This is a genomic window from Azohydromonas australica DSM 1124 (assembly GCF_000430725.1).
Classification (GTDB): Bacteria; Pseudomonadota; Gammaproteobacteria; order Burkholderiales; family Burkholderiaceae_C; genus Azohydromonas; species Azohydromonas australica.
Map to the genome: position 1 here is coordinate 1 of NZ_KE387217.1, position 54,413 is coordinate 54,413.

Genomic DNA, 54,413 nt, shown 5'->3' on the forward strand with positions numbered 1-54,413 from the left:
CATGAGCCGCCACGGCCATTGCGCGGGCGCGCTGGCCCCGGCGCTGGAGCGCTTCGCGCACGTGGCGCGCCGCTGGCACGCGGGACTGTTCCACTGCTACGACAACGCCGAGTTGCCACGCACCAACAACGCTCTCGAACAGCTGTTCGGCTCGTACCGCCATCACGAGCGGCGCACCACGGGTCGCAAGGCCGCCAGCCCTGCCACGGTGCTGCGCGGTGCGGTGCGACTGCTGGCGGCAACGGCTACGCGGGGGTGCTTGGTCACGGCACGCGAGCTCGCAAGTGCCAACCGACAACGCTGGCAGGAGTTACGACAACAACTGGAGCGGCGGCGCTGTGCGCGCGTGCAGCGCACGCGCTTCCGCCGCAATCCCGAGCACTACCTTGCTGGCCTGGAGCAGCTGGCCGATCAGTTGACTTTGCCGCCCTAGTTTTTTTGCGCCGGTGGCGCGCACGGCCCAGGTCGAAGTCCACGCAGGCCAAGCGTGCAGGTGTGACTCCATCACGCCCAAGCACTGGCGCGGCATGCTTTAGGCTGATTGGTCCCGGATTTGCTGAAGTGCCGACATCGGCGAGAGGGCAACCCCCAAAGGATTCGTGCCATGAAAGCCATCAGACAGAACGAACGAGAGACATGGAGCGAGGGCTTCGCTCATGGTCAAGTGCTTTCGGAAGTGGCCGGCGTCTGTCCATACCCGCGCGGCTCAGTTGAAGCCGATGCCTGGATGGATGGCTGGTACCAAGGCGCTCTCAAGACGGACGGTCTCGGCTATCGGGATGGCCCGGTCACGGAGCCTGGTACCAAGCTGGTCTGGCGGGACAAGCCCAGACCCCCAGGGCACGCCAGGCGCGACTATGCCGCTACAGCATGCGGCGGACGCTGCGCATGAGCTGCGGATGGCGCCGCCTCAGCGCCGTACGGCCTCCAGCCGCATGGCGAGCGGAGGCTTGAGTTGTGCACGACTTCGCTGTCTCGGATCCAGGCCAGCGCGCTGGGTCAGCGACTCACCACAAAGTGCCTTCCATGAAAACGCGTGACCATGAGGTCGGTCGCCGCATCCGCCACTAACCGGTGACGCTCAAGGCCGGCTTCAGGCTGGCGGCTGAAGGGGAGGGTGGGAACAACGCCGGTGACGTGACAAGAAGGAGAGCGGTGCCATTGGTATCGTCGCCGGCATTGCTTGAAAGCACCGTAGCCTTCTTGCCCAAGGTCGCCACGGCCGGCTCAATAGGCGAGGGACCTCGTCCATGAGTCCTGGGCTGGGATGCGCGAGCCGGCGCGGCGGGCATGCCGCACCGGTGCATGCCGGTTCAGTCGCCAGGGCCGTAGCTCTCTTGCAGACGCTGCAGCTCACCGCTGTCGCGGGCGCGGCGCAGTTCGCCCTTCACCTCGGCGCGGGTCTTGCCCCCTTGCATGGCCGGCGTACCTCTTTAGAAGCTGCGGCCAGCGGCGCCCGCTAGGGTGGCGCCCCGGTTCAAGCCTTCCCACCAAGTGCCGTAGTCATCGCTGTGGAGCCTTTGCAGCGAGCCATCGGTGCGTGCGTGCTCGAGCTCGGCCTTCACTTCGGCACGCGTGAGCGGCCTGTCCTGCGCCCAGGCTGCCGTGGAAGCCAGTGCAACATCCAGCGCTGCCATCGGGATGTGGAGCTTCATGGGCTTGTCCTCGCCAGCCTTGGTATGGGGCCGCCTGGTGCCACTGTAGGAGTCGCCGTGGCAGTAGGTGCAATCAAGTAGCGTGAGCAGGGATAACCGACTGCCACCAGCGCGGCGGCGGTAGGTGACGTCTATGTAGGCCAGTGCACTTTGATGTCGTGGACGAAGGACCAAGCCCAATCCGGTTCAGTCGAGGCCAAGTCACGCTGATCGCCCCACTGAACCGGTCTACCTGAAGCGGAAGAGGGCGCTGCGCTCGATGCCATCGGCGAAGCGCAGGGTCAGCCTGCGGCACTGGCCGGCCCAGGCGGGATCGGTTTTCCAGACGTAGGTGTAGGCGTTGGTCGGGGCGTCATAGCTCAGGCTGCTGTGGTCCGCAGCCACGGTCTGCTCGATTTCATCGGTGCGGGCGTCAGGGTTGCACACGACCCTCGATGCAGTTGGGTAGCCGCGGGCCAGGATGTCGAGGCCCTGGTTGCCCCCCAGGCCGAACGTCACCGGCACGGCCACGCCGGCCTTGAGCGTGTTGATGATCGGCGCCGCATTCACCGGAGCAACGAAGCCGCCGAAGCGGTAGCTGCTCCTGAGCGCCACCGTGTGATAGGCCCCGGCGGAGACCGCCATGATGTCGCGCAGCCCCTGCGGGACGCTCGCCTGGCCGGCGTTGTCGAGGCCCCAGGCCACCACCGTGCCGTCACGCTTGAGCGCCACCGTGTGGCTCTGCCCGCCGTCGACGGCACGCACGCCGCGCAGCCCGGCAGGTACGTCCGTCTGGCCCTTGAGGTTGTCGCCCCAGCCCACGACCGTGCCGTCGCTCTTGATCGCCAACGTGTAGGACCACCCTGCGGCGATGGCACGCACGCCCGTGAGGCCGGCAGGCACTTCCGTCTGGCCCAGGCCGTTGTAACCCCAGGCCACCACGGTGCCGTCGCTCTTGAGCGCCACCGTGTGGACCGCCCCGGCGGCGATGGCCACGACACCGCTCAGGCCAACGGGTACGTTCCTCTGGCCGTATCGGTTGCTGCCCCAGACCTCCACCGTGCCATTGGCGTTGAGCGCCACGGTGTGGTTATCCCCGGCGGCAATGGCTCGCACGCTGCGCAGCGTGGCGGGCACGTTCGTCTCGCCGTGGAAGTTGTAACCCCAGGCCACCACCGTGCCGTCGCTCCTGAGCGCCACCGTGTGGTAGCCCCCGGCGGCAATGGCCATGACACCGCTGAGCTGCAGCGGTACGTTCGTTTGGCCGTAAATATTGGAGCCCCAGGCCACCACCGTGCCGTCGCTCTTGAGCGCCACCGTGTGCCAGGACCCTGCAACAAGGGCCGTGATGCCGCGCAGGCCGGCGGGTACGCTTGTCTGACCTTCGCTTTTCTTGCCCCAGGCCACCACCGTGCCGGTCACGGCGGCATGCGCAGCACCCGACGTCATGCCCATCGATGGCATGACAAGTCCCATTCCGATCGACACCAGGACACGCAGACGGGCCATCGTGGATTGATGTGCGGTTTCCATGGTGCAACTCCTTGCCGGTGACGACCGGCCAAGCGGTTAAACCGCCTGACGAAGGAATCGTAGGCCCACCGCATCAGCGCGTGGCAATGCCTATCTCGACGACAAGTGAAGCACCCCCTTGGCCTGACGTCATCCGATTTGCAGCCACGCGCGTTCTGTGTCTTCGCGCGGCCCGTGGGGCCATTATTGCCAGGGCGAAAAATGAAGGAGGCCAGAAAATGAATTCCACGAATGCCGCCGTGCTGGGGCTTATCGCATTCGGCGGTGCTGCGGCTGTTGTCGCTCTCAGACTGGTCGGGCACCAGCCGCGTGCTGGTGCGGCGCTGCTGTGGCTTGGCATCGCTTCAGGTGCGGCATCGGGCGTGCTCTTGGCGGTGTCGCTGTAGCGGCTTGCCGCCAGCGGCGGTGACGTGCGTGCTCCTGGCAGTGGGATGCACCCGAAGCGCAAAGCAACCTGCAGGTTTTCACAACAGGCTGCAGGCGCGTGACGGGCGACACTGGGCTTTGACGCCCTGTTGCTGGGCCGGCTGGTACTGAGGCGCTCACGGCGCAGTCATTGAAAGCGGGAAAGCCGCCGAGCCGCCTGCCGCTGCAGACGACCCGGCATGTCCCCGGGTCGGTGCAGATGGCCCGTGGCAGGAATCTGCTGCACACGCCGGCATTACAGCATCTGCCGGTCAGATGGAGTTGCATGCGTCCTGGGCGGCGGCAACCACGTGCTCGTTCAGCGCGCATCGCCCTACTTGGCGCCTGTCCTTTGCTTTCCGGTGTCTGGACTGTGCCGCGCGATCGGTGATACCGGAGCCAGCAGCGACGCCGTTCTTCGACTTGACATCCTCCTCGGCCTGAAGGCCTCGTCTTTACCCACATCTTTCAGAATGTGGCTGACCACAGGATGTACGAGGTGGTGCCATGGACGGGGACGAGTTGTGGATTGCTGAGCAGTTTGCCGCCTCAGAACTCGGTGATGTCAGGCGTTCGCGCCGGGCGTGCCGCCTGGCGTTGGGCATGATGCAGGCGCCAGGCAAAGGAATTCCCGTTCAAACGCAAAGCTGGGGCAACTGCAAGGCAGCCTACCGACTCTTGCACTGTGCCGATGTCACGCGCCGATGCGTTGCTGCAGCCGCACCTGCAGCACACCCGCTCGGCGGCGGCGCAGGTGCCCGTGACGTTGTTCGTGCAGGACACCACCACGCTGGACTTCTCGCAAATGGAGCAAGCACACGGGTATGGACCCATCGGTAACCATGCCGGCAACGGGTTGTTCGCGCATAACTTGCTGGCGCTGACACCCAGCGGCCAAGTCTTTGGGCTGGCGGCGCAGCTGTGCTGGGCTCGTGTTGCCGGGGTAACGCACAAGCACACCGAAACCCGGACACAGCGCTACGCCCGGGCGAACAAGGAATCCGAGGTTTGGCCCAAGGTGCTGGAGGCGGTAGGTCGGGTGCCGCAAGGCTGCCGCTGGATCGGCATCGGGGACCGGGGCAGTGATTCGTTTGACTACTGGAGTCGTGCCGTATCGCTGGGCTGGCAATGCCTGTCGAGGATCTTCACCAACCGGCGCACCGCCCATAACGGCCACTTGCTCACGCAGGCCCGGGCACTGCCCGTCCAGGGGCGACTGCAGTTGCATCAGCGCGCCCGCCCCGGGCAGGCGGCGCGCACGCTGCACTTGAACTTGGCCTGGCGTGAAGTCCAGGTGCTGCCTACCCGCAACGTCCCTGCGCTTGCTGGCTTCCCCCCACTGGCAGCCAGCGTGGTGCGCTGCTGGGATGCGCGTAACGACGTGGAATGGCTGCTGCTGGCCACGTGGCCCATCAACAACTTCGACGACGCAGCCCAATGTGTGCTCTGGTACGAGCAGCGCTGGTCCATTGAGATCGACCAGTCATGTTGCCTCCGTAAGAGTCAATGCCATGCCCGCGAGCGCGATCGCAGTGCGCGCAGCCTTGCGAGTTCGGCTTCGTCAGCCTGAATGAGCCACATGCGGTGTGCCGTCTGATCAGCCCGACGCCCTTGCAGCCAACCGCGCCGCAGCCAGCTGAACAGGGTTGGCTGTGGAATGGACAGCCGATGAGCTAGCTCCGCGATGGTCCACTCATTAGCGCCCCGATCCTCAATCTTGTCGCGGTTGCAACGACGTGGACTGCGAAGCCCCTGAGCAACCAACAACGTTTGCACCATGCTCTCATTGAAGGTCGAGCGGCGTTTAGCCGGGCGCCACCCTTCGGCGTTGAGGCGGCTGGCAATTGCTGTAATGGTCTCGTGTTCGGCATGCAGATCGGCCACACGTTGTAGTAGTTGAGGGTAGTAACTCAACTGATCCAGGCGTGCTACGGGCCGTACCAGCGTTGCTCCGGTGGCATGCCCTCCCACCCAGTGAAGCTGCACATCGACGAGTTCGCTTTCGCCTAGGACCGTTACCACGACCCGCTCGACCAACTGCCTGATGATGGCCTGTCGCTCAGCCGCAGTAGTCGTCGGCGCATGCCACAGCGCCGGGATATCGACTGCAAGGCGGCGGATGGCTTGGCGCTCAGCTTCGCCCAGCGTAGCTGGTTGTTGAGCTTCGAAGCGCGCATACTCGGCTTGCAGTTGAAGTTCGGTCTGCAGGGCTTGCTCCCACTGTCGCTCCAGCGTGCGCGCTACCAGGCGGTTCTCCGGCTCAATGGCGTCGTATTGCCGCTGTGCCCGCCCAGCCTCATGGCGGGCGCGTTCCAAGCGCTGCTGCCAATGGCGATGCAGTTGTGCGCGCTCAGCTTGCACGTCCTCAATGGCCTTGAGGCTGACCTCCAGAGCTGCGGGCTGCAGGGCGGCCAGCACTTGCCGGCAGACCCAGTCATCCAAGGGCTGCCCCACGAGGGACTGGCAAAGTGGCTGGGCATGTTCCACCATCATGGTGATGCAGCAGTAGCGCAAGTCGTGTCCGTTGTTGCAATACCGGGCCGCCATGCGAAGTCCACATCGCCCGCACACGACCAGCCCCGACAGTAGCGATGGACCGTGCCGGATAGTGCCTTTGACCTGGGCGAGATTGGACTCGATTTGACGCACGTTGGCTTCAAACTGCTCCCAGCTGATGTAGGCCGGCAGTCGATCCTTGAGCAGTACGTCCCACTCTCCCATAGCCACCACCTGCCGTCCCGTGCTCGGTCTCCCGGGCTGCTGCCGCCGCGGGTCAATGCGACGGCGGCCATACACATAGGCACCGGCATAGATGGGGTTGTGTAGCAGGCATGACAGCGTCACCCGGCTGGGCGCATGCCACTGCAGCTGGCCCTGGTCTTTGCCGCTGAGCACGCGGCATGGAAGATCGATGTGGTTGCGTACAAGGTACTGCAGCACGCCGTTGATCGTCCCACAGCGCGCAAACTGCTCGAAGATCAGTGCCACAACCGACTGCGCCTGCTCATCCGGGTCCTTGACCACTTCTCCCGAAGGCAGCCGAATATAGCCAATCGGTACGAGCACACCCAGTTCCCCGCGCGCAGCCTTGGCTCGTTTACCAGCAAGCATGCGTTGCTTGAGCATGTGCAGTTCGGCTTCCGACATGGTTCCCTTGAGTCCCAACAACAAACGATCGTTGTAGTCCGTAGGGTCATAGACACCGTCCAGATCGCCGATCAACGTGCCAAAGAGCCCGCACACCTCCAGCAGTTGGTAGCAGTCTCGGCACGAGCGCGCCAGACGCGACATCTCGATACCCAGCACAATGCCCACTTGGTCCAAAGCAACCTTGCTGAGCAGGCGCTGGAATCCATCACGTCCCTCAACCGACGTGCCGGACTTGCCCAGGTCCTCGTCTATCACCTCAATTTGGTGGCGTTCCCAGCCCAACGACCAAGCACGTTCTACCAGTCCATACTGCAGCCGCGTCGACTCCTGGTGTCGCTCCAGCTGCTGCAGTGTCGACTGACGCACGTACACCAGTGCCAAGCGCTCCAGGTGCACGCCAGTGACCTTCTCGCTGTGCTGCCGCGAGCGCCCTACCATCACGGCACTCATGCTCGCTCTCCTTTGCGCCCTGGGCAGACTCCAACTGCCGCAGGGCCAACTGGCTCAGCCAGTAAACCAGGCACCGCCGCTGTAGTTGCGGTAGCACAGTCCAGCCCACCGCCTCCAGGCAAGCGTTCATGACGACCTCGTCGCTCAACCCATTGCACCAGGCCCAGCAAGGCCTCACGAACTAATTTCGGCGGCACATCCGCGCTTGTCAAACGTATAGAGGCGTTGTCATTGGGGTATCGAGGAGTTCCATAAATGCCTGAAATCGGGCTGCAACATCGAACGCTCTCAGCTCAAGCAGGCACATGCCGTCGAGGCGCTGCTGGGCTTCTGCAGCGTCGTGGCTGTGCGCTTGCTGGCGTTGCAGCGCGTGGCGCGCTGTTGTACCGATGATCCCGCTGCGGCGCATGTCGATGAAGATCATCTGACGGTGCTATGTGCCAAACGCAACGTCGAGCTTCAAGCCCTGACCATACAAGGCTACCTGCGCGAGGTGGCCCGGCTCGGTGGCTTCCTTGCTCGAACTCACGATGGCGATCCAGGATGGCAGACGTTGTGGAGAGGATTGACGTTGCTTGACGCTTGGGTCGATGGTTACCAACTCGCCAAAAAATGTGGGTAAAGACGAGCCCTGAAGGACGGGGCTTGCCGCGCTACTGGTCAACGACTGTCCGGCAGCCCGACATGCAAGCTTCATCGCTGCTGCGCTGGACCGTGGCGGCCATCCTGGTCGGCGCCGCGGCGCTGTCCCAGGCGCACTCCGGCGGTTCCTCGGGTGGCAGCAGCGGCTCCACGAGCGGTGGCTCGGGTGGCGCCAGCGCTCCAAGCGCGGCCAGCACCACAGGCAGCGGCAGTGGTGCCACTACCAGCAGCAGCTCGTCCAAACACACCAAGCAGCAATCCGGTTCCATCGGCAAGGGCACGAGCGGATCGACCACGGACAGCGGCTTGCCGGGCGGCCGCAGCTTCGGCACTGGTTCGACCAGCGCCGGTAGCTCAGGTTCAGGCTCAGGCTCCTCAGGCTCGGGCTCGAGTGGCGCTTCCAGCGACGGTTCGTCGCGCCGATCGCCGGCAGCGGACAACGAGACGGGGCCTGCGCCGGCACGCTTGAAGGCATCGCGCCAGGCGGCTGCGGCACGTTCACGTGCCAGTCAGCAGGTTTTGCCTTTCTGAGGAACGTCCGCGATGGTGTCCTTATGGGGGTGCGCGGGCTTCTGACACGCACCCTACTGGCGGTTAGCCCCTTCGTGCCTTGAACCAATCGAAGCGTCGCTTGATGGATTGCTTGGGGTGGCGTTATCGCCGATGGCGTTCCACGGTGTGGATACCGGACCAGCATTGAGCCGTCTTCTCTCGACCGGCCGACGACCTGATGAGCCAAGGACCATACTGCCAGAGCCAGGAAGCGATGCTTCCATGGTGACCAGACTCGGTGTGCTGGGCGTGGTGTTGACCCGGCGCCGCAAGGGGCCCGCGGATCGCGGCCCAATCAGGGCCACACACGCACCAGGCACTGTTGCGGGGGCAACCTACCGTACCGCAAAAGGCGGCAGCACTGCTGAACTGGCACTGGAAGCCGCAGACAACTGGAAGTGGGTTGCCGCTTGCGCTGCTACACCGTCAGCGCCGCCAGGCCGCAGCTCCTGAATAGCCGGTGCCTGCGCTGCTGGAGTGGCTGAAAAGCCCCAACCGCTGTGCCTCCAGCGCGGCCTCGGCGCGCGAGCTCACGTTGAGCTTGCGATAGATTTGCTTGACGTAGTCAGCAATGGTGTGGCGCGACAGGTTCAGCTGCACGCCGATCTCGGGCAACGTGAAGCCCTTGGCCACGCGCAGCAGTACGTCTCGTTCCCGCTCGGTGAGGTTGACGTGCGGCATGAGATCGGCCTGTGGCTTGGCCTGCGCAGCGAAATAGGCCAGGACACGGCGTGCGATGGAAGGCGACAGCGGCGGCTCGCCATGGCTGATGCGCTGCAGTTGCTCGGTGATGAACTCGCGAGGCTGCTCCTTGAGGATGTAGCCCCAGGCGCCGGCCTGCAGTGCGGGAAAGAGATGCTCGTCGTCGTCATGAATAGAAACCACCACGGACTGCGCCTGAGGCTGATGCTGGCGCAGTGCCGCTACCACGTCCACACCCGAGCCATCGGGCAGACCCAGGTCGACCAGCGCAAGATCAAAGTTCACCACCGACAACAAGCCCATTGCATCGTGCACCCGGGCACTTTCGGCAATCGTGGCATCCGGGAATACCGCCAGTACCAGGCTCTTGAGCCAGCTGCGAATCTGAGGCAAATCCTCTAGAAGCAGAATGTTGTTCATACAACCCCCCGTTGCGAAATGCAATTGCATGCTACCAATTGCAGTGTCTCGCCATCCGGAATTGAGTGCCCCTGTTTGAAGGGTGCAAAGGAAGCGTTGTAATGGCTGCTCGGGTTTCACGAAGCAAACGTCACTCTGAGACTTTTTCGCTGATACGGGGCCCTGAATACCCGGCCGGGCCGATGAACGCGGCGAGAAAGCGAAAGCCAGAGGCGGCCTGCCTTCACTCGGCTCGCCTGTAGCACTGCGGGCGCCTCATGGAAGATCGAACCACAGCCAGGCGGCCGCCGTCGTGGGCCTGAGGGTGAGGTGGCGAACCGTGGACAGTTGCAGCGCGTCGCCGCCACGCAGTTCCAGCGCCGTGGCCTGTGCCTGCGCGTCGACCTCCACGACGCCTTCGAGCAACTGCAGCCAGCCGAATCGCCCTGGCGCCAGCGCGTGCGCGCACTGGGTCCCTGGTCCGGCGCGACTGGCCCAGATGCGCACTGGTGCCCGAAGGCGCAGGGCGTCGTCCTGTTCACCAGGGTCTGCAATCAGGCGGGGCTCGGGCGATCCCGGGTCGAGGGCCCCGCGCAGCAGTTGGTAGCGCGGTGGCGCCTTGTCGGCGTCGGCATGCAACCAGATCTGAAAGAGATGGGTTGGCATGTCCGGGGATGGATTGCGCTCGGTGTGGCGGATGCCGGAGCCGGCGCTGATGCACTGCACGTCGCCGGCATGCAGCAGTCCCCGGTGACCCGCAGAATCGGAATGCGCCAGCGTGCCGGCCAGCATGAACGTCAGGATGTCGAAGTGGTCGTGCGCATGCTCCGGAAACCAGGAGCCGCCGGTGATCACGTCCTCGTTGATGACCCGCAGGGCGCGAAAGCCCATTCTGGTCGGGTCATTGAAGCTGCCAAACGAGAACGTGTGATGCGCGTTGAGCCAACCGGTTCTGGTTCGGCCTCTCGCGTGCCGGTCATGGAAGACATCTGCCACAGGTCAACACCTCCAAGGAACTGCGCCGAGTATGCAAACGGGCGCATACGAGTCAATGTAGACCAGCTTGCCGACCGGCTGGATTTCCGGTGCTGGAGGGTGCCGTGCTCCTTCAGCGCTGACGGCAGGGTACGTTGGGACCTTGTCTTCAGATCTCCAGCAGATCGCGTCCGACGACGATGGGCCCGCCATAGTGCCGGCGCACCCCGTCGGTCCACATCGCGTCGGTGATCGTGTCGTCGTCACCGGGCACGAAATGCGACAGCACCAGCGTCTTCACACCGGCAGCGGCCGCCACGCGGCCCACGTCCTCGGGCACGGTGTGGCTGTCCATCATGTGCTTGCGCAGCGTTACCGCGTTGGGCACGCGCGCCAGCAGCCGGTCGATGCCGGGCTCGTACAGGATCTCGTGGATCAGCACGTCCGCGCCACGGGACAGCTCGATCAGCTCAGGCGAGTACGTGGTGTCGCCCGAGACGACAATCGAGCGGTCAGCCGTGTCGAAACGGAAGGCGTAAGCCTGTTCGATGGGCGGATGGCGCACGCGGGCAGCGGTGACCGTCACGTCGGCGTTGCGCAGTACCAGGCCCGGGCGGTCGATCTCGTGCGCCACCAGCAGTTGGCGCAGGTCGGGGCGGCCCTCGTCGGCCATGCGCGTTTCGATGTCGAAGCGCATGAAAGCCATGAAGTCGCGCGTCATCTGCGCGATCGGCGGCGGGCCGTAGGCGTGCACCGGCACGTTCAGCCCGGTCGCCCAGGCGTTGTAGACGACGGCGCCGTACTCCAGGTTGTGGTCCGAGTGCTGGTGGGTGATGAATACGTGGCGCAGGGTGTTGAGCGGCACGTTGGCGCGCACGAGCTGCCGGCTCACGCCGTAGCCGCAGTCGACGAGATACGGCACGCCGGCGACGACGATCAGCGTCGCGGGGTTGGAGCGACCGGCGCCACCGACGCGAGGACCGCCTTTCGTGCCGAGCAGCACGATGCGTGTAGGGGGGCCGGAGCTGGCTTTCGACAGCGATGCAGGGGGGACTGCCATTGGCGCGGTCCGGCTGGGCTGCGCGCAGCCGGTGAGTAGCAGCCCGATCCCCGTGCCGAAGACCGCAGCGCCGACGAGCAGACGGCGTCGGTCACCGCTGAAAGCAAGGCGGCGGGTCTGAGGGAAAGACATCATGGGCCGGCCTCCGCAAGGTGGCACGCCCGTCGACAGGCCCAGGTCCGACGCGAAACGACGGTGGCACCAGACCGATCGTCGGTCGACCGCTGCCTGCCGGGCGTGCTGCGAGGATTCTGGTACGCGCCCTGGCCTCTGTCATCAGCGTGCGCCCCGGCACAAGCCTTCAGTGCTGACCCAGCGGGCTACAGCAGTGCATTGGAAGGCCCGACAAAGAAACAGCCCGTCATGGTGGGCGGGCTGTGGAAACCCCGGTTCTGGACGTTCGGGCTGGCTGAGCGCGCGAGTGGAGAAGGCCAAATGGTTGCTCTGACACGGCCGCCAGCAGGAGTGCCTGCAACGCGTTGAAAGTTTGCGTCGCGACACCGGCTGCGCAGCCTCGTCAACGACCTGCAGAGCTACGCTGACTGGTTCATTGGCTACGCGAAGCGGTATCAGCAGCGCCGGACGGTCTTCACCAAGGGTGCAGGGGGCGCGTCGCCACTCATCGGTGGTAAAAAGCGCACCGCTATTTGTGCGTCTTCAAGTTTCATCCTGCGGCGCGCGAGATTGTCAACCAAAGGAGAAGTAATGCTTAGTAGAGAGATCAGTATCCACGTTGAGGGAAAAACCGAATCGGACGTTGAAAAGGCCATTAAGGAAGCGTTTCGTCTGATCCGGGGCGGCGATATGAGCGGCAATGACGGCACCTCAAGATACAACTACAACTTCGACGTCCAGGAAAGTGGAGAGGAGGAGTTGGGAGAGGAAGGCGAGGATGAAGATGATGAGACGGGCTACGAAGAATAAGATATTTCAATAAATATTTACTGACCCTCTTCAAGGCGGCTATTTCACCTTGCAAGGCAATGGCGCATCTACTGCCGCATTAATGCATTCGGAAGCGGCGCGTTTTGCGTTTGTGATGCCAATATAAACCGTTCTCATGATGGAATGCGTGGCGTCAATGCATTCTCAACCCGCTGCTACTGCAAGTGTGGCGTTCCTGCTTGCGAAGACACTATGCGGTGGTTTCCAGTCGCTGCTTATCCGGCGGTCGCTCTTGGTTCAGCTCAACGCCATGCATGTCCCGCTTTATGCCGGGGCAGTGGCAGGCAGGTGGCGGCTAATAGATTAAATTATCGGCTCGCTGTATCTATGCCAGTCGAATCGGCTTTAGACGCCGAGATTCCTGTTGATTCAGCAGGCGAGTCAGAGCAGCACGTCCTCGCCCAGCAGCCGCCCGGCATGCCCGGAAGGCTGTGGTTGTGACTGCTGTGCCTTGAGCAGCGCCGGTACCAGGTTGTAGTGGTGGGCGATCACGTCGTCGAGGTTTTCGAACACGCCGTTATGGCCCCAGCGACCGGTCAAGACAACGCTCCGCAGGGGCGGCGTTCGAAACCGGAAGCGGTCCGCCGTCTGGCTCTTGACACTCGCGCGTCCGGAGTCAAGAAAGGCGCCGTGCTTGCCCACCGACAGCTGCGGAACAGCCAGCGCATGGAACTCGAAGTCCCAGAACCGGGTGCCTCCATGGCAAACCACGCAGCAACCTTTCCCAAAGAAAACCAGAGCGGCACGCTTTTGCCGGGGGGCCAGCGCTGCGTTGTTTGCCGAAACGTGGTGATCCCACGGTGCTGGCTGCAGGTCGATTGCAGCGCCGATGTAGGCCGCCAGGGCATTTCCAAGCTGTGCCGTTCCAGCTTGCTCCACTGGGAGCCCGGGATACGCTGCGGACAGCAGCCGGCGGTATTCCTGCTGCGTCGGGTTCGCCGCCGTGTCCGACGGCCCGGTCAGTTTTTCATTCAGACAACATATCCGGGGCTACCAGTGCGCGGGCGTAGGCAGGCGACATGGAATGCATGCTGCCAATCGATCGAGTCCTCCTTGCCGCAGCGTTCCTGGCGGCCTTCCTCTACGGTTACAGGCGGGCCGGCGCCAGCTCGGTCACGACCTCGGTGGTCGATTGCGTCATCAGCTTGTGCACCGGGCACTTGGCTGCGACGTTCAGCAGTTCCTGGCGCTGCGCATCGGTCAGCGCACCCGTGATGTCCAGCGTCACGCGCAGCCGATAGACGCCTCGGCGTTCTTCGCTGTCGTCGCGCTCGACGCTCGCGCGGATGTCCTCGACAGGGATGTGCTTGCGTTGCGCGTACCACAGCGTCGTCAATGCCTTGCACGCGCCGAGCGCGCTGTCGTAGAGCTCGTGCGGCGTCACGCCCAGGTCCTCGCCGCCGTTGCCCGGAGGCTCGTCGACCGCGAGCGCATGGTTTCGCACGTGGACCGTGTGCTTCATCTTGTGCGACAGGTCGCGCGCCACTTCGATGGTCATGGGTGTCAGCTTCGATGCCTTGGTCAGGTATTGTCGCTGCCTGCGCGCATCGATGGCAGGTACCGGGGCGGCGTGATGCAGCAGCCGAGTCCCCGGGGCCTGCAGCTCCTCTCAGCATTCATCCCGGTGGCGTGCTCGTCGAGGACCCGATGGCGCCTGCATGGGACGACCCGGCCGCGTCGCGGGCTATCTCGGTGCCACATGCCAGTATCCGGCTTCAGCGCCCGGATGCCCTCGGCCATCCAGGCAGTTCCTCACGTGCCCGCCTGCGCGGCTTTGCTGGGTCGACCTCAGCTGGCCAAGTCCTCGCGCTGCCTCGGTAGAGCGTGTCGGGCTGGAAGGGACCAACGCTGAACTTGCCGGGGATCGGCGGGATTTTCCGTGAACACCCCTGTTGTCCGCCCATACGCCGCCAGCGCGTGTAAGTCGTTGAGCCAGCACCTGCGGTGCGCTGAGCAAGGGAAGGACAGGACGGTGGGCGTGCGGTTCCTTGAGCGAACCAGGCGCGTCGCAGCCGATGCGTCCCTCCGGTGGACGCCTGTCCAGTGCCCTTCGGACCAGATGTGTCACGAGGTCGAGATGGATGCGGTACTGCGTAGGAATCGGGTTGTCTTCGAAAGCACCAGCCATGCAACGCACTTCGCCCAGGGTGGCGTCCTCGAACACCAGTTCCATGCGCAGGCCGCCACCCGCGGCCCTTCGCGCTGCATCGACTCGGCGTGGTGCGGTCATGGTGTTTCTCTTCGGATGATCAGAGCAGACAGCGCAGGTATTGCATAAAGCAGATGGATGCTGGTCTGGAGGACGGACGGCGCCATGTCCTGCGCAACCTGATAAGGCTGGCTTGCCGAGTTCCGGCGAATTCATGAACGCCCAAGGCCGGCAGGACGCGGCTGCACAGGCCCTCGCACGGCCCGTGCCGGACAAGGACCCCGGGCTGTACCCGGCGTTCAAGCCGGGCGGTCCGCGGCGTCCGCCATCTCCTGCGCCCGCGCCAGCAGCAGCTCGCGCTCGCGCGCATTGCCCGCCAGCGCCGCGGCGCGCTCGAACTCGGCCCGGGCCTCGGCGTGGCGCTCCAGCCTGGCCAGCAGGTCGCCGCGCACGCTGGGCAGCCACTGATACTGGCGCAGGGAAGGCTCCTCCTGCAGCGCATCGACGATCTCCAGGGCCGCGGCCGGGCCGAAGGCCATGCTCACCGCCACCGCGCGGTTGAGCGTCACCACCGGTGACGGCGCCACCTGCGCCAGCGCGTCATACAGCGCGACGATCTGTGCCCAGTCGGTGTCCTGCACGGTTGCGGCGCGGGCATGGCAGGCGGCGATGGCGGCCTGCAAGGCGTAGGGGCCGAGGGCGCCGCCCAGCGCCTGCGCCTGTGCCAATGCGGCCAGGCCGCGGTGGATGAGCAACCGGTCCCAGCGCGTGCGGTCCTGCTGTGCCAGCAGCACCGGGCGGCCTTGTGGATCGACCCGAGCGCCGGCGCGCGATGCCTGCAGTTCCATCAGCGCGGCCAGCCCATGGACTTCCGGCTCCCGCGGTGCCAGGCCGGCCAGCACCCGGCCCAGGCGCAGGGCCTCGTCGCACAGCGCCGGGCGCATCCAGTCGTCGCCGGCGCTGGCGGTGTAGCCCTCGTTGAAGATCAGGTAGATCACCTGGAGCACGGCGGCCAGCCGCGACGCCAGGGCGTCGCCGGGCGGCAGCTCGAACGGCACCCGGGCCGCCGCGAGCGTGCGCTTGGCGCGCACGATGCGCTGCGCGATGGTGGGCTCGGGCACCAGGAAGCCGCGTGCAATCTCGGCCGTGGTCAGCCCGCCCAGCAGCCGCAACGTGAGCGCCACGCGCGCCTCGGTGGACAGCACCGGATGGCAGGCGGTGAAGATCAGGCGCAGCAGGTCGTCGCCGATGCCGTCGGCGTGCGCGGCGTCCAGCTCGTCGACGAAGTCCTGCACGATCAGTGCCTCCCGGACCTCAAGCTCGTGGCCGATCTGCTCGTGCTTGGCCGCTGCCAGCTTCTCGTGGCGCAGCCGGTCCAGCGCCCGGTTCTTGGCCGTGGCCACCAGCCAGGCGCCGGGGTTATCGGGCACGCCGGCCGCGGGCCAGTGCTCCAGCGCCGCGACCAGGGCGTCCTGCGCCAGATCCTCGGCCACGCCCACGTCGCGTACCAGCCGGGCCACCGCGGCGATGATGCGCGCGGCCTCGATGCGCCAGACCGCGTTGATCGCCGCATGGGTGCTCGACCCTGCTGCCGGTGCCTCACGCATCGGGCGTCAGCCGACGTAAGCGCGTTACCGCCGCGCTGGGTCCCAATTCCTCCAGCTCGAACAGCGGCCGCACCTCGATCTCCGCATCCACGCCCAGGCCCTGTGGCGCGGGGAAGCGCCGGCTCCACTCCAGCGCCTCCTCGCGCGAGCGCACCTGGATCAGCGTATAGCCGGCGATGAGCTCCTTGGTCTCGGCAAAGGGCCCGTCCACGACGCTGTGCCGAGCGCCTGACCAACGGATGCGCCAGCCGCGGGAAGAGGGCTGCAGCCCGTGGGCGTCGAGCAGCACGCCGGCGCGGGCGAGCTGCCCGTGGTAGTCGGCCATGGCGGCGATGAGCCGCTCCTCGGGCAGGGCGCCGGCCTCGGAAGCGGCGCTGGCCTTGACGATGATCATGAAGCGCATGAGGGGCTCCTGGGGCTCATGCTTGTACGACGGCCGGGCCGGCGCGGTTTCGACATTCACTTGATGGCATCGTCGAAGCAGGGGCCCAGTGCGCGCACTTCCACCGTGGCCCATTGCGCGGCTGGGCAGCGGGCGGCGATGTCCAGGGCCCCGGCGCGGCTGTCGCAGTCGGTCAGGAAGAAGCCGCCAACCATCTCCTTGGCATCGGCGAACGAGCCATCCATCACCTGCGCGCGCCCGCCGCGCGCCTGCAGCGCGCTGCGCTGGCGTGCCAGGCCCAGGACTGGCTGGCCAGCAGCAGCTCCTGCGCCTGCAGCTCGGCGCCGAAGCGCTGCATGCGCTCCCAGTACCCGTAGGCCTGCGCTTGCGAGTGTGTGGCGCGCTGGCCGGGCGGCTCCAGGATCGGCAGCAGGTGCGGCATGGCGATCGGCCTTTGACGGTCATGGCGGGGATGGAACCGTACCGCAAGCCGCAGCTGCAAGGCCGATACCGCGGCTGCCTGTGCGCTGCGGCACAAGGCGCAGCTTGCCCTACTGCGGTGCGCCGCCCTGGCCAAGCTGCGTGCGCAGCCGCTCCTCCTGCTCGCGCAGCTGCGGCGTGAGCGCCTCGCCGAAATCCTCGGCCTCGAAGACCGGCCGGATCTCTATCTCCGATTCCCCTTCCATCGGGTTCGGGCAGCGCCTGGCCCATTCGATGGCCTCCTGCATCGACGCGACCCGCCAGATCCAGAACCCGGCGATGAGTTCCTTGGTCTCGGCGAAGGGCCCGTCGGTCACCGTGCGCTGGCTGCCGCAAAAGCGCACGCGCACGCCTTTGGCGCTGGGGTGCAGTCCCTCGCCGGCCAGCATCACGCCGGCCTTGACCAGTTCCTCGTTGAAGTTGCCCATCTCGGCAAGCAGCTGCTCGCTGGGCATGACGCCCGCTTCGCTGTCCTTGCTGGCCTTGACGATCACCATGACACGCATGTCGGTCTCCTGCAGAAAGTGAGCGTGGTGGAACGAAGTGGCTCCACTCGCACGACGATCCAGGCGGCACGAATTCGACAGGTGTTGGGCCAGCATCTGTGCGGCGGGCGCCAGCGCAGCGGTTTTCTCGGCCTCGTGCCTGGGGAAGGGTAGTCGGTCTTGTGCCCCGGTTCGCAGAAGACAGCCGGTGTCCTCCTGCACCGCGATAACGAGCCGGTGCGCTGGCGATGAACTCGGTGCGAGCGGCGCCTCGCGGTCTTACAGCAAGCCCGAGCGCATGCCTGGCTCGGCCGCGCGGTAGCGCTCTTGGCTCGCCTCCTCGGCGATGACGCCCATCAGCTGCGCCTCACCGAGGATGGGTGGCTGATAGCCGGCCATGGCGGGCGTCGACTGCGCGTCCGCTGCTCAGCGGCTTCCCAGCGGGGCGACACGGGTCGTGTGCCGGCTGTGGGATCCACGCCAATTGCGGGGCATTACTTCTGCTGAAAGCAAGCGCCACAACGCCCGTTCAAGGGTTGGCGCCAGTTGCCCAACTCCTTTGGTGCAGATAGCTTGCGGGCATCTGAATAATTTCCGTTGAAAGGAAGCGATGGAAAATTTCTTCCTTCCCATGGAATTAATATTTTGAGACCGTGCGTTTCGTGCACGGCCGTGCTGAGAAATCTGGATGCGAAGGTTCTGTGTTCCCCATGGCTTGGCTGCCTGCGTCCCCTTGTCCTGGAGGGCGCCAGCAGCGGCGCTTGGGTGGCCTGATGGCGCGGCTGGCTTGGGGCAGCGGATCGACGCGGGAGTGATCCGCCAGGGCTTCGAGGTGGCGGCAAACCTGCTTGTCGCGCAGGCGGGGTGCCGCTGGGTGGCGGAGCGGGGAGCCGGGAAGCCTGTGGCCTGCAGTGCTGCGCTGCCCACCGCCGTTAGGGCCGGCACGGCGTCAGGGCAGGCCTGGCGCCCACACGTCGACGCCTGCGGCATCCGGCTGTGCCCGTGTGTCCAGGGGGCGGCGCTTGTCCTGCACGTGATTTCCGGGCCGGTGGCTACCGTCACCGGGCGGGCGCGGCTTGCCGGTGACGAGGCATGGGCCAGGCTGCGCCACGGCGTGGCCCATACCGGCTTCGGCGACGTGCCCGAGCAACGCTCCAAGGGGCCCAAGGCGGTCCTGCAGGCGCACAGCACTACGCCGTGTAGCCCGAAAGGTCCTGGAGCGGGTTTGTCCAGCTCAGGACAGCTGATCGACCTCGCGGGATTTCAGGTGGAGGTGCCCGTTGGCTAGAGCCATGGCACGGCAACGCCTATCGCTTGTCACGATGGTGCAAACCCTGGGTCGGTCGCTGTCACGAGGATGGACACGGTGTTTGGCCCGCCTGTCCGACACACCGGCACCGCGTCGGGTTGGCCTTCGCAGCCGCATTGCCTGTGCGTTGGGGTTGGTCTGTGCCATGGCGTTGACGGTCCTGTCCTTGGTCATCGGCAGGCAAGTTGCCATTGTCGAGGAGCGCGGCCAAGGTGAGATATTGCATTCGCTGGCGCGAGCGGTCGCCAACGCGTTCTCCACAGGTCTGTACGAGCGGCTGCACGAGATTGAACTGCTTGCCGCGACGCAGGATGCACGCCGCATGGCGCAGTCGACGCCCGCGTCACCGCCACTTCTGGCGCAGGCGCTGGTGGGGTCGACCCGTTATGCATGGATCGGCGTTGCGGACGTCCAAGGCACGGTACGTGCGGCAAACAATGGCCTGCTTGTGGGCAGCAACGTCAAGGAGCGGCCCTGGTTTCGCAGCGGGATGGAGCGCTCTGCAGCGGGTGACGTGCATGAGGCGAAGCTGCTGGCCGCGCTGTTGCCCGCGTCACCCAACAACACGCCGCTGCGCTTGCTGGACTTTGCTGCGCCGATTCGTGACGAACGTGGAGAGGTCGTCGGCGTGCTCGGCGCGCACATCGACTGGAACTGGGCCCGGGATGTCATTACCGCGGTGCGCTCCGAGGCCAACCACGAACGGGGCGTGCAGGTGTTCGTGCTGGACCCTGCCGGGCGTGTTCTTCATGGCCCGCAGGAGCTGCGGTTGGCGCCGACCGTGCATGTTTCGCACCTCATCGATGGACGCGCTGAACGCCTGACGTGGTCCGATGGCGGCAAATACCTCACGGCTGCCGTGCGAGTGCCTGCCCGTGCTGCGGGAGCGGATCTGGGCTGGCACGTCGTGGTACGACAGCCTGAAGACGTGGCGCTGGTGGCGGCCCACAGCGCGCGCGACGGCGTGCTGTGGGCCGGTGCCTTGGTCGCCGTGGGCATGGCGTTGTTGGGCTGGCTGGTATTGAAGCGCATCACGCAACCCTTGGAGGCCATCGCCGCAACGGCACGGCGCATCGAGCAAGGTGAGCTGCACACGCCCATGCCGCTGGGCGACAACCTGGACGAGGTGCGCGAGGTCGGCCAGGCGCTGCAGCGCATGACGCACAAGCTGGTGGAGGCCAACCAGACGCTGGAGGCCAAGGTCGCGCAGCGCACGGCCGAGCTCGAGCGCGTGAACGCTGAACTCGAGCATCTGGCCACGCGCGATGCGCTCACCGGGCTGCACAACCGGCGCGTCTGTGACGAGCGGCTGTGGCAGGAAATCCTGTCCCACCGGCGTCTGAGCACCCCCCTGGCCGTGCTGCTCATGGACATCGATCACTTCAAGCGTATCAACGACTCGCTGGGCCACGCTGAAGGGGACACGGTACTGCAGGACGTGGCGCAAAGGCTGCTGCAAGAGTGTCGCCGTACCGACTTCGTGGGGCGCTATGGCGGCGAGGAGTTCCTGATCCTGCTGCCCAACACGGACGCGGGCGGTGCCGAGTTGGTGGCCAGGAACCTGCTGCACGCCGTCGCAGCACGACCCATTGGCCAAGCCGGGCTGGTGACGATCAGCGCGGGGCTATTCGTTGACGCTGCCGCTGCTGACCCCGACGACGTGCTTCAAGGCGCTGACGCCGCGCTCTACGCTGCCAAGCACGCGGGGCGAAACCGCATCACCCGTTTCCAGGACGCAGGACCGTTCACTGAGCGGCGCAGCGAGGAATGAAGGCCAGCGCGAGGTGATGCAACCGTGTCCCAGTGCAAGGCCGACCGAGCGGGCCCGAGGAGGTGGGACAGGGCCGGGGTAATGACTGCGAAGGAACCTCCTGGACCTTGCGGCTGAGAGACTGTGCGGAATTTGGTGTGGGAGGGGTTCTACGTGATCCTGCAGCCGGGTTCATCAGCTCCTGCGAGAAACCCCGACGTTCACGGCGGGGAGGAAAGGAGGGTGCCCGCGAGGGCGTAGCGTGTTTGGCCGAGTTTCCAACCATGCCGGGCTCTTACGTGGTTCGTGCGTAACCTCCTTCCCATGACAGTCCGCGTGCTTCGACTTCGCCTCAAGGATCGCCACGCCAAGTGGTTGTCCGAGCGTGTGCGCGAGGTCAACACGGTCTGGAACTACTGCGTGCGACGTGAAAGTCGCTTCTTCGATTGTGGTTGCGATTGCTACCGCCTCTCCCATGAGCCGTACCCTAGGTGGGCATGCGGAGCTGGCAACGGCTCGGTGTGAAGCCCCACTGACAACGTATCCGTGTGCTCTCGGGCGCCGGCGCGAGCTCGTGAGGGCAAGTGCCGTACTGGAACGCAGGCGTGTGGTTCCGCGAGGTCAACGAAGCGTTTTCCACCCAGACCTGTTCTGCGTGCGGCAGCCTGCCGGCACAGCGGCCGAGAGGTATCGCAGGTCTTGGAATGAGAGAGTGGACGTGCGGCGATTGCGGGGCGGTCCACGACCGCGACGTGAATGCCGCGCGCAACATTCTGGCGGCCGGGCATGGCCGTCTCGCAGGAGGAATCACCGTCCTTCGGGGCGTGTGAGGATGTCAAGACCTCTTTCCAGTCCCTGGCGCAGCGGGTCCAGTGCGCCGCGGTGTTGCGCAGTGCCCGCCAACACGCTGTGCACTTTTGCCGCGCCCGGCTGCGGCGCCTACGTGTCACAGCGCTGCTGCAACTGAGCCCAACTCGACGACGTACCGACACTGATATCGACCCGGGTCAGGGTACAGGCAGTGTCCTGCTAGAGCGGCCCGGCGGCCTCGGCAGGGTATCCGATGAAGCGCAAGGCAATCGGATCGCCGACGTTCCTGGTGCGATGAACGCCCTCGATACGCGAGGTAGTGGGGCATCGCACCCCATAGGGTCGCTATTGCTGGCGGGGTATCCAGAATTTCAGTCGCCAGGCACGCCACAGGCGCTGTCTTGCCAGCCTCAGATCACGGCCCGTCACACTTTGTGGATGGTTTCGGTAGGCCAGGCCCTCTCGCTTGAGCATGCCCTGCGTCCAGCCGTCCTCCCAGGCATCCGCCTGGGGCGAGTGATAGGGAAACGGACAGCGGCAACTCTGCATCCCTTGCCCGGCCTCGAATCCCGCGCGCCAGATTCCTTCAATCGCATCTTCCACGGCGGCACCTCGTCACTCGAGCGCGGGCAAACGCTGCGCCTGGCGAAAGAGCCGGAGGACCCGCGTGGCACCAGCCGCAAAGGCAACCCGGGTGTGTCACGGCAGAAGAGCCTCGCAAGCCTGGGCAAATGCCCTGGGGCGCCCCCCCGCAAACAGCCCTCGCGTGGCTGATGACGATCGGCCCGGCTGCTCGGCAGGAGTGCTTTGATCCGGTACTCGAGCGCGCGGACAGGCGTGCGATGCGCGGGTGTTGACCCGAGGGCTAGAGGGAACCCCCCAGGGTAATCTTGGGCATGGACACGGGAAAGCCGCGCAACGAAGGCGCCCTCTGGCCGTGCGCTCAGGGCGAAATGGCACAGCGCCTGAGGCAGCATGATTGGGCGGCCACCGCGCTGGGCGCCATTGGGCAGTGGCCGGTGAGCCTGCGCACCGTCATCGACTTGATGCTTTGCGACACAGGCATGGTGGCGCTGGCGTGGGGCAAGCAGGCACGGCTGTTTTGCAACGATGCCTTTGGCCACCGGATCGGCCCGCGCAGCGTCCAGGCGCTCGGCCGCTGCGTGTTCGAGACCTTTGCCTCGGCTCGCGAGGTTTTCGAGCCGCATTTGCTTGCCGCTCAGTCAGGGCAAACCGTCCAGCTTCACGATCAGGTGTTCCCGTTTCTTTCCCCCGATGCGTCACCGCAGGCCTGGTTCGACGTCACTTGGCTGCCGGTGCACGGTGAGGAGGGGGAGGTAGCGGGGGTGCTTGTCCGCGTGACCGAGAGCACGGCGCGGGTCCATGCCGAGCAGCGCCGCCTGGAGATGGAGGCCATCCTTCATCGCAGCGAGCTTCGACAATCCTTCTTGCTCAGGCTCAGTGACAAGCTCAGGCCGCTGTCGGACCCCTTGGCTGTCCTGGCCGAAGCCTTGCGCGTGCTGGGCAAGCATCTGGGAGCCATGCGTGTGCTGTACAGCGAGGTATCGCCCGACAGCACGGACTTGACCGTTCAAAGCAGTTACACGGCACCAGGAGCGTGCGCCGTGACCGAAAGTCTTCAGCTGCCCGAGTCCGGCCCTTCGTTCGTCGACGCGTTGGCGGCCGGGCGTGAAGTCGTGGTGGACGACATCGCGCTGGCCGCCGATCTCTCCAGCGGCGAGCGCCACGCCTGTGCGGCGCTGGGTATCGCTGCCCTCGTCGGCATGCCGCTCGTCAAGCAGGGCCGCTTCGTGGCCACCCTGAGCGTGCACCATGCCAAGCCGCACGCATGGACACCAAACGAGCTGGCGATGATCGAGGAGGCCGCTGAGCGCACCTGGGCTGCGGTGGAGCACGCACGTGCGCAAGCCGCACTGCGCGAGAGCGAAGCGCGCATTCGCGCCATCGCCAATCTGGTACCTGACCTGCTGTGGCGCAGCGATGCACAAGGCGAGGTCCAGTGGTACAGCGAGCGGTGGTTCGAGTACACCGGCCAGGACCTGTTGGCGGCCTTGGGGCAAGGCTGGCGTGATGTCGTCCACCCACAGGACCTGCCGCAGACGTCGCAGAATTGGCGTGAGGCCTCGCTGACCGGGAACCCCTATGTGAGCGAGCACCGGCTGCGCCGCCACGACGGCGAGTACCGCTGGTTCCTGACCCGCGCAGAACCGTCGCGGGACCAGGGCGGCAGCGTGACGCTGTGGTTTGGTTCGGCCACCGATATCCACGAGCAGCGCGCCGCGCGTGACGTGCTGGATCGGCGTGTAAAGGAGCGCACCCGCGAACTGGAGCGCGCCAGTGAGTTGCGCCGTCAACTGCTTGCGCACGTGGAGACACTGCAGGACGAAGAACGGCGGCGCATCGCGCGCGAGCTGCATGACTCGCTCGGGCAGTTCTTGTCGGCGATGCTGCTGTCCGTTGCAAGCGTCCAGCGACAGCTCAAGGACGGCGCAGCCGCGCAGCAGTTCATCAAGCTGCAGCGACTGCTGGAACAGGTGGACCATGAACTGGATCGGATCGTCTTTACGCTGCGGCCCACGGCGCTGGAGGACGAAGGTCTGGGCGAAGCGGTGAAGAGCTATGTCAGCACGTGGTCCGAGCTCTGCGACCGGCCGGTGGACTTGCTCGTTGCAGGTCTGGACGAGCGGCGTCTGCCGCTGCATGTTGAGGCCGCCGTCTTCCGGGTGATCCAGGAAGCGCTGAACAACGTGGCCAAGCATGCGGGGGCGCGCAGTGTCAGCGTGAGTGTTGAGTGTTTAGGGCGTCAGCTCGTTGCCAGTGTCGAGGATGACGGCATAGGGTTCGATCCGGAACAGGCCGAACACCTGGAGGGCAGCCAGCCGAGCTGGGGGTTGCTGGGCATGCGTGAGCGCGTGGAGGCGCTGGGTGGCACCTTTGCCATTGAGTCCCGCGTCGGCCAGGGCACAGCCATCCTGCTGCGGGTGCCGTTGCCCTGACGTGCCCGGCTGAGCAGGAAACGGTCAGCAGGCACGCACGGGGCTGCTGCGGCATCGGGTTCGATCGTCAAGGAAGCGCTGGACAAGCCGGCGCCACAGACCTCGCTCCTACTCGACACGGTAGCCCCCGTTGCCGCGGGCGCGCTTGAACACGCCTTCGGGCCAGCCCAGCTCCCACTGCCGCGCCTCATCAGTTCCTTGTGGGTAGGGCCAGCCGTTGCCGAACACCAGTCCTGCCTTCATGCCTTGCTCACGCAGACGCTTGCTATTCATAGGCCAGGCTTGGAGTCCGCTTCGCACACCGCTGCGCCTGGGCCAGCTCCATAAAGAAGAAATGGCCCGCACGAGGGCGGGCCAAAGAAGGGCGGCTCCTTGAGGGAGGAGGAAAAGGAGAGGCCACCCCCGGGGCTGTTGGCCCCGGGAATCATTCTCTGTGCCCAGGAGCTTCCCGGGTGTTTCAAGTGGTGGACGTGATGGCGGAATGAAAACGTTGAAAACCTCCGCCCATGGCTGGGGCCCGCGTGGCCCCTACCAGGCGTTCCCGAGTGCGCAAGTCCCTTGGTCCCGGTTTCGGCCGCATCCCCGCGTCATGGCTGAAGGCCGCGCCGCTCACCGGGCGCTCATGCCGTTGCCGCGGGGTGCCGACGCTCACGCCGCGCTGCCGCGTCCACGGCGGCAGCGCGCACCTATCGCAAGCTCCACGGCGTCGCTTGCGGGACAGCAGCTGCGCACGATCATTGGCAATGCAAATTGCCGACAGGGTAAGCGTTGTGGCTCGAACAGTGAGGCAGATACAGCTCGACAAAAACGCGTTGATGAAACGCCCGCTGCGGCGTAGACAGGACCCGTTGCGGCGGCGACGCTGCCGGCTGGCCGTTCGCCAACGGCGGGCTGGCACAGCGCGTGCGCACCCATGACTGGACCGCAAGCCCGCTTGAGCCCATGGAACATTGGCCACCGAACCTGCACACGACCGTGCAGCTCGTACCGGTGCACCCGATGCCGTCCAAGCTGTTGTGGGTCCGGGAATTCATCCAGATCTACATCGCCCACGAACGCTGGCTGATGGGCGCCAGGCTCCCGGCGGGCTTGGGGCTGCCAGCGCACCAGTGCTGGCCTGAGGTCTGGCACATCAACGCTGCGATCTACGAGCAGGTCTGGCAAGGCCAGGCGTTACAGGTCGATGGCGGTTGTTGAGAAGATGCCTAGACAATCACAGCACGTGATCGTGCCAGCACTGGCGGCCAGGCCGCCATCGGCATATCCGGCAATTGAGCCGGGCTACACCTCCGTGATGACGCCGGCCTCGCCGATGCGCCGCCACGGCAGCCTCAGCACCAGGGCATCGAACTGCGGCTGGCTCAGCGTCAGGGTGGAATTGCCGTTCCGGAGCCAGATGAACTTGCCGGCGTTACGCCGCCGCGCCGCCAACCAGATGCCGATGCTGTCGTGCACCAGCACCTTCATGCGGTTGGATCGCCGGTTGGCGAAGCAGTACGCATGGCGCGGCCGGGCCACGCCGAAGACGGCCACGACACAGGCCAGTGCCGTATCCGTGCCCGCGCGCATTCCAGCACCGTCACGGACATGAGCAAGACGCCCAACATGGTCTTGCACTCCGGCCCCAGGGCCGTTGCCAGTGTGTAAATGCCGAACGCGACGGCCACCGCAACAGCGACGATCAGAATGACATGGGGTTGGCGTTGCTGTTGCGCGTATTCATGTCGGCCTTCTGGCCGCCAAAGCGGCAGTTGAGCGTCAGAAATAGCCCCCAGTCAATCCACGCCACATACCGGATTCTCACCCCGCCCAACCCAACCTCCTGCCTGGCCCCACCCTTGTTCAGGGTCGAGGGAGGAGAAGCCCGTTTTCCTGTTCAGCTTTGGTCTTGTTTGCGGCTCTGGGCTGTTTGAGAGGGCAATAGGGTGGAAAAGGGCGTGTCAGGAGGGAGAGGGTTGGGTGGGATAAGACTTGTTTCGGGTATGTTGCGCGTGCTGTTGTGGCTTTCTGGCTGTCAAGGTGCAAGAAGCCGCTGTGTTAGCGCAGGGCTGACCAACGCTACCAAGGTCCTTACCGAGCAGGAGCACAAGGCGCTTGGCCTTGATGGCCGAGCGCAGCAGCAGTACGGCTATGCGGCGTTGCTGGTACAGGTGCTGGCCACATGAGCGTGGCCGGCCAGCATGAGGACGAGGACGTGGACGACGACAAAGAGTTCCTGCTTATCCCGGCACACCTCCGTGCCCAGGCCAGACACAAGGACGAAGGCTCGTCACTGCCATCTGCCGACAACTACTCCAGCCTCGCGCGCTGGGTCTTCTCCAACCAAACGCCGATCCACCCCAGGTCTGAGATCGCGTGCATGCTGCGGGCCAGTGACCGGCAACACGGCACCACCGACTCGCTGAAGGCTGTCAACTCCTGTCCAGTGAAACTCCGCCTGCGAAAGCTGCTGGCTCGGTTCAGTTGGCGGCCCTGGCGGCAGTAACTGCGGCGCAGGCCTCGCTACTGGATCGCCTGTGATGGAAAGCAGCCGATAGGCAACACCGCGGGCGCCACCGATCCGGCGCTGTTGGCCGAGGTGGTAGACAAGCTGGCGCGCGCGGAACGCCCCATCCTGGCCATGCTCAACGCGATGACGGGCGACCAGAAGGCGCTGGTGCGCAAGCGGCTGCATGCCGCGTACCTCGTGGACGACGCGATGACGCACCATCATGAGGTGCGCGAGGTGATCAAGCGAGTAACCGGCACGCCAAAGGCCGCTGGGACGCGATGGAAAGCCACAGGGCCCGCCAGACGGGACTAGGAATTCAGATCGTTGAAGGCGCTACTGCGCTCGATCATCTCGCGTTGATCCCTGCCGGCCACGCGCAGCTTGCCGGCTCCGCGTCGATGGGCAGGTAGACGGCCATGCCGCCCTCGTCCCACATCCGTGTGCCGCCGGGCTGCACGTGGTCGGGTCGCACGTGCACGATGCGGTTGCCGTTGAAGTCGATGCGCACGCCGGTCATGCCGGCGGCCTGGGTGTTGGCGATCCAGTGGCGCACGGATTGCGGAAGAGCGTGGCTCAGGCATTTCTCTTGGTTCATCAGTACCTGCGAGAACGCCCGCACTTCACCATGTTGCCCGTTAAGCGTGCTGTGCTGGTGGCCGCGGGCTGCCCTGGTAATCGCGAGAATCGCAGCGTCCCCGGTCGCGGCGCAAGCTGTGTCATCGCCGCGGGCAAGTGCGTTCATGTCCGTCGTCCGACGCCGCCGGGGGTGCCCGCGCATTTGTCGTCAGCATCCGGCTCGATTTGGCGCTGTGCGCTCGCTCTACATCTCAAGGCGGGCGCCGCCCGAGGAATCCGTCGCTGACTTGCACCGGCGGCCATGGTTTAAGCCGTGGACCTGCTGCGCTACGAGCAGGTCCATCGCACCACTGGCGAAGGCGGCCCGATTTGGCTAGGCGTTTCGTTTTTTGTTTCCCCCGCTGGAACTCCCGCGTGTCAGCGCCAGATCCCAGAAATTCTGGCGATCCCCATTGTGTCAATCCAAATAATCAAATAAATAAGCCCCGACGCGCGGGGCTTGAATGCCAATACTTCAGAGTGCGCGGCACTGATATGTCAGGACTTGATGGCCATGTCGTCCAGTGACTTACCGCTTTCCAATGCGGCTGTCACCCATTTAGGCTTGAGTCCACGTCCGGACCAAGTAGTACCGCTTTCAGGATCGCGGTACTTCGGGGCCACCGTACCACCTCCTTTTGCACCTTTCTTGCCCGCTACGGTCAAGTCTGCTGTGCTTAGGTTGTGCTGGCTCATGAGTTCCTTGATCTGTGCAAGCGCATCAGATCGCACAGAGCTCTGCATCTGCTTGATCTGGCGCTCAAGCTCTTCACGTTGTCGGAGCAATTCCTGGACGTCTGCCATACGTTTTATCCTTCAGGCGAATGTGTTGAACATTTCTGCTTTTTGCTGCATCGCGGGCGTCAGACGTGATTGCCGACTTACTCGCTCATGTCAGCCTAGTCATGATGCCACGATTTCACTGGCGGCAGTACTGAAGTATTGATGAACCGATGCCGGTGAAAACTGTGTTGCGCTACGCCGAGCAGTGCTTGGCTAGGGCGCCATACAGCAAGTGATTAATGTATTTAGATATTTCATGCCGATGCGCATCACTTTCCTGAAAAATCAGCCAGTCCTGCATCACCCTCGGTGAGCTCGATCTTGAGCGCCTGCTTTCAAAAGCCCCAACTGTGGGGCCGGTGGCGCAGCAAGAACAGCGCCGCCTGTCGTCAGGTCGCCTCGTTCGCCAAATCGTCTCCCAATTCGGTCTCAATCTGTTCGATGCTGGGCAAGCTACCAGTCAGCGGCTCGGGCAGATCGCGCAGCAGCTGGTACTCGGCGACGCCAATGGGCTTGTCGATGCCCGAGAGCGCGTACTCGGCCACCAACCGGTTCTGCTGTCGGCACAGCAGCAAGCCGATGGTGGGCCTGTCGTCGCAGGCCTTGACCTGCGCATCTATGGCGGCGAGATAGAAGTTGAGCTGCCCGGCATGCTCGGGTTTGAAGGCGCCGGCCTTGAGCTCGACCACGACATAGCACTTCAAGCGCGTGTGATAGAAGAGCAGGTCGATAAAGAACTCGTCGCCGGCCACCTCAAGGCGGAATTGACGGCCAACGAACGCAAAGCCCGCGCCCAGCTCCAGCAGGAAGCGGGTGATGTGGCGCACGAGGCCGCTTTCGATCTCGCGCTCGTGCGCTTCGTCGCCCAAGCCCAGGAAGTCAAACAGGTACGGATCCTTGAGCGTCTCGCGCGCCAGTGCCGACTGCGGCGACGGCAGCCGCGCCTCGAAATTGGTCACGGCCGCGCCCTGGCGCTGGTGGAGCCGATTGCGGATGTGCAGTTCCAGCGTCGTGCGAGACCAGCCCTGCTGCACGGCCTGCGTGGCATACCACTCGCGCTGCACCGGCTCATCCAGCTTTGTCAGCAACGTCACGACGTGGAACCAGGGCAATTGGTCAGCAGTCTGCTGACCAAATCGGCCATCCGCGCAGTGCTGTGCGAAGAAGCGCATGTACTTCAGGTTGCTGCTGGACCAGCCGCGCATGTCGGGGAATGCATCCTGGAGGTCGCGCGCCAAGCGGTCGATCACCTTGGCACCCCAGCCCTGTGCCTGCTGTCGCGCCAGGATCTCGCGCCCGATGCGGCCGTAGAGCTGCACCAGTTCCGCGTTGACCGCCAGCGCTGCGCGCTGCCGCGCGTGGGCAATGTCGGTCTTCAGGGCGGCGAGCCAGTCGGCATAGCCCGCCGGAAGTGCCTGAGGCAGCGTCTTGGTGGAATTCTTCTTCATTGCCGTCAATTCTGGCGGAACGCCGACCGTCTCCTTCGTCCAGCTGGACGCTGCGACAGCCGGCCTCGGCCAGGCAGTCCGCAGTGGGTCGAATGGCCGAATCACCTGGACCCTGGCGAGACAATCAGCAGCATGGCCGACGCCTCCCTGCCCGAGCAGGATCCCATCGCCGCACTGAAATCCGAGAACGCCCGGTTGGTGACGCTGCTGGAGCGCCACGGAATCGATTGGCGTCGGCCCTCGGCGCTCCCACCGGCACCAACAGTGCCGCGGCAGCAGCCGCTCCCGGCGCGGCTGACCACCGCAGAGAAGCTGTCCATGCTGCATCCACTCTCTTGCGGCCGCACCGACATCTACCCGGTGCACTGGGAAAACCGTCTATCGGGGCGGCAACCAACGTGACGCGGGGGCCAGCAACCGAGTGAACTGCAACGCGCTGGGTGCTGGCCGATGACGCTCCCCGTTTTGGGCCGGTCCTGGTTCAAGAGGATCCAGTGGAAGCCAAGCGAAAAAGAGGAGGGCACGGGTGTTTGGGGTTGGGTTTGTGCGGCGCGCATGTTGTTCAATGCCCATCCAGCTTGGCCTTGAGCATGAGCGCCAAGCCTAAGGCCGTCACCCAGAGGCAAAACTTGAGAAAGCGCCAGGTGCCGTAGCGGTAGAGTCGTATTCCGGCCTTGGCTTGCGTGACGCGCCGCACGCGGCGCTTGGCCCACAGCAGCGCGATTGCCAGCGCCATGCCCGACATCAGGCCTTCGGTGCGATGCAGGAGCGCCGGGATTGCCAGCAGCGCCGGAAACAGCAGCGCGTCGCCGTACATGGCGGCGTTTTCGAAGGCTCGCCCCCACTTGTCCGGCCAGGAATCGGGATTGAGTGCCATGCCGCACCTCCTGTGCTGCCTCAACGGCCACGGCCCGGCCGGGGCTGGCCAACCTGCCGAGACTGCCCTTGCTGAACCTGCCGCACCGTGTAGGTCGGCAGCTGGCTCACCGTCGTCATGTCGAAACGCCCCAGCGAGGGCAGCGCCTGGCCCCTGGCCAGCATCCCATCCAGCCGCTCGGACAGGCGCGAGAGGACACGCTGCGCGGAAGGGGCGTCCAAGTTCAACTTCTTGATCGCCGATCGCATGGCGTTCATCAATTGCCCTTTCGACGCTGGCACGCTGCTGCCCTGTGCGGGCGCCAGGCGCGATACCGGGCCTGCGTTGCTGCTCCCACTGGCCATGGTCTTCAGCCAGCGCGGCTGGCAGGCGTTGACCGCACACCGAAAAAGCGCCGCCAACCGGACACCGGATGCGTGAGCGATTCAGGCGCGACCTTGGGCATCAGCAGGTCAACCTCAACGACCGGCACAGGTGCCGGTGACACAACCCCTCGTGCAAAGCGCTCAATGACCATCTTGGCGTGGTCTGCAAGCAGTTCGTGCAGCAGCGGATAGTCCAGGTCCAGGACCCGCAGCACGGCGTCAGGCAGGCCCTCGGCGACGGCGCGGTCCATTTTTTGATAGCTGTCGTAGTGCAGCACCTGCAGGGCCGCGTAATCGGCGTGGTCCCGGGGTAGATGCCATGTGCGGCCCATCTTGGGAAAAATGGACCTGAAGGCGTGCCCCAGGCTGTCCACCTTCCAAATGCTGAATCGCTCGTCGTCCAGGAGCTTCACAAGCTGCGCCGCAATGACCTGGCGCCCCCAGGGACCCAAGACTTCCGGCACCGGCTCGACCTCCAGCTGAGCACCGGGACCGGCGTCGGTCCCGAAGGCGCCGAAGAAGCGGTCAACCACCTCACCAATGGACTGCGCGTCAGATTCCGCCAGATCGACGTACGGGAGCGTCTCGCCGATGCTCTGGCCCGCGATCAACCTTGCGCGCCACCACTGCACGTACCCCCGCGAGAGGCTGCCGTAGTAACTCACGCCACCCGGATTCGTGCCATGCAGCACGAAAGGCCCCATCCCATCGGCGAGAGCAAGCGTGTGGCCATGGCCGCTCACCACCCCGCCCGCGCGCAGTTGCTGCAGCAAGTCACGCACGCCGGGCAACGGCTGCGCTTCGTCGGGCCGGCTCATCGCGGCTCCTTCGCCCAGGGCTGCAGCAGCTGGAGGCACACCTCCGGAGTCGTCTGCCACGGCCTGCTGAGCTGGCTGGACTGGTCCTTGCACCGCGCGATCATCTGGCGCTCGAGTGCCGCGATCAGCCGGTCGAGCTCGTTGAGTTCTGCCAACGTGGCCAGAACCTCGTGCCATTGCTCAGGGAACTGCAGCCGTGAAGGGTAGGCCGGTTCGTGGGTTACACCGTACTGCGCGGCGCACGGGAAACAGACACCGGCTGCCACCGCCATCGTGGTGGCCGCGCGGCTGAATACCAGGTAACGATGCTTGTTCATGCTGCACCTCACCGTGCACGGGCGCGTGCTTGGCCCTGCTGCTGTGCCTGGCGGGCCGCGAATTCCGGCATCTTGCTCATCGCGGCACGGTCATACCGGGCGATGTTGGGCAGTGGCTTGCCCTGCGCGAGCAAACCGTCCAGGCGCACGGACAGCCGCTCCATGATGCGGTCGCTGGAGGCCTTGTCCATGTTGAGGTCTCGCAGCCCGGCACGCATGGCGTTCATGACCTGTTCCTTCGTGGCCCCCTGCCGCGGTGTGTCGCCAGCAGTGCTGGCAACGGCCTGCGCCGGCCGCTGGGCCGGCTGCTGCGCTGGCTGCTGGGCGTCGGTCCTTGCCACCGTGTTTGCCTGATGCGCACCTTGACGGGCAGCGACCCATTCCTGATCCGCCTTGGTCGGGGTGTAGCCCGATGCAGGCAGGCCGCGGGCTGCAGCCTCGCGCCAAACGTTGCGCCGGAAGTCCTCCGTGCCCGCGAGCGCGAGCGCCTTCCACCCCTTGGCCTGCGCCAGGTCCACGATGCCGCGCGCCACGTCGGCTTCGTTGCGGTCCGTGGCCAGCTTCGAGCCTCGGTCCACGAACGCGAGCACCCCGGGCTCGCCACGGAAGCGGTATTCCGTGGAGTCGGCCGCGTGGCCTGCGCGGACGATGAACCGTTCTGCCAACGACGCCTTGAGGGCTTCGATCGCCAGGCGCTCGGCCTCGCGGCGCGCCTTGACCGCGGCAGGCTCCTCAATGGCCGGTGCCGACGTTACGGCAGCCGGCTGCTGCGCCGGCACGGAGGAGGGCGCTGATGCCTGCTGCGCCGGCGTGCTGGACGGCGCAGGCGCTGGCTTGGCCGCAGCCGCGCGCACCTGGTCAATGCTGCTCACTGGGGTGCCGTTGACCGCCACGAGCACGTCGCCAGGCAGCACGCCCGCGCGGTTGGCTGCCCCGGAGACGCCGCCAACCAGGAGTCCACCCGCCACGCCGGCGGCGCGTGCCTCGTCGCCCTGCAGCGGACGCATCGTCAGGCCCAGCTCACGGCTGCTGCCGGTCTGCAGGCTGATCGTCTCTCGCTGGCCGCGGCGCAACACCTCCACCGTCACCGTGTCGGTGGGGTCTGCGGTAGGAGCACCGCCACCCGCTGGTGCTGCAGGTCTGGGCAGGGGTGCAGCAGCCGGTGCCAGTGCCTGTGCCTGCTTTGCAGCCGCCTTGCCTCCTGAGCGTGCGGCAGCGGTGGCGGCCAGCACCGACGGCTCAACCGGCGAAGGCGCCACCTCGCCCCTCAATGTGCCGGAATGACCCTTGACGCTGGTGATGTGCTGTGCGGCTGCCTCGCCAACGACACGGGCGAGCTCGGCCACCGGCACGGCCTTGGCCTCGATGACCTGCTGTTTGCCGTTGAACCCTTGCAGGTCCACCACCTGGTCTTGGCCCTTGCCGCGACGGTTGAACTTCACGGACTCGACGGCGGAGCCGTCAATGGCATAGGCGAGGCCGTTTGCCGGCTCGACGCTGTTGGCCGGTGTGGGCCGCTCGGTTGCAGCGGGCACCGCCGGCTGCTGTTCGGCCTTCACCGCTTTTGCCCTTCTGGTCTTGGCCGCGGGTTCCTGCTTCGCCGCCGTTGCTGTCGTGGCTATCGGCGCCTGCTTCACTTTCGCAGCAGCGGCTGCCGGCTGCTGCGCCTGCTTCGCCGGCACCACCTTGGCCGCCTGCGCGACCTCGGCCGCAGGAACATCCAGTTGCTCGCCCTTGAACTCGCCCGTGCGGCCGTTGAACTTGGCGACTTCATGTCCCACCGTGGGACCAAGGAGGTTGTTCAACTCGTCCTTGTTGACGCCCGTGAACTGCGCCACCGGCTTGTCGCTGCGATCCAGCGCAGCGAGGTCGACAAACACGCCGGCTTCGGTCGAGTGCTTCTCGAATGCGAGGCGTCCAACATCCACACCGTCGATCTGCAGGCGCGTCAGGTTCATGACCGGTCCCTCTTGCTGCGGTTGAATGGGGGTGGCGGATTGGGATGCCTGGCGCTTGTCGTACTCAGCCTTCCAGGCCTGGAATTCCTGCTGCCCGTCAGAGGTGGCTTGTGACGGGATTCCCAAAGTGGCGCGCACGCCAACGATGAAATTGGGCCGGTCATCAACGGGCAGGAATTCCAGTTCCTTGCCCATCGCCCTGATGACCTGCTCTGCCGTCTTGCCCTGTGCAAACTCCGCTTCGATGCCCGCGGTCAGCCCACGACGGTCCGCGACATCCCGGTGCCATTGGGCGTTTTCGTTCAGCCAGTGATGCTGGTTCGGGCCGACTTGCACACGCGGCGCACCGCCAGGCGTCTGCTCGACCCTCACTGTGCTTGCGGGCTCCGAGGAAAGCAGCGCCACGCGCTGACCGTCGTCTTGCGACGGCGCCTTTTCGCTGGCAGCCTGGGCTAGCGCCGGCGGCTGCGACTGCTGCGACGCCTGCTGTGCGTTCAGGTCGATCTCGAAACGGTATTCATGGAGGTTGCGGGCCGCCCTGAGGTTGACCGTATCGGCCAGCGTCACGACTTGGCCGGACTCGAAGTCCACGAGCGTCGGCGCGTCGTACCTGCTCCCCACGTGGTCCATCCATGCCTGCATTGCGCGCTCCGGCCGTGCGAAGGCCAGCGCCTCCAGGTCGTCGTAGGTGGCACGGTCGAGCTTCCACACGCCATCCGCCTTTGTGGGCTGGACCTTGTTCCAGTCCTCCACGGATTCCAGGCGCATGCGCAGCGATGCATCGACCGCGGCGTAGTAGGCGTCGCGGAAGCGCTCGCCTTCAGGCGGTACCGGGTCCACGGCCTTGTGCTTCGCGAACCGCTCCAGCGACTCGCTCACGTACTGGGGGGCAGTGCGCACTGCCGTGCGTGCCACCTCGGTTTCCGGCTGGCCGCGGAGGAACCTGTGCACGCTGGACATCTTGTCGACGTCGGCCGCGTGGAACGCCGCGGCGACCTTCTCGGCGCTGGTGAAGATCTTGGCATCCCCGCCTTGCAGGCGCAGCTCGTAGCGGTTGGCGGGCAACCTGTCATCAGCCATGTTGACCTCCGTGCACAAGCGGGTCTTCGAGCGCATCGAAGACATCATCGATGTACATGCAAATGCACTCTTCCAGCGTCAGTGGCTGGGCTGCGTCGTGGCCAGGGCACAGGCGCTGCATCAGCGCCTGGTACGTCAGCCGCTCTTCATAGGCCTCGCTCTCCATGGCGGGCTCACTGCGCCGCGATGACGGCCGGCGGCTCGGGCGGCTCGATAGCCTGGGGTCGCACCGGGTACAGCTCGATCTCGACGCGGCGGTTGAACGCCCGTCCGTCGGGCGTCGTGTTGGGCGCCACGAAGTCGCCCGCCCCCTGGTACGTGAGCCGCATGCGGTCCATGGGCACGCCGCCCTTGATGAGCAGCAGCTGCGCAGCCTCCGCCCGCCGCTGGGCCGCTCGGGCGTTCGCCACGTCGTCGCGGGCCGAGTCGGTACGCCCGCGCAGCACCACCAGCTGCGCCTGCCTGGCCGCGGCCACCAGCTGAGCCGCTGCCGCCGGCGGCAGCTCCAGCTTCGTGCTGCCCAGGGGGAAGCGGTACGTGTAGACGACGTTGCCGCCGGCGGCCGCTGCTGAGAGCCCGCCGCGGGCCGGGCGCAGCGCCGCCGGCCGCATCGGGACAGCGTCCTCAGCGGCGAGCCGCTCGGCCGCCGACGCGCGCGCCGCGGCCACCAGATCCGCCGTTGCCCGCTGGATCTTTCCGGCCGCGTCCAGCATTTCCAGCCTTGCCGGATCGTTTGCCGGGCTGCGCGTGCGCTCGTCCGGCATCGGCGCCTTCGGCGGCGTCCCGCACCCCACCAGCGCCAGCGTCGCTGTCAGCGCCGCGAGCAGCGTCAGTCGGCTCTTCATTAGGTACTCCTTCCGTCGGATGATCCAGAACACCAATGTCAAGGTCCCCGTGCAGTCCTGCGGGCTCCTGCGACGCTGTCGTTGGCGCCGGGCTCGCCGGTGCCTGGCGCACCACGGCCAGCGGCGGGGGCTCGTCGCCTTCCTCCACCCAGTTCTCGCTGCTTGCAGCCACCACGGCGGCGGCGGCAGGCGCATCGCCCAGGCCGCCATCAAAGAAGTCGTCGATGAACGCATCGACCTGCTCGGGCGGCACGACGCCACCAAGCGGCCGTGGCGGCACCTTCACCCCGTGCAGCTCCTCCACGGGGATCAGCTCGGTCTCGCCCTCGCCGGCTTTCAGCGCGCGCCAGCGCATCTCGACGCGGGCGATGTGGGCGGCCAGGTTGAGCGCCGGGATCTCGGGCGGCGCGATGACGCGGTCCTTCAGAAGCGCGTCCGCGTAGACATACGCCTTGTCCGCCAGCACCGGCCGCAGGCCCCGGAACAGCGCGATCAGCTTGTCCTCGTCGAGGTAGCGAATCTCGTCGGGCGTGAGCAGGTTGCGGCGCTGGATCGTGACGTTCTCGCCCGTGCTCGTGCCCTGGCCACCGGTGTTGCGACTGTGGGAGCGCACGCGCTCGTCGAGCGTGCCCAGGTCCTTGGCGTACGCTTCGGCCGTCGTTTCGCGCCGGGGCGCGAAGATGATCTGGCAGCCGTGGTTGTCGGCAATGATCTCCGCGCCCTTGTCGCCGTAGGGAATGGCCAGCTGCGCCTGCGTCTGGCAGACGCTGCGGAACCGCCAGCCGTAGGCCGCCAGGAAGCCGATGCCCTCCGCGTAGACGTTGATGCGCCCGGCCACCGTCAGCTCGTCGAAGACACCCAGGCACTTGATGCGCGGCAGCGGGTCGTTCTTGGGCAGCCGCTTGCTGTTGAGGCTAACGACCTGCGACAGGAAGGCATTGAGCAGGATGCGCGACTGCTCCAGCTTGCCGAAGGGCACGTGCGCGTACAACGCCATGGGCTCGTACATCAGGCGCGAGACGTCGAAGCTGCAGCCACTGGTGGCCGCGTCCACCAGCGGGTCGTCGAACATTGACAGCGCGCCGGTGAAAGTGGTGAAGATCGACACGAAGGTTTCTGGCGAGTCGCTGCAGTTCAGCACCCGACCCAGGAAACGCTCGCAGGAGGCGGACAGGCGCCTGCCGGCCTTGTGCCGTTGGGTGATGAGCCCTTCGATGTGATCGCGTAGCCCTTGCTCGCCGCCGCCGCTGGCCAAGCGCAGCATCTGGCCCATCGTGCGCGGCATCTCCGTCTCGGGCGTCTCCAGCAGGACCAGCCCCAGCCCGACAATCAGGTTGCGGCACTGCGCCTGGAAGAAGTTGGCGCTGCTGCCCTGGCCGTCCGGCGCGTCCGGGAACCACCAGTAGGCCAGCTCGAACAGGTCCCCAACCACGTGCGCCGCGTCGGGGCGGATGTAGGTCAGAAAGTTGTGCTGCCCGGTGCGCCCACCGTCGTCATAGGGCGACCACACGCCAATCTTCTTGCCCATCCTGGCTTGCCAACCCGCCGAGGCCTCGAAGATCTCCAGGTCCTTCATGTCGATGACGAGCAGCGACTCCCGCCATTCGATGGCGTTGGCCAGCACGACGCCCTGTGTCTTCTTTGAGCGCGTCGGGGCGCTCACCAGCACGAACTCCTCGCCGGGGTAGCTGATGTAGCGGCTCCCGACCTTGCCGATGATGATGCCGTCGCCCTTGAACAGGCCGTAGGCCTCCATCTCGCCGACGGTGGCGAAGCGCGCGGCACCGTAGAGCGGCCGTCCCTGCCGGGCAAAGGCCCAGGCTACGAGCGGCAGGCCGAAAGCCATGCCGTAGCCCAGCGCCATCGAGCCCACGAGCTTCTTGCGCATGCCGTCATCGCTGCCGTACTTGTCCCAGTACCGCCAGATGCTGCCGAGCTGCGCGCGGCCCGGGTTGCTCAGGTTGAGGGCGTTGAACGTGGCGCCGCTGGCCCAGGTGCCCCCGGCGGCCAGCGCGACGGTCGCACCGGCAAGCGCGGCAGCCATGGCCACACGCCGGGGCGTGAGCCAGTTCGGGAAGCTCCACGACTTCGGCAGCTTGGGGCGTGGCAGCTTCATGGCTTTGCCTCCGGCGCGACGTCGCGCTTGCCTTCGGGGTCGTACCAGATCTCCTGCACGAAGCGGCCGCTGCCGTCGTTGCCGAACTGGAGCACGATGTCGATGTTGCTCTTGAGCAGCTGCTCGACCTTGGCGTCCGGAATGCCGCGCCCTTGCGGCGACTCCTGCACCATCATCGACAGCTGGTCGAAGGCCATGCGTGGCGTCTTGCTGTGCAGCGTCGTCATGCTCCCCGGGTGGCCCGACATGCCGAAGCGGATCATGTAGTACGCCTCGGGCCCGCGCGTTTCAGCGAGCAGCACACGGTCCGGCCGGCCGCGCAGTGCAGCCATCAGCAGGTCGTGCGGCGTCACGTCGGCCACGCTCTGGCCGCCATCGCTCCAGAACAGGTGCACGGCGTTCCTGTGGTGGGGCGTCAGCAGCTCGGCCGCGCTCTCGACGGTGAACAGCCGCTCATGCAGCGGGATGAGCTCGGCCAGGGCCTTGAGGACGGTGGTCTTGCCGCAGCCGGTATGCCCACCCACCAGCATGTTCTGTTTGGTGACCATGGCGAGCTTCAGGAACTCCGGCACCAGGCCGCGCTTGAGCAGCTGCCGCAAGTCCTTCTCGTGCGGCTGCAGGTCGTTCGACGGCGGCACCACGCGCTGGAACAGGCCGCCGGCGGCCAGGTCGTCGAGCGTGAGCAGTCGGCTCGACGGGCGCCGGATCGTGACGGACACCGTGTCGCGCGGCACCGCCGGGGGCAGCGCGAACTGCACGCGCTCGCCATCGGGCAGCACGGCGCCCAACAGGGGATGCGCGCTGCCCACGATCTGGCTGGTGGATGTTGCAACGGCAATGGCCAGCTGCACGCAGCGGTCGAAAGTGAGCGCCGGCACGGCATGCGGCGCGTCCCATCCCTCGTGCCGCTCGACCCAGACTTCGCCCGGGCGGTTCACGCAGATCTCCAGCACATCGTCCTGGTCCAGCCACGGCTGCAGCGGCTGCAGCAGGTGGCGCACCATCAGCGCATAGTCCTCGGCCTGGCCGAACGTGAAATCGTCTGAGCCCATGGCTGCCACCTCGAGATTCAGCGAGCGGCGCGCGTCGCCCGCAGCTGGTAGACCCTCTGGAACGAGATCGGAGACAGCGTCTCGACGAAGACGGTGTCGCCCTGGTTCTTGGTCAGGATGGAAGGGATGTTCATGGTTTGCCGCAGCGCCTCTTGCGCCAGGCGGTCGCCCGTATTGAGCGCACCCGTGCCGATGACGACCGTGTTGCCCTGGTTGTCGTCCCGGCCCTGGATCAGCGCCCGGGCCGCGTCACTGAACACGCTCAGGAACAGCGCCGGGCCCACACGCTGGCCCCAGCGGTTGTCGATGCGGCCCTGCACGCCGCCTTCGCCCAGCGGCCCAGCGGCCATCGCATCCAGGCGCACGCGCACGCTGTAGGGCGCAGGCGTCAGCACCCAGAGCTCATCGAGCGCAATGGCGGTCGTGCCGATCCGCACGTTCGATGCGTTGTAGCGGCCGTAGATGATCGAGCCGCGGTCGATAAGCGTGATCTGCCCATCGGCGCCGCGCACGTCGCGCGTGACCATGCAGCGGAAATCGCCCGGCATCGCCGTGGCCACCTTCATGAGCATGCTGCACTCGATGCTGCGCGGCGGCAGCATCAAGCTGTCGTTGGGCAGTTGCTCCGCTTCCACCGTCGCTTCGAACGGGCGGCGTTGCCCGGCAGCACCGGCATTTGCAGCCGCAATGCCAGGCGCCACCACCGGCGCATGGGGCTGCCAAGGTACAGGCGCTGCGGGCGCTGCCGGGGCTGCCCCCGGCTGCTGCGGGGCGGGTGCGTTCTGTGCCGCCTCGATCTGCTGCATGGCCCGGTCGAGCTGCCGCTGGTTGTTTGCCAGCCGCTCCATGAGCCGGGCGCGCTCGGCGGCGGTATCGCTTTGCGAGTAGCCCGGCCCGCTGTCGGCCACCCGCACCAGCATGTTGCCCAGGCCCGAGATGACCATCATCGGTGCATCCCTCGGGTCGCGCACCTGGCGCGGCCGGGCCTGTCCACCCGAGCCGCCGGCGCGCTGCCCACCCGCGCGCTGGTTGCAGGGCTGGCCCTTGATGCAGATGGGCTCGATGTCCTCGTCCGGCGCGGGCACGGTGGGCTTGGGAGCTGCTGGCGCCGGTGCCGGTGCTTGGGCTGGGGCAGGGGACGCAGCGGCTTGTGCTGGTCCAGGATCCGGCATCCGCGCCGGCTTGCCGCGGGAAGTGCTTGATGCCGGCTTGGGCGCCTCCTGCTCGGCCTTGGGCAGCGGCAGCAGCGACTGCAGGCCATAGACCTTCATCCACCACACGCCCGCGCCGGCTGCCAGTGTCGCCGCGCCCAGCAGGCTCAGGGTGAGCCTCGTCTTACGGCGCGACCAGCGCTGCTGCGCCAAGTCGGCGACGCGGGGGATATCGACGGCATCCACGGGTTTGGCCGGCTCTACCGTGTTGACGGTTGCCTGTGCTGTGCTCATCGCCCGTCCTCCCGGAAACCGCCGGTGCGCTTGTCGCGCACGATGCGCTGCACGCCCTCGGCCACGCTGCCCTTGGGCGCGCCGCGGCCCTGCACGTCGAACGCCTGGTTGGTGATGGAGACCACCTGCGAGTCGCCCCGGCGCAGCATCAGGCCGCGCGCCACGCGGTCCACCACCAGCAGGTTGAAGCGGGGGTCGAAGCGCGGGTTGACCTGCTGTTCCTTGCCTCCCGGCAAGACCTCGAACACCGCGGGCACCGGCATGTGGCCCGGGTACTCCAGATACGTAGAGGCCCCGTCGTCCCACACCGCGGCGGGCACGATGTCCTCGGAGCCCTGGCCCCACGCCTTGGAGTAGTCGCCGTTGGCGACGATCGGCCGCAGCGACAGGCGCTGTTCGATAATTTCTTGCTCGGTGGGCAGCATCTCCTGCGCGGCCGCCAGACGGCGCCGCATGTCCTGGTCAGGCCCGCCGGCTTGCCCGGCCGGTGCCGAGCGGATCTCGACGCGGCGTGAGGCCTGCGCCGGGTTCGCCACCACGTCGAACTGCAGGGCATAGTTCCTGCGATTCGTCTGGAACGCGACCGGGTTGGGCAGCGTCGCAGGGCCCACGGGCTTGACGAAGATCGAGCCCTGGCCTTTCGGTCCGCACAGGTCCCACGCGTCCATTGGCGGCGCATCGGCGCCGCCCTGGGTGGTAGGGCTGACACTGTTCTTGGCCGCGCTGCGGCATACCGAGGCGAGCCCGGCCGCCAGATCCGTCGTGATCGTCTCGCCCGGTTCCAGCAGGACGTGGGTCGGGACACCCCTGGCGACCGGGATGCGGATGACCTGCTTCGGGTCATACACCACCTCCGAGATCGGCGCAGCCGTCGCGGCCTGCGCTGCCGCGGCGAGCAGGGCAAGCGCGGCGGCTTTCACGGGATGGCCCTTGCAATCTTGCCCGCAGGGGCCGCGTCGCCGTAGTCCAGATCGGACTGCTCGGCACGCACCAGGAACCCGAAGGGGTTGTCGTCGCGCTCGTCCTGGCGCAGCCGCATCTTGAGCTCGCGCGTGTACTTGATACGGACCATGTACCGCTCGGGTCTCGGCTGTTCGCCGGCAGCGCGGCCATCGAGCCAGGTGTCGGTGACCGTGATCGCCACTTCGGCCACGCGCAGCCCGGCGCCGTTGGGCCCGAGCAGCCGCGGCTGGGCCACCTTCACCTTCCGGCGCAGCTTGTCGCCGTACTTGCGGATCAGCCCTTCCTCGCCGCGCGCCTGGTCGCCGCGCAGCTGGCGGTCATACACGGCGAACACCTCCTCGGTGGAGAGGCGGCTGACCAACTGGCGGTCCTCTTCGGCGAACCACCACAGGTAGCGGAAGCGGGCCTCGACGTAGCGCTTGAGATCAGCGCGGTCCAACGCCTCCTGCTGCGTCATGCGGTCGATGTCCAGCGTGGTGTGCACGTTCACCACGCCGTCGTTGATCTCGAACGGCACGGGAATGGGTTTGAAACACAAATAAGCCACCACCACGGCGGCCATGCAGAACAGCATTGCGCCGGTGGCCATCCACGTCGTGCGCCGGCAGGTGCGGTCCATGCGGCCCTGGATGTGCTCGATGAGCGCGGCCTGCTGCTGCTGCGTCAGGCCCACTTCGGGCAGATCGTCGCTTGCTTGCTGGGAAGTCATCTCACGGCTCCTCAACGCGAATGCGAAGGCCGCCCGGACGGTCGAGCATTTCCATAGTGGTGGAGTGCTGGTTGGCCTGCGCGATGCGTTGGTCGTTCTCGACAGACGCCGTCAGCGCCGTGATGCGGTTGTTCTCGTGCGTCAGAGCCAGCTGCTCGCCCTGCAGCCTGGCGTTGAGCTGTGCAATGGCGGCCGGGTCCGTGGCGGCCGAGATCGCATCCGTGAGTTTCTGGATCTGCCCCAGCCGGCCACTCTGGGCAGCCAGCGAACGGCGCAGCAGCTGCGCATTGGCGTACGGGCGGGCGATCTCGGTTTCGCAGACGGAGCGCGGTCGTTCCGCAAGGCTGGAGCACCGGTCGAGCATGCCCGGCGGCATCAACGCCCGGGCTTCAGGCGTCAGGCCTGCGAAACCGCGCGCCGCCACATCGGCCAGCTGCTCCAGGGCGTTGAGCGGCACGTAGTTGTCGTAGCGGCTGTCGCGCAGCAAGCCGGCCATGCCCCGGTTGCCCGTCACGGCCCCGAAATCCCGGTCCATGCGGTCGAGCTGGTCAAGTTGGTACAGGAGCGACTTGCCGTTGTCGATGAGCTGCTGAGCCCAATGGATGCTGCCCGGAAGATCCGATGTTATGGTCACGGGTATCTGAGCGCGGGCCGACTGGGTTGTCATGAGCGCGGCGAACGAAAGGCTCACGGCAGCAACGGTAGACGTTGACGACTTCATGGCGATCTCCAGCTGAATCACGAGCGGCTACGGCCCCAGGCCGCCATGCGCTGGTAGGCCGTGTTGACGGCATTTCCGGCCATGTGCCCCAACGCGTACGGCACGTGGCTGCCCGCGGTGTTGGGCAGGTTGGGCATGGAGCCACCATTGGCGCCGCCTCGGGCGAGCAAATACGTATTGGCGGCCGACTGCATGACGCTGGTGCCGAGCTGCATCGGGGCGCCACCGGTCATTGCGGCTGACCACGCCGGCGCATTGAGCAGCACAAATGCCAATCCAACCATGATCACGCAGTAGGAGCCGGCCAACTTGATAAGGTTGTCGGCCTCTATCCCATCGGTTACGCCCTCAGCTATGTGCCCGCTGATGTACATCGAGAATCCCAGCGCAAAAAACACCATCCACAAGAGCACAACCGTCGAAAGCAGCATGTGCAGCCAGCCTTTGAAAAATCCTGACGTTTCTTTGTGCAAAAGAGTGAGGACGAACAGAGGGCCGATTGCGAGCACGAACGTGCGATGAATTTTTGCCACCATGCAGACGTACAGCGCAATACACTCCAGCGCCAAGTTGCCAACGGCAATCAATGCCATGGCCAGCAAGTAAATTGGCAGCGAAAGGGTGAGTGCATTGGCCTTGGAAATCTTGACCAATAAGCCCCAGGCTTGGGCATCGAAGTCCTGCAACACGGTCCATACCGATGGATTGGTACCACCTCCGCCATCTAAAGGTGTGTCTCCCGGTGCAAAGAGCGCGGTGAAGCCGTTGGCCATTGCGTCTGTACCGGTGACAGCGACTCCTGCAAACAGAGCTGCGTTGCACGCGAACACTAGAACCCACACCTTCTTGAATGCCTGTGAAGTCAGCGTACCCACAGGGTTTGCAACGAGGCCGCTTGCCGTTGCGCTTCCCGTAAGGGCTAACCACAAGGCCATGCCTGCCGCTGAAATGCCGGTCAACCAAGCTGCCAGTTTGGATGTAATGTTCGTGAGGTAGCCCAAAGCCAAATGGTCAACAGCATTGCCAACCCACATGAATACTGGTACGTCACCCATAGCCTTTACTCCTGCACCCGGGTGTTAGGAAGGTCACGAATCCCCACGCATTTATCTAAGCTCACCGCATCCGGGCATTTGAGCCAGCGGCTTCCTTCGAGCCGCACAAATGCACGTGGACGCCGATCCTGGCCGCGCACGTACGGGCGGCATGTTGAGTCGATATAAGGCCGTCGGCACTCCACCATCCCGCGATCTGTACGAATCACATACGCAGTCCACCGAGTACCATTACCCCAAGGGTTCGGCAGCGGCTCGGCAGGAATTTCTGGTTTCGGAGGCAATGGAACTCCAGCCTGGGCCAGAGCACAGGTGAGCGCCGCCATCACGGCAATAGCCCTTTTCATTGCGCACCTCCAATCAACGTGCGCCCGTTTGGCGCGCCTTCAGATCCCGCACGGCCTGGCCCAGCAGCGGCATCCAGTCTTTCGGGTTGTCACCCACACGGTCGCGAATCTCGTCCAGCAGCTCGACGTGCTCGGGCTCACCGGACAGAATGACGATGGGGTCCACCCCGTCGATGGGCTCAATGCCCGTCAGGTCGTGCTCCAGCACGATGGACGGGCCCACGGCGGGCTGGCGCAGAAGGAACCGGTAAACGCCCCCCTCGCGCAGCGTGCGGATGATGTCCACGTCCTCGGCCGAGTAGCCCATGCGGCCATAAACATCAAAGGTTGACTGCTCGTCGGCCAGGGCAATGAAGGTCGCGGCTTGGTTCACCATCGTCTGGCCGGCGCGCGAGTTCATGAACGCCGTCGGCTGCTGTGTCACGTTGATGCACAAGCCGTGCAGCTTGCGCACGGTGAGCTGAAACTTCTCGAACATGGCCGCCAAGCGCTCGTTGTCCAGCGGTTTCCAGGCTTCTTCGCACGCAACGATGATTCGGCGCCCGTCGATCATCTCCGTGGAGTAGTCGGTCAGCGCAGCGACGAGTGGGCCGCAGATGCGCTTGCTGTTCAGAAACTCCGTAAAGTCGAACGCAATGCGGTCCGCGTCGCTGGCATCCGGCAGGCGATCCTCTCCGTCAAGGACCCAGCCCAGTTCTTCACCGCGGCACCACGGTGCCAACCGCTCGTGCAGGCTCGAACCTTCACCGTCCGGTCCCTTGGCCAGCAGCATCTGGCGCACTGCGCTGAGGCCGCGCTTTTGCCAAGGCAGTGTCGCAACCGCCTTGACTGCCGTGGCGATCTGGCGATACTCCGCGTCGGTCAGCTTCGCGTCTGATTGCGCAACCAGGCACTCCTGGACGATGGCAGCCCAGCGCAGCAGGTGGCGGGGGCGGATAGCCTTGTTGCGGGGCCGTTGGAATGGATTGATGCCCGTGGCTTCACCAACGCGGATTCTGCGGTAGTCGAATCCGCTGGCCCGCGCGAAGATTTCGTTGCTGCGGTCCATATCCCATAACAGGATGCGCGGCCGCGGGTCGTAGCGCTCGGACTGCGCATTGATCAGGTTCAGCAGCAGCGACTTGCCGCCGCCGGTCATGCCTGTCATGCAAATGCTGCCGGCCACTGGCCGGCCTGCTACGTTGCGCCTGGGATGCGAGGCGTGCGGGCTCCACGGATATTTGCGGTTGCTCGTAGTGCGGTTCTGTATCCAGGCCTCGCCCCAGGCGTGTCCCCAGCGCTTGCCGTGCAGCGTGTCGTGGTCAGGCGCGAGCGCGGCCACCGCGCGTGATGAGAGCTCGGCAATGCGCGGTCGCTTGTTGAAATTGCCTGGTACCTGGAAGTACCACGCGTTGTCGGCCAGCAGATCAACGCGGGCGAGCTGGATGCCGCTGGTCTGCATCACCGCCGCGGCGATGCGGCTGGCATTGGCTTCTGCCTCTTCAAGCGTCGCGCCGAAGACAGAGAGCACATAGCCGTAGTGGCCCATGTTGATGATGCCGTCCTGCACGGCCTCCATGGCCTGCAGCAGCGCGCGGCCCTGCTCGACGCTCACATCTTCCGTCGCCTTGAGGTAGTTTTGCTGCTTCTGCAGTGCTTCGATGCTGTCGCGGCGCAGCATCGGCCACCAGACCTGCGTTTGCAGCAACTCGACGCGCTCGAACATCAAGGCGCTCAGGATGCCGGGGAACGCATCCTTGTATTCGTTGATGCCGAGCATCACCGCCCAGCGCTTGCCAAGCGGCCCCGAAATCTCGACAGCGCCCTCCTTGAAGGATGTGCGGGCCGCTCCAGACAGCGCGAGAAACAGCGGCCCGGCGTCGGCACGAACACGCAGGCGCAAGCCGGTGGCAAAGTACGCCAGGGTTTCTGCGAAGTGAGAATAGCGCCGACCCTTGCGCTCATACTCACCGAGCACAGCGGGCCGGAACTGGCGCAGCGAGCGCTCGAGCACCAGGCCGTGTTCGTCGAGCTCGCGCATCCCCTGTGCGTCGTCTTGCCCGACCTGCTCCAGCGTGCGCGGGTCGCCCAGCCCGTCGAGCACACGCTGCGGGATGTACTCCAGGACAGTGATGAGGCAGGTTTCCAGGTACGGCTTCGTCTGGTCCAGCCGGGCCAGCGTCCTTTCGAGCTTGGCCCCGAACGAGTCACCTGGGAGCGGGGTGAGCCGTCCGGAGGTGTACCGCTGATCGAGGTAGCGGCTCACGCGCCAGTGGCCACCAGGCAGGCTGGACAGGAACGAGCAGATGGCTTCGTGATACTCGGCAATCTTGTCAGGGCTGGCCGATTCCCAGCAAACGCCTTCCAGCCGCCAGGCCCGCAGGTACGTGCCCCGGCGGGTCTTGACGGTGTCGGCCCTCAGGATGTGCCCCAAAGGCAGCATGCGAGCCGCGGCAACGGACGCCGGCGGCACGAACCGTGTGAGCCACGGCGCCATCCATGGGAACTTGAACCACATCAATCATCTCCCCGCTGCGATCGCGGCCCGGGCGTGCTGGCTTGTCGCACATCTGCTGAGCCAACAGGGCTACCTGTGCAAAGGCGCCGGTAACGCCCGCCATCGCGCCCGAAAATCCCGTTGCCTCGGTCCACGTCCCACAGGAGAATGCGCGGCGTCTGACCTAGGCCGCCGGACCGAGAGGCGGGCGGATCAATTGATGTAGTCATCAGACTGGCCAGCGTTGACGAGGGATCCATAGCTTCGGCATTTGAAGATCCGCGAGCTGCGCAGATGCACCCACCGCAACCAGAAGGCGGTGAGCAGCTGGTCGATGCGTTGATCATCTTTGTGGGTGGCAAGGCGCATCCATCCCAGCAACGCCGCTCCCACCAGGATGGCGAAGAACGCAATCCAGCCGTTGTGCAGCAGGAGCGCGCCCCACATGCCCACCTGAATGGCAGCAAAGATGGTCCAGAAGCCCGCCTTGAGTGGAACACCGAACTTCAGAGCTGGCCTCGTAGCGGCCTTGTAAATAGGCTCCAGCATGGTGCTGCGCCGGGCTCAAGCCGCGATGAACAAGCCGGCGGCAACCATGATCGCGCCGCCCACGGCCGCCGGCACGCCCTCGGTCCAGTGCGCACGTCCTGCGGCAAACTTGCCCCCGAAGATGCCGAAGCAGATCGTGACGAAGGCGCCGGCACATGCAATGACATAGCCAGCGATCTGCGCCAGCAAGTTTTTCGGCTCGTCCGGCAGCGTGATGCCCTGGGCACAGGCCAGTGCTGGCGCACCCATCAGGACGGCGAGCTGCACCCATGTGATGACTTGCCGCAGGGACACGCTTCCGGTTTTATCCGCAACTTTCATCATTCACTCCTTGGGGAGGTTGAAGACCGAATGGCTGCGGCAGCCCGCAAAACGCGAGTGACATAGCCATTGTGAAAACCGCCAGTGAAACTGCCGGTGTTGAAACACGAGAGGGCTTCCTTGAGCGCCATCTGAGGATCCCTTGACGGTGCGCGCTTGAAGCAGTCCACCAGGACCGCCTGGGCTGCACGCAGATTGGTGCAGCGGTCAAATACGTTGTCCGCATCAAGACCCAACCAGGACCAGTTCAACGAGTTGATCTGGCCGTGGCCGGCATCGATGCTGTAGCCGAGGCGCACGAGTTGACGAGCCGTGACGGCAGCCTCGGCTTGGCTGCGTGGTTGTCGCACGAGCTGGTAGCCCTCGTTGATGTTGATCGCCCAGGGGTGCCCGCCGGACTCGACGTGCACGATGGCTCGCATGGTCAACGAGTCAACATCCGGCGCGCAGCGCTCGATGTGTGCAAGCAGATCCATGGAAGCCCCGACGGGTTGCTACTGATCGCTGCCGGAAGGAACGGTGCCCGGCAGCGGCTGTGTCGCCTGCCAGGCGAAGTAGTCCGAGTCGTAGCGGGGATCCATGAACGGTCCGTACTGCAGCCGTGCCGCGGCGCTGTACCAGGTGCTGGTGGTTTCGCCGTCGGGGAACCACCACACCCGCACGTATGGGACGCCGGCCTGGATGACGTTGACCACGCCTGCGGCATTGCAGCCCACTGCTGTGCGGTTGCCGTAGAGGTCGTATTGCCAGACCGTGTACTGCGGCGGGCAGTCCGTGGCGGATGCCCAGCTGTGATACGTGGTGTTGTTGCCGTCGGTGGCCTGATCGCAGTGTGGGATGCCGTGGCGCAACGCTCGGCGCACATCAGGCACGCATTCGGGGATCGAACGCCACGGCCCCGCCAAGCAGAGGATGACTTTGCATCCATCTGCTGCTGCGGCTGGAAGCACGATGACCCCAACTGCAGCTGCGGCAATCCACTTGAGGGATAGCGCCATTGCCAGCTCCTACAACAAGCTGTCTTTACGCGTGAGCACTGTCCCTGAAAGTCAGGAAACAGGCCCTATTTCCCTCGGAACTTCTTTGCGAGAAATATTAGTGCCAGTGCTCACCGACAGGCAAGACGCCCACATACAGCCTGTGTGACGAAATGTTCTGACAGCAAAAAAGCGGACAGCATGCTCAGTGGGGCCACTACCATTCGCACCACTTCGCTCTGCAGGCTGCCGCCCAGGGAGCGCAGGGCGAATCGTCCCGAAGCAAGAGGAGCCGTCTTCAATGCACAGTACAAGCACCCGGTAACAGTTGCGCCATCAATGATTACAAAAAAGAAGGAACAGCCTCTTGCTGTTGCAGAATCAACGGAATCTTGGGCGCGCTGCGTCCGCGAGCTGATGCAGCGCCACGACGTCAGCAGCCGCAAGTTCGGCCGTGTCGTCGGCGAGATCCTTGGCATGGAATACATGGCTGGCTATCGCCGGGCATGGGGCAAGCATCCTTGGCGACTGGACGAGATCGAAAAGATCGCCAGTCACTTCGGAGAGACGGCAGCGCAAGTGCTGGAGCCATTGCTGGCACAGCCGGCGGAGCCGGCGGTGCTGATGGTCGGCAACTTGAAAGTGAAGTGCACTGCCGTGCTGGGGAAGCAGCTGGTCCCGCCGTTCACGGATCGACTGGTGGCCATTGGAGGATTGGACACCTGGCTGATCCTGCCCGGCACTGACATTGCTCTGCCGGCTCGGGAAGTGCGCAAGATTGTTTTCAGCTCTTCTACTCCTGTCTGCGAGCCAACGTCAACGTAGGAGCCCCTGGACGACAAAAACCGTTAGGTATAGACGCACGCTTCGGCCGAAAGCAGGCGTGCAGACGGCAGCCAGCTGTTGAGCAATTGTCGTCTCCTGGCGGAAAAAGCTGGCGATGTTGTGCCGTCTGATGCCAAAGACCGCGGATCTTGGCTCGTCCATCAGCGCTGTGCCTTTCTCGCCATGCCATGGTTTCGGCCTTGGTAAGACTATCCCGTATTGCCTTGCCTGGCGGACTTCGTCCGCTGCGCCTTGTCCGCCAAAGCGCAGCGGTGGATAGGGCACTTGCACGATTGAGGCAGTCGCAGGCCTGAAGACCTTGAGGGCACAAGCCGGTCAATGGAGACAACTTGGAAAGCTTGACCAGCCACGCGCGCTGGGTCTTCGCCAACTAGGTGCCCATCCTCCCTTGGTCCAAGATTGCGAGCATGCTGCGCTCCGGTGACCGGCGCAGTGCGACGACAGCGCCGACTCGCTGAAGTACGGGCCGCTGGCGCTCTTGCCGCGCACGCTGCTGTTCCGGCTCCTGCCTCGATGGCAGCGACGACCGCGACGGCACAGGCCGCGCGGATGGGCCAGGGACTCGCCAGAAGTCCTCAGGCGCGCAAATCAATGGCGAGGTAAACGATCGTCCGGCACGAGTCCTGACGCTGCTGTGCCGCTGGATTTTCGCAAGTACCGCACGCGCGAGACCTGCTGCAGCCTGCAACACCTGCTGCCTGGCTCACGGCGGCAGGTGCTGATGGCTACGCTGGAGCGCCACGCATCGCAGCCAGCATCTCGTTCACCAGCCGTAGCCGGGCAGCATGCTGGCTATGCGCTCGGCCAGCGCAGCTTCAGCGATCCCTTTTTGGCGCTGGTCCTCGACCATCCGTTTCAGCAGCACCATCCGGAATTCCAGCACGTCCAGCTCTACACGCAGTTCGTCCGCTTGTTCCATGCGGGGACTCTGGCAACGGTGAAGTCCGCTGCTCTCCAGGACAATCGGAAAAGCTACCCAGGCTGGCCACGGCCCCACCGGGGAATCCCTCCCAGCTGGCGCCGGTGGCCTCTACGGGTTGCCAGGATGCGCATACAGCAGTTCGGGCGAGCCATCTTCAGGCAGGAGGGAACCGAAAACACTTCCTGAGCGCGTTTACGGAACGGCAGGTGGATGCTTGTGCAGCGCCCGAGCCAGTGAGCATTGGAGACGCGCATGCACCCTCTCGAGAGAACGCCGCTAGAGCAGGCATGGCTCCGCCTCATCGACGGCGAGGTGCAGGTGACGGCGCAGGCTATCCAGCTCGGCGAGTCGATCTCCTTGCGCAAGGACACGACCGAGGTAGAAGCCGTGCTTGCCGACTTCGAAAGCAGGTTGCGTCTGCTGCGCAAGACGCTGACGTTGGAGCAGGCAAGAGCGGCACGCCGCCGGACGTAGCCGCGGCTACCGGTTCACGATCGGCAGTCCAGCCAACACTTCACCGCCCAGGTCGAGGCGCACTCGGGCTGGCACTGCCTCCACTGCGACAGGCCGCCGCCTGACAACGACACCAACGGCCTCTGCCAGCACCTGCGTGTGTCGCCCGTGGTGGGGCAGCCCGAGAACAGCTGCGCCTTCTGGGAGCACAAGTCGGACACTGACGACAAGCGGCTCCAGCCCTGATGGCCGCACTGGTGCTTGGCAATAAAAAAGGGCCCCGGTCTGCGGACTCGGGGCCGATAAAGCTGCAGAAGCGCGCGGCAACCTTGGTCACCGCAGCTGCATTCTGGGGCGCGAGCGGGGCAGGGAACCCAAGGGCCAAGCCCTGCGCCGGCCGACTTCGTGACAGGCTGCCCACGATGACGACCGGGAACTCGAAGGCGCCGCCGACCAGCTCCCCGCCGCCAGACGTGCAGGGACACCGCCAGCCCGGGAAGCCTGGGGCACGCCCTGGAGGCCGGCGAGCTCAACCCTTGCAGCGCCGCCTGCATGGACAAAGCAGGTGAGCTGCGTGCAAAGCGCAACGTGTTGGAACTCCAGTTGGTGCTCCTGGAGCAGGGGATTCAAGCGCAGTGCCGCTGGCAAGTGAGGGCAGCGCCTGAGCTGGCCGAACGCATGCCGTCCCTGTTTGATCGTCTGCGCTTGGTGAACGAGAAGCTGGCCGAGCTGCGCCGGCCCAGGGTCGACGACTGACATCACGCCCTGGCAATGCTGGCGCAGCTGCGGCACGTCACCGGTACCGCGTCTGTTCGCGCTTGCTGCGGGTCCTCGTCCCCTCCCGCGTGTTGGGCAGCCCTGGCAATGTTGGGTACAGGCTTGAACGTGAGCTGACATGCACGCCAGGGAAGGGGTGTGGGTAGCGTTTTCGCCCCCGGGGCCTCCAGCACCAGCCAGGTAGACCCTCGGGCATATCCCGGGTGCTGCTAGGCTTACTTGTTGCTGCGCCGCAGCATGGACCGACACGATGAACTGATCCGGCTGCATGCCATGCGTGGGCTGCTGGAGACACGGCTGCTGGTGCTGGAGCGGGCGATTGAGGACCAGCGCCAGCACGGGGTTGCTGCCCCCGATCTACTCAAGCGCGTGGAGGCTCTGCTCCCTAGACTTGAACAGGTGAACGCCAAGTTGGACAAGATGCGAAGCACTGCTGCTCCTGCGTAGCACCAGCGTCAGCCGCCCGGATCAAGCGGGAGCCGCGTCGCCGGTGGCGATGACCGACGCGCAGCCGATCACCGATCGGCGCGGAACATCTGGCCGCACTGATTTCACAGCAGCCCGGCGTCGGCGTGGTCCATGAAAGGCTCGCCGCTGCGTACGTAGCCGCGGCGCCGGAGGCTGGCCACCTTTGACGCCGGCGTTGGCCTGAGCGGCCAGGAACGCCGCCACCATCTTGAGGGCGACCGGGAAGGCGCAGCCCCCGCTCGCCCGCCCCACCCGGACACGCACCAGGCCTCAAAGCGCGGAAGCCGGCTTGGTAGGCGCGCAGCGTTGCGGGCGCCGCATGGCCCGGCGAATACCGGCGCGTGGCATCGATGGTTGGACTGCCAAGGCGAGTTGCGGCGGCGGCGTGAGCCGTCAGTGCAGTTCGGTCATGTTCGGATCCCTCCTGGTTGTTTTACTTCCGGGAAGCTACGCGTTATCGAATTCAACCAAGCGGAATCCTCGCTACCTCCATTGCTCTCCTTGTGCGGGCAGTCGCAGCATGAAAACGCCGTGGCAGTGCCACGGACACTCTGCAAGGTGATCTGTCCGGAGTTGCCCGGACCGCAGGCTCAACCGCCCATGCGCACCAGTGGCGACGGGGCCTGTGCCGAGCCCGTTGGGCGGCCCTCGGCATCCAGCTCGATGCGGCCGAGCAGCCCGCAGGGATGGCCAGAGCGCCACATCGATATCGCCAGCAAGACCCTCGGCGGCGTCAGCGGCTGATCCTTTCCATAGAGGTAGGATCTTCTTAGCCCGACCTCCACAAAGGTCAGCGAGCACCCTGCCTGGACTTCTTCACGGGCACGTGCGACAAACTCGGCTTGCCGGGTGACCGACTCATCGCCCCAAGCCAAGTCCAGCACCGCGCGCTCGATACCTCGGTCAAGCTCCTGGCTACGGAAGGCAATCCACCTCAGTCGATAACCGCAAAGGCACACGCCGGGCGAGCGAAAGCGCACCGAGAACCGGTCATAGAAGGCACGCAGCTCCTGAGGTGGCCGGGGATCGAAAGCATCGGACATGCTCGTAAGAGTGCCACGCCGCGACAGACATCGTTTCTCCCATGGGCGGCGCCAGCCGGCTGCCCGGACTGGATTGCTCAACGCAACAGGCCATGGACCCAAACGAGGCACGCGACTTTTGGCAAACGGTGGTGGACGCCGGGGACAAGCTCGGCCCGGTGCGCCGAGCCCCGGCCATCGAACGCGACCGCCAGCAAGGAATCCAGCGCATTGAGCAGATCGTCCAGATGCTGCAGGACGTCGCCACCGACATCGATCTGCTGCTCACGGTCGCGGGGGAACAGGTACTGGACGGCGACAGCGCCGAACTGCGCTTCATCATCGGTTGCAACTACGATGCCGATGCCATCGAAGCGGTGCAGCAACTCATGGCCTCAGCGCCGGAGCGGACAGGGGTTCCAATGCATGACAGCTGCGCGCCGAGCCAGCAGGCATGCATCACAGACCGCGGGTGCCCGGCGCCTCGGACGGCAAAAAGCGTTCGAGAAGTGCTATCAGCTGTGCCATGTCAAAGGGCTTGACCAACACGTCATCCATGCCGGCTTCTTTGCAACGCTGCCGATCTTCGGCCAGCGCACTGGCCGTGAGGGCGACGATCGGTGTGCGCGGCCATCCCTGTTGGGCTTCCAAAGCGCGGATGCGCCGAGTTGCTTCCAGGCCGTCCATGATGGGCATGTGCATGTCCATCAGGACGATGTCCGGGGCACCCTGCGCATAGGCCTTGACCGCCGCATCGCCGTCCGGGGCAGGGTGCACTTGCAGGCCGAGCTGCTCCAGCATCATGCACGCCAGTTGCATGTTGACCTCGTTGTCCTCGACCACCAGGGCTGCCCTGCCGTCCAGCGTGGCTGTCGACGCACCCGACCCACCCGGGGCTGCCAGTGCATGCGCCCCAGCTGGTGCTGCCATGGCCGCCGCTGGCAGCGTCAGCACCACCCAGAATTCCGCGCCCTGCCCGGGTTGGCTGTGCACTCCCACCTCGCCGCCATGCAACTGCGCCAGGTGCCTGACGATGGACAGGCCCAGGCCCGAGCCCCCGAAGCGCCGCGTGGTGGAGCCATCCGCCTGAGTGAACGGTTCGAAGATCCACGCCTGTTGCTCCGCGGTGAGCCCGATGCCACTGTCGTGCACGACGAAGCG

At 65.5% G+C, this 54,413-nt stretch carries 60 protein-coding genes and 2 pseudogenes (1 of these 62 running past the window's edge); 18 read left to right on the plus strand and 44 right to left on the minus strand.

Annotation, left to right across the window (positions count from 1 at the left end; genetic code table 11):
- Positions 1-433: pseudogene (locus tag H537_RS54790) on the plus strand (ISNCY family transposase); the annotation flags it as partial.
- 880 nt (positions 434-1,313) lie between these two features.
- Here the strand turns inward: H537_RS54790 and H537_RS54795 are convergent.
- The 3 genes from H537_RS54795 to H537_RS48010 all read right to left on the minus strand — a co-directional run bounded on the left by H537_RS54795 (position 1,314) and on the right by H537_RS48010 (position 3,167).
- The gene (locus tag H537_RS54795; RefSeq protein ID WP_169517180.1) at positions 1,314-1,418 is read right to left on the minus strand and encodes a DUF4148 domain-containing protein; all 105 of its coding nucleotides are present in this window, start codon (positions 1,416-1,418) and stop codon (positions 1,314-1,316) included.
- A 15-nt stretch (positions 1,419-1,433) separates the two neighbouring features.
- Positions 1,434-1,655 carry a DUF4148 domain-containing protein gene (locus H537_RS0137615; RefSeq protein ID WP_029001974.1) on the minus strand — a complete coding sequence of 74 codons (222 nt, stop codon included), beginning with the start codon at positions 1,653-1,655 and terminating at the stop codon, positions 1,434-1,436.
- A gap of 228 nt (positions 1,656-1,883) precedes the next feature.
- Positions 1,884-3,167, minus strand: coding sequence for a PxKF domain-containing protein (locus H537_RS48010; RefSeq protein WP_084151259.1), 1,284 nt, complete (start codon positions 3,165-3,167; stop codon positions 1,884-1,886).
- Between the two features lie 218 nt (positions 3,168-3,385).
- Here H537_RS48010 and H537_RS54030 point away from each other — a divergent pair, with 218 nt between their 5' ends.
- The 3 genes and pseudogenes from H537_RS54030 to H537_RS0137625 all read left to right on the plus strand — a co-directional run bounded on the left by H537_RS54030 (position 3,386) and on the right by H537_RS0137625 (position 5,142).
- A complete protein-coding gene (locus H537_RS54030) occupies positions 3,386-3,553 on the plus strand; it encodes a hypothetical protein (RefSeq protein WP_156902200.1) in 168 nt (55 codons plus the stop codon).
- Between the two features lie 526 nt (positions 3,554-4,079).
- Positions 4,080-4,244 (plus strand): annotated as a pseudogene (locus H537_RS56965) (IS4/Tn5 family transposase DNA-binding protein); the annotation flags it as partial.
- Positions 4,245-4,263: 19 nt separating this feature from the next.
- Positions 4,264-5,142: a hypothetical protein gene (locus H537_RS0137625; RefSeq protein WP_029001975.1), complete on the plus strand. Its 879-nt coding sequence runs from the start codon at positions 4,264-4,266 to the stop codon at positions 5,140-5,142.
- On the opposite strand, the gene H537_RS48015 is transcribed toward H537_RS0137625, so the two are convergent.
- Positions 5,076-7,172, minus strand: a complete 2,097-nt coding sequence (locus H537_RS48015) for a recombinase family protein (RefSeq protein ID WP_211235150.1) — start codon at positions 7,170-7,172, stop codon at positions 5,076-5,078. The two genes, H537_RS0137625 and H537_RS48015, sit on opposite strands and share 67 nt — an antisense overlap.
- A gap of 208 nt (positions 7,173-7,380) precedes the next feature.
- Positions 7,381-7,596: a hypothetical protein gene (locus tag H537_RS54800; RefSeq protein ID WP_029001976.1), complete on the minus strand. Its 216-nt coding sequence runs from the start codon at positions 7,594-7,596 to the stop codon at positions 7,381-7,383.
- Between H537_RS54800 and H537_RS51960 the strand changes: the two genes are divergently transcribed.
- The gene (locus H537_RS51960; protein WP_238446953.1) at positions 7,543-7,794 is read left to right on the plus strand and encodes an IS4 family transposase; all 252 of its coding nucleotides are present in this window, start codon (positions 7,543-7,545) and stop codon (positions 7,792-7,794) included. The two genes, H537_RS54800 and H537_RS51960, sit on opposite strands and share 54 nt — an antisense overlap.
- A 31-nt stretch (positions 7,795-7,825) precedes the next feature.
- Here the strand turns inward: H537_RS51960 and H537_RS0137640 are convergent, their stop codons facing one another.
- The 4 genes from H537_RS0137640 to H537_RS48025 all read right to left on the minus strand — a co-directional run bounded on the left by H537_RS0137640 (position 7,826) and on the right by H537_RS48025 (position 11,634).
- A complete protein-coding gene (locus tag H537_RS0137640; RefSeq protein WP_156902203.1) occupies positions 7,826-8,254 on the minus strand; it encodes a hypothetical protein in 429 nt (142 codons plus the stop codon).
- Positions 8,255-8,792: 538 nt separating this feature from the next.
- Positions 8,793-9,488, minus strand: a complete 696-nt coding sequence (locus tag H537_RS48020; RefSeq protein ID WP_051244574.1) for a response regulator — start codon at positions 9,486-9,488, stop codon at positions 8,793-8,795.
- 255 nt (positions 9,489-9,743) lie between these two features.
- Positions 9,744-10,463: a pirin family protein gene (locus tag H537_RS0137650; RefSeq protein ID WP_029001978.1), complete on the minus strand. Its 720-nt coding sequence runs from the start codon at positions 10,461-10,463 to the stop codon at positions 9,744-9,746.
- 148 nt (positions 10,464-10,611) lie between these two features.
- A complete protein-coding gene (locus H537_RS48025; RefSeq protein ID WP_375136359.1) occupies positions 10,612-11,634 on the minus strand; it encodes an MBL fold metallo-hydrolase in 1,023 nt (340 codons plus the stop codon).
- A gap of 573 nt (positions 11,635-12,207) precedes the next feature.
- Between H537_RS48025 and H537_RS0137660 the strand changes: the two genes are divergently transcribed.
- Positions 12,208-12,426, plus strand: coding sequence for a hypothetical protein (locus H537_RS0137660; protein ID WP_029001979.1), 219 nt, complete (start codon positions 12,208-12,210; stop codon positions 12,424-12,426).
- Positions 12,427-12,828: 402 nt separating this feature from the next.
- Here H537_RS0137660 and H537_RS54035 read toward each other — a convergent pair whose 3' ends face one another.
- The 7 genes from H537_RS54035 to H537_RS0137690 all read right to left on the minus strand — a co-directional run bounded on the left by H537_RS54035 (position 12,829) and on the right by H537_RS0137690 (position 17,571).
- A complete protein-coding gene (locus H537_RS54035) occupies positions 12,829-13,326 on the minus strand; it encodes a hypothetical protein (RefSeq protein ID WP_156902204.1) in 498 nt (165 codons plus the stop codon).
- 208 nt (positions 13,327-13,534) lie between these two features.
- Positions 13,535-13,945: an OsmC family protein gene (locus tag H537_RS0137670; protein ID WP_029001980.1), complete on the minus strand. Its 411-nt coding sequence runs from the start codon at positions 13,943-13,945 to the stop codon at positions 13,535-13,537.
- Positions 13,946-14,895: 950 nt separating this feature from the next.
- The gene (locus H537_RS0137675; RefSeq protein ID WP_029001981.1) at positions 14,896-16,203 is read right to left on the minus strand and encodes an RNA polymerase sigma factor; all 1,308 of its coding nucleotides are present in this window, start codon (positions 16,201-16,203) and stop codon (positions 14,896-14,898) included.
- On the minus strand, positions 16,196-16,606 hold the full coding sequence (locus H537_RS0137680; RefSeq protein WP_029001982.1) for a YciI family protein: 411 nt from the start codon (positions 16,604-16,606) through the stop codon (positions 16,196-16,198). Before H537_RS0137680 ends, H537_RS0137675 begins: the two co-directional genes overlap by 8 nt.
- 56 nt (positions 16,607-16,662) lie before the next feature.
- Positions 16,663-16,887 (minus strand): YciI family protein, encoded by a 225-nt coding sequence (locus H537_RS48030; RefSeq protein ID WP_375136360.1) that lies wholly within the window; start codon positions 16,885-16,887, stop codon positions 16,663-16,665.
- Positions 16,830-17,027, minus strand: coding sequence for a hypothetical protein (locus tag H537_RS56970; RefSeq protein WP_375136357.1), 198 nt, complete (start codon positions 17,025-17,027; stop codon positions 16,830-16,832). The genes H537_RS48030 and H537_RS56970 overlap by 58 nt, the downstream gene beginning before the upstream one ends.
- Positions 17,028-17,136: 109 nt before the next feature.
- The gene (locus tag H537_RS0137690; protein ID WP_029001983.1) at positions 17,137-17,571 is read right to left on the minus strand and encodes a YciI family protein; all 435 of its coding nucleotides are present in this window, start codon (positions 17,569-17,571) and stop codon (positions 17,137-17,139) included.
- A gap of 1,433 nt (positions 17,572-19,004) precedes the next feature.
- On the opposite strand from H537_RS0137690, the gene H537_RS48035 reads away from it, so the two are divergent.
- The 3 genes from H537_RS48035 to H537_RS50125 all read left to right on the plus strand — a co-directional run bounded on the left by H537_RS48035 (position 19,005) and on the right by H537_RS50125 (position 24,436).
- Complete coding sequence (locus H537_RS48035) at positions 19,005-20,630, plus strand: sensor domain-containing diguanylate cyclase (protein ID WP_051244578.1); 1,626 nt, start codon at positions 19,005-19,007, stop codon at positions 20,628-20,630.
- Positions 20,631-21,214: 584 nt separating this feature from the next.
- Entirely contained in the window at positions 21,215-21,439 is a 225-nt protein-coding gene (locus H537_RS51965; RefSeq protein ID WP_375136358.1) for a zinc ribbon domain-containing protein, read from the plus strand.
- An 876-nt stretch (positions 21,440-22,315) separates the two neighbouring features.
- Positions 22,316-24,436 carry a PAS domain-containing protein gene (locus tag H537_RS50125; RefSeq protein WP_051244581.1) on the plus strand — a complete coding sequence of 707 codons (2,121 nt, stop codon included), beginning with the start codon at positions 22,316-22,318 and terminating at the stop codon, positions 24,434-24,436.
- Positions 24,437-24,544: 108 nt separating this feature from the next.
- Here H537_RS50125 and H537_RS56380 read toward each other — a convergent pair whose 3' ends face one another.
- Positions 24,545-24,679 carry a hypothetical protein gene (locus H537_RS56380; protein ID WP_259375259.1) on the minus strand — a complete coding sequence of 45 codons (135 nt, stop codon included), beginning with the start codon at positions 24,677-24,679 and terminating at the stop codon, positions 24,545-24,547.
- A gap of 660 nt (positions 24,680-25,339) precedes the next feature.
- Between H537_RS56380 and H537_RS0137720 the strand changes: the two genes are divergently transcribed.
- Entirely contained in the window at positions 25,340-25,633 is a 294-nt protein-coding gene (locus H537_RS0137720) for a hypothetical protein (protein ID WP_156902205.1), read from the plus strand.
- Positions 25,634-25,717: 84 nt separating this feature from the next.
- Here the strand turns inward: H537_RS0137720 and tnpB are convergent, their stop codons facing one another.
- Complete coding sequence (gene tnpB / locus H537_RS48045) at positions 25,718-26,005, minus strand: IS66 family insertion sequence element accessory protein TnpB (RefSeq protein ID WP_043461991.1); 288 nt, start codon at positions 26,003-26,005, stop codon at positions 25,718-25,720.
- 413 nt (positions 26,006-26,418) lie between these two features.
- Here tnpB and H537_RS54040 point away from each other — a divergent pair, with 413 nt between their 5' ends.
- From H537_RS54040 to H537_RS0137735, 3 genes are all read left to right on the plus strand, one after another.
- On the plus strand, positions 26,419-26,601 hold the full coding sequence (locus tag H537_RS54040; RefSeq protein WP_156902206.1) for a hypothetical protein: 183 nt from the start codon (positions 26,419-26,421) through the stop codon (positions 26,599-26,601).
- Positions 26,598-26,921, plus strand: a complete 324-nt coding sequence (locus H537_RS0137730; protein ID WP_029001986.1) for a hypothetical protein — start codon at positions 26,598-26,600, stop codon at positions 26,919-26,921. The genes H537_RS54040 and H537_RS0137730 overlap by 4 nt, the downstream gene beginning before the upstream one ends.
- An 84-nt stretch (positions 26,922-27,005) precedes the next feature.
- Positions 27,006-27,239, plus strand: a complete 234-nt coding sequence (locus tag H537_RS0137735; RefSeq protein ID WP_029001987.1) for a hypothetical protein — start codon at positions 27,006-27,008, stop codon at positions 27,237-27,239.
- 34 nt (positions 27,240-27,273) lie between these two features.
- Here H537_RS0137735 and H537_RS54045 read toward each other — a convergent pair whose 3' ends face one another.
- From H537_RS54045 to H537_RS0137745, 3 genes are all read right to left on the minus strand, one after another.
- Positions 27,274-27,669, minus strand: a complete 396-nt coding sequence (locus H537_RS54045) for a hypothetical protein (protein WP_156902207.1) — start codon at positions 27,667-27,669, stop codon at positions 27,274-27,276.
- Between the two features lie 371 nt (positions 27,670-28,040).
- Positions 28,041-28,346 (minus strand): H-NS histone family protein, encoded by a 306-nt coding sequence (locus tag H537_RS51970; protein ID WP_084151266.1) that lies wholly within the window; start codon positions 28,344-28,346, stop codon positions 28,041-28,043.
- A gap of 368 nt (positions 28,347-28,714) precedes the next feature.
- The gene (locus H537_RS0137745) at positions 28,715-29,773 is read right to left on the minus strand and encodes a PDDEXK nuclease domain-containing protein (protein ID WP_029001989.1); all 1,059 of its coding nucleotides are present in this window, start codon (positions 29,771-29,773) and stop codon (positions 28,715-28,717) included.
- A gap of 132 nt (positions 29,774-29,905) precedes the next feature.
- Here H537_RS0137745 and H537_RS51975 point away from each other — a divergent pair, with 132 nt between their 5' ends.
- Positions 29,906-30,175 carry a hypothetical protein gene (locus H537_RS51975; RefSeq protein ID WP_084151267.1) on the plus strand — a complete coding sequence of 90 codons (270 nt, stop codon included), beginning with the start codon at positions 29,906-29,908 and terminating at the stop codon, positions 30,173-30,175.
- A gap of 160 nt (positions 30,176-30,335) precedes the next feature.
- On the opposite strand, the gene H537_RS0137750 is transcribed toward H537_RS51975, so the two are convergent.
- From H537_RS0137750 to H537_RS48075, 19 genes are all read right to left on the minus strand, one after another.
- On the minus strand, positions 30,336-30,590 hold the full coding sequence (locus H537_RS0137750) for a hypothetical protein (protein ID WP_169517182.1): 255 nt from the start codon (positions 30,588-30,590) through the stop codon (positions 30,336-30,338).
- An 80-nt stretch (positions 30,591-30,670) separates the two neighbouring features.
- Positions 30,671-30,871, minus strand: coding sequence for a hypothetical protein (locus H537_RS0137755; protein ID WP_156902208.1), 201 nt, complete (start codon positions 30,869-30,871; stop codon positions 30,671-30,673).
- A 128-nt stretch (positions 30,872-30,999) separates the two neighbouring features.
- On the minus strand, positions 31,000-31,833 hold the full coding sequence (locus H537_RS0137760; RefSeq protein ID WP_029001992.1) for a hypothetical protein: 834 nt from the start codon (positions 31,831-31,833) through the stop codon (positions 31,000-31,002).
- The gene (locus H537_RS0137765; protein WP_156902209.1) at positions 31,830-32,150 is read right to left on the minus strand and encodes a hypothetical protein; all 321 of its coding nucleotides are present in this window, start codon (positions 32,148-32,150) and stop codon (positions 31,830-31,832) included. Before H537_RS0137765 ends, H537_RS0137760 begins: the two co-directional genes overlap by 4 nt.
- 8 nt (positions 32,151-32,158) lie before the next feature.
- A complete protein-coding gene (locus H537_RS0137770; RefSeq protein ID WP_156902210.1) occupies positions 32,159-35,188 on the minus strand; it encodes an LPD7 domain-containing protein in 3,030 nt (1,009 codons plus the stop codon).
- A complete protein-coding gene (locus H537_RS54050) occupies positions 35,181-35,354 on the minus strand; it encodes a hypothetical protein (RefSeq protein ID WP_156902211.1) in 174 nt (57 codons plus the stop codon). Before H537_RS54050 ends, H537_RS0137770 begins: the two co-directional genes overlap by 8 nt.
- A 7-nt stretch (positions 35,355-35,361) precedes the next feature.
- A complete protein-coding gene (locus H537_RS54805; protein ID WP_051244583.1) occupies positions 35,362-35,901 on the minus strand; it encodes an OmpA family protein in 540 nt (179 codons plus the stop codon).
- On the minus strand, positions 35,813-38,149 hold the full coding sequence (locus tag H537_RS48055) for a type IV secretory system conjugative DNA transfer family protein (protein ID WP_051244585.1): 2,337 nt from the start codon (positions 38,147-38,149) through the stop codon (positions 35,813-35,815). Before H537_RS48055 ends, H537_RS54805 begins: the two co-directional genes overlap by 89 nt.
- Positions 38,146-39,201, minus strand: a complete 1,056-nt coding sequence (gene virB11 / locus H537_RS0137790) for a P-type DNA transfer ATPase VirB11 (protein WP_051244586.1) — start codon at positions 39,199-39,201, stop codon at positions 38,146-38,148. The genes H537_RS48055 and virB11 overlap by 4 nt, the downstream gene beginning before the upstream one ends.
- 17 nt (positions 39,202-39,218) lie before the next feature.
- On the minus strand, positions 39,219-40,646 hold the full coding sequence (locus H537_RS0137795) for a TraB/TrbI/VirB10 family type IV secretion system protein (protein WP_043461993.1): 1,428 nt from the start codon (positions 40,644-40,646) through the stop codon (positions 39,219-39,221).
- Positions 40,643-41,566, minus strand: a complete 924-nt coding sequence (locus tag H537_RS48060) for a TrbG/VirB9 family P-type conjugative transfer protein (protein WP_051244587.1) — start codon at positions 41,564-41,566, stop codon at positions 40,643-40,645. The genes H537_RS0137795 and H537_RS48060 overlap by 4 nt, the downstream gene beginning before the upstream one ends.
- Entirely contained in the window at positions 41,563-42,318 is a 756-nt protein-coding gene (locus tag H537_RS0137805) for a VirB8 family type IV secretion system protein (protein WP_029001997.1), read from the minus strand. The genes H537_RS48060 and H537_RS0137805 overlap by 4 nt, the downstream gene beginning before the upstream one ends.
- A 1-nt stretch (position 42,319) precedes the next feature.
- On the minus strand, positions 42,320-43,039 hold the full coding sequence (locus tag H537_RS0137810) for a type IV secretion system protein (RefSeq protein WP_156902212.1): 720 nt from the start codon (positions 43,037-43,039) through the stop codon (positions 42,320-42,322).
- A 17-nt stretch (positions 43,040-43,056) separates the two neighbouring features.
- A complete protein-coding gene (locus H537_RS51985) occupies positions 43,057-44,094 on the minus strand; it encodes a TrbL/VirB6 family protein (RefSeq protein ID WP_084151270.1) in 1,038 nt (345 codons plus the stop codon).
- Positions 44,095-44,454: 360 nt separating this feature from the next.
- Positions 44,455-46,938 (minus strand): VirB4 family type IV secretion/conjugal transfer ATPase, encoded by a 2,484-nt coding sequence (locus H537_RS0137820; protein ID WP_043461994.1) that lies wholly within the window; start codon positions 46,936-46,938, stop codon positions 44,455-44,457.
- Positions 46,939-47,130: 192 nt separating this feature from the next.
- A complete protein-coding gene (locus H537_RS50135) occupies positions 47,131-47,466 on the minus strand; it encodes a VirB3 family type IV secretion system protein (protein ID WP_051244588.1) in 336 nt (111 codons plus the stop codon).
- Between the two features lie 15 nt (positions 47,467-47,481).
- Positions 47,482-47,787, minus strand: coding sequence for a TrbC/VirB2 family protein (locus H537_RS0137830; RefSeq protein WP_156902213.1), 306 nt, complete (start codon positions 47,785-47,787; stop codon positions 47,482-47,484).
- On the minus strand, positions 47,787-48,263 hold the full coding sequence (locus tag H537_RS48070; protein ID WP_064736126.1) for a lytic transglycosylase domain-containing protein: 477 nt from the start codon (positions 48,261-48,263) through the stop codon (positions 47,787-47,789). Before H537_RS48070 ends, H537_RS0137830 begins: the two co-directional genes overlap by 1 nt.
- Positions 48,264-48,281: 18 nt before the next feature.
- Positions 48,282-48,785: a hypothetical protein gene (locus H537_RS48075; protein ID WP_156902214.1), complete on the minus strand. Its 504-nt coding sequence runs from the start codon at positions 48,783-48,785 to the stop codon at positions 48,282-48,284.
- 318 nt (positions 48,786-49,103) lie between these two features.
- Here H537_RS48075 and H537_RS0137845 point away from each other — a divergent pair, with 318 nt between their 5' ends.
- On the plus strand, positions 49,104-49,589 hold the full coding sequence (locus H537_RS0137845) for a helix-turn-helix domain-containing protein (protein WP_169517184.1): 486 nt from the start codon (positions 49,104-49,106) through the stop codon (positions 49,587-49,589).
- A 784-nt stretch (positions 49,590-50,373) separates the two neighbouring features.
- Here H537_RS0137845 and H537_RS54055 read toward each other — a convergent pair.
- Positions 50,374-50,529: a hypothetical protein gene (locus H537_RS54055; protein WP_156902216.1), complete on the minus strand. Its 156-nt coding sequence runs from the start codon at positions 50,527-50,529 to the stop codon at positions 50,374-50,376.
- Positions 50,530-50,784: 255 nt separating this feature from the next.
- On the opposite strand from H537_RS54055, the gene H537_RS0137855 reads away from it, so the two are divergent.
- The 3 genes from H537_RS0137855 to H537_RS54060 all read left to right on the plus strand — a co-directional run bounded on the left by H537_RS0137855 (position 50,785) and on the right by H537_RS54060 (position 52,209).
- Positions 50,785-51,006 (plus strand): hypothetical protein, encoded by a 222-nt coding sequence (locus H537_RS0137855; RefSeq protein ID WP_029002003.1) that lies wholly within the window; start codon positions 50,785-50,787, stop codon positions 51,004-51,006.
- 531 nt (positions 51,007-51,537) lie between these two features.
- Positions 51,538-51,741 carry a hypothetical protein gene (locus H537_RS48080; RefSeq protein ID WP_043461996.1) on the plus strand — a complete coding sequence of 68 codons (204 nt, stop codon included), beginning with the start codon at positions 51,538-51,540 and terminating at the stop codon, positions 51,739-51,741.
- 258 nt (positions 51,742-51,999) lie between these two features.
- Positions 52,000-52,209: a hypothetical protein gene (locus tag H537_RS54060; RefSeq protein WP_156902217.1), complete on the plus strand. Its 210-nt coding sequence runs from the start codon at positions 52,000-52,002 to the stop codon at positions 52,207-52,209.
- Between the two features lie 611 nt (positions 52,210-52,820).
- On the opposite strand, the gene H537_RS0137875 is transcribed toward H537_RS54060, so the two are convergent.
- The 3 genes from H537_RS0137875 to H537_RS54810 all read right to left on the minus strand — a co-directional run.
- Complete coding sequence (locus H537_RS0137875; protein ID WP_029002004.1) at positions 52,821-53,273, minus strand: hypothetical protein; 453 nt, start codon at positions 53,271-53,273, stop codon at positions 52,821-52,823.
- Positions 53,274-53,350: 77 nt separating this feature from the next.
- The gene (locus tag H537_RS0137880; protein WP_029002005.1) at positions 53,351-53,638 is read right to left on the minus strand and encodes a hypothetical protein; all 288 of its coding nucleotides are present in this window, start codon (positions 53,636-53,638) and stop codon (positions 53,351-53,353) included.
- 73 nt (positions 53,639-53,711) lie between these two features.
- On the minus strand, positions 53,712-54,413 hold part of the coding region annotated (locus H537_RS54810; protein ID WP_043461999.1) for an ATP-binding protein (this coding region is incomplete at its 5' end). The annotated region continues 473 nt past the right edge of the window; 702 of 1,175 annotated nt are visible.

Bases quoted from the DNA above. Each gene is read 5' to 3' on its own strand.
- H537_RS48025 (WP_375136359.1), bottom strand. From the start codon at position 11,634: ATGTCTTTCCCTCAGACCCGCCGCCTTGCTTTCAGCGGTGACCGACGC.
- H537_RS0137660 (WP_029001979.1), top strand. From the start codon at position 12,208: ATGCTTAGTAGAGAGATCAGTATCCACGTTGAGGGAAAAACCGAATCG.
- H537_RS54045 (WP_156902207.1), bottom strand. From the start codon at position 27,669: ATGAACGCACTTGCCCGCGGCGATGACACAGCTTGCGCCGCGACCGGG.
- H537_RS0137750 (WP_169517182.1), bottom strand. From the start codon at position 30,590: ATGTACGGCGACGCGCTGCTGTTTCCGGCGCTGCTGGCAATCCCGGCG.
- H537_RS54030 (WP_156902200.1), top strand. From the start codon at position 3,386: ATGAATTCCACGAATGCCGCCGTGCTGGGGCTTATCGCATTCGGCGGT.
- H537_RS0137670 (WP_029001980.1), bottom strand. From the start codon at position 13,945: ATGACCATCGAAGTGGCGCGCGACCTGTCGCACAAGATGAAGCACACG.
- H537_RS54055 (WP_156902216.1), bottom strand. From the start codon at position 50,529: ATGGAACAAGCGGACGAACTGCGTGTAGAGCTGGACGTGCTGGAATTC.
- H537_RS56970 (WP_375136357.1), bottom strand. From the start codon at position 17,027: ATGCCGCACCTGCTGCCGATCCTGGAGCCGCCCGGCCAGCGCGCCACA.
- virB11 (WP_051244586.1), bottom strand. From the start codon at position 39,201: ATGGGCTCAGACGATTTCACGTTCGGCCAGGCCGAGGACTATGCGCTG.
- H537_RS51970 (WP_084151266.1), bottom strand. From the start codon at position 28,346: ATGGCAGACGTCCAGGAATTGCTCCGACAACGTGAAGAGCTTGAGCGC.
- H537_RS48015 (WP_211235150.1), bottom strand. From the start codon at position 7,172: ATGAGTGCCGTGATGGTAGGGCGCTCGCGGCAGCACAGCGAGAAGGTC.
- H537_RS54060 (WP_156902217.1), top strand. From the start codon at position 52,000: ATGGACCGACACGATGAACTGATCCGGCTGCATGCCATGCGTGGGCTG.
- H537_RS50135 (WP_051244588.1), bottom strand. From the start codon at position 47,466: ATGCTGGAGCCTATTTACAAGGCCGCTACGAGGCCAGCTCTGAAGTTC.
- H537_RS51985 (WP_084151270.1), bottom strand. From the start codon at position 44,094: ATGGGTGACGTACCAGTATTCATGTGGGTTGGCAATGCTGTTGACCAT.
- H537_RS48010 (WP_084151259.1), bottom strand. From the start codon at position 3,167: ATGGAAACCGCACATCAATCCACGATGGCCCGTCTGCGTGTCCTGGTG.
- H537_RS0137795 (WP_043461993.1), bottom strand. From the start codon at position 40,646: ATGAGCACAGCACAGGCAACCGTCAACACGGTAGAGCCGGCCAAACCC.
- H537_RS54795 (WP_169517180.1), bottom strand. From the start codon at position 1,418: ATGCAAGGGGGCAAGACCCGCGCCGAGGTGAAGGGCGAACTGCGCCGC.
- H537_RS0137730 (WP_029001986.1), top strand. From the start codon at position 26,598: ATGAGCGTGGCCGGCCAGCATGAGGACGAGGACGTGGACGACGACAAA.
- H537_RS48020 (WP_051244574.1), bottom strand. From the start codon at position 9,488: ATGAACAACATTCTGCTTCTAGAGGATTTGCCTCAGATTCGCAGCTGG.
- H537_RS0137855 (WP_029002003.1), top strand. From the start codon at position 50,785: ATGCACCCTCTCGAGAGAACGCCGCTAGAGCAGGCATGGCTCCGCCTC.
- H537_RS54050 (WP_156902211.1), bottom strand. From the start codon at position 35,354: ATGGAGAGCGAGGCCTATGAAGAGCGGCTGACGTACCAGGCGCTGATG.
- H537_RS54805 (WP_051244583.1), bottom strand. From the start codon at position 35,901: ATGCTGGACGCGGCCGGAAAGATCCAGCGGGCAACGGCGGATCTGGTG.
- H537_RS54800 (WP_029001976.1), bottom strand. From the start codon at position 7,596: ATGATCTTCATCGACATGCGCCGCAGCGGGATCATCGGTACAACAGCG.
- H537_RS0137820 (WP_043461994.1), bottom strand. From the start codon at position 46,938: ATGTGGTTCAAGTTCCCATGGATGGCGCCGTGGCTCACACGGTTCGTG.
- H537_RS0137680 (WP_029001982.1), bottom strand. From the start codon at position 16,606: ATGCGCTTCATGATCATCGTCAAGGCCAGCGCCGCTTCCGAGGCCGGC.
- H537_RS48075 (WP_156902214.1), bottom strand. From the start codon at position 48,785: ATGGCGCTATCCCTCAAGTGGATTGCCGCAGCTGCAGTTGGGGTCATC.
- H537_RS48055 (WP_051244585.1), bottom strand. From the start codon at position 38,149: ATGAAGCTGCCACGCCCCAAGCTGCCGAAGTCGTGGAGCTTCCCGAAC.
- H537_RS0137875 (WP_029002004.1), bottom strand. From the start codon at position 53,273: ATGTCCGATGCTTTCGATCCCCGGCCACCTCAGGAGCTGCGTGCCTTC.
- H537_RS0137805 (WP_029001997.1), bottom strand. From the start codon at position 42,318: ATGACTTCCCAGCAAGCAAGCGACGATCTGCCCGAAGTGGGCCTGACG.
- H537_RS0137745 (WP_029001989.1), bottom strand. From the start codon at position 29,773: ATGAAGAAGAATTCCACCAAGACGCTGCCTCAGGCACTTCCGGCGGGC.
- H537_RS0137615 (WP_029001974.1), bottom strand. From the start codon at position 1,655: ATGAAGCTCCACATCCCGATGGCAGCGCTGGATGTTGCACTGGCTTCC.
- H537_RS54040 (WP_156902206.1), top strand. From the start codon at position 26,419: ATGTTGCGCGTGCTGTTGTGGCTTTCTGGCTGTCAAGGTGCAAGAAGC.
- H537_RS48080 (WP_043461996.1), top strand. From the start codon at position 51,538: ATGGACAAAGCAGGTGAGCTGCGTGCAAAGCGCAACGTGTTGGAACTC.
- H537_RS0137690 (WP_029001983.1), bottom strand. From the start codon at position 17,571: ATGCGTGTCATGGTGATCGTCAAGGCCAGCAAGGACAGCGAAGCGGGC.
- H537_RS56380 (WP_259375259.1), bottom strand. From the start codon at position 24,679: ATGAAGGCAGGACTGGTGTTCGGCAACGGCTGGCCCTACCCACAAGGA.
- H537_RS48035 (WP_051244578.1), top strand. From the start codon at position 19,005: ATGGCGTTGACGGTCCTGTCCTTGGTCATCGGCAGGCAAGTTGCCATT.
- H537_RS0137770 (WP_156902210.1), bottom strand. From the start codon at position 35,188: ATGGCTGATGACAGGTTGCCCGCCAACCGCTACGAGCTGCGCCTGCAA.
- H537_RS0137810 (WP_156902212.1), bottom strand. From the start codon at position 43,039: ATGAAGTCGTCAACGTCTACCGTTGCTGCCGTGAGCCTTTCGTTCGCC.
- H537_RS0137760 (WP_029001992.1), bottom strand. From the start codon at position 31,833: ATGAGCCGGCCCGACGAAGCGCAGCCGTTGCCCGGCGTGCGTGACTTG.
- H537_RS0137830 (WP_156902213.1), bottom strand. From the start codon at position 47,787: ATGAAAGTTGCGGATAAAACCGGAAGCGTGTCCCTGCGGCAAGTCATC.
- H537_RS0137625 (WP_029001975.1), top strand. From the start codon at position 4,264: ATGTCACGCGCCGATGCGTTGCTGCAGCCGCACCTGCAGCACACCCGC.
- H537_RS50125 (WP_051244581.1), top strand. From the start codon at position 22,316: ATGGACACGGGAAAGCCGCGCAACGAAGGCGCCCTCTGGCCGTGCGCT.
- H537_RS0137765 (WP_156902209.1), bottom strand. From the start codon at position 32,150: ATGAACAAGCATCGTTACCTGGTATTCAGCCGCGCGGCCACCACGATG.
- tnpB (WP_043461991.1), bottom strand. From the start codon at position 26,005: ATGCGCGCGGGCACGGATACGGCACTGGCCTGTGTCGTGGCCGTCTTC.
- H537_RS0137675 (WP_029001981.1), bottom strand. From the start codon at position 16,203: ATGCGTGAGGCACCGGCAGCAGGGTCGAGCACCCATGCGGCGATCAAC.
- H537_RS48070 (WP_064736126.1), bottom strand. From the start codon at position 48,263: ATGGATCTGCTTGCACACATCGAGCGCTGCGCGCCGGATGTTGACTCG.
- H537_RS0137845 (WP_169517184.1), top strand. From the start codon at position 49,104: ATGATTACAAAAAAGAAGGAACAGCCTCTTGCTGTTGCAGAATCAACG.
- H537_RS51975 (WP_084151267.1), top strand. From the start codon at position 29,906: ATGGCCGACGCCTCCCTGCCCGAGCAGGATCCCATCGCCGCACTGAAA.